The organism is Myxococcus llanfairpwllgwyngyllgogerychwyrndrobwllllantysiliogogogochensis, from assembly GCF_006636215.1.
In the GTDB taxonomy this organism is placed as follows: Bacteria; Myxococcota; Myxococcia; order Myxococcales; family Myxococcaceae; genus Myxococcus; species Myxococcus llanfairpwllgwyngyllgogerychwyrndrobwllllantysiliogogogochensis.
Genome location: NZ_VIFM01000063.1, coordinates 1 through 47,831 on the forward strand (window position 1 = coordinate 1; position 47,831 = coordinate 47,831).

General features: G+C 69.7%; 34 protein-coding genes and 1 pseudogene. 13 read left to right on the top strand and 22 right to left on the bottom strand.

Annotation, left to right across the window (positions count from 1 at the left end; all coding sequences use genetic code 11):
- Positions 1-521, top strand: a pseudogene (locus FJV41_RS17650) (hypothetical protein); the annotation flags it as partial.
- A gap of 9 nt (positions 522-530) precedes the next feature.
- On the opposite strand, the gene FJV41_RS17655 reads toward FJV41_RS17650, so the two are convergent.
- The 3 genes from FJV41_RS17655 to FJV41_RS17665 all read right to left on the bottom strand — a co-directional run bounded on the left by FJV41_RS17655 (position 531) and on the right by FJV41_RS17665 (position 4,364).
- Entirely contained in the window at positions 531-1,430 is a 900-nt protein-coding gene (locus FJV41_RS17655; protein ID WP_141643670.1) for a WG repeat-containing protein, read from the bottom strand.
- Positions 1,431-1,469: 39 nt separating this feature from the next.
- Positions 1,470-3,584, bottom strand: coding sequence for an endo-1,3-alpha-glucanase family glycosylhydrolase (locus FJV41_RS17660; protein ID WP_141643671.1), 2,115 nt, complete (start codon positions 3,582-3,584; stop codon positions 1,470-1,472).
- A gap of 168 nt (positions 3,585-3,752) precedes the next feature.
- Complete coding sequence (locus tag FJV41_RS17665; protein WP_141643672.1) at positions 3,753-4,364, bottom strand: hypothetical protein; 612 nt, start codon at positions 4,362-4,364, stop codon at positions 3,753-3,755.
- 129 nt (positions 4,365-4,493) lie between these two features.
- Here FJV41_RS17665 and FJV41_RS17670 point away from each other — a divergent pair, with 129 nt between their 5' ends.
- Positions 4,494-5,549 carry a hypothetical protein gene (locus FJV41_RS17670; protein WP_220137872.1) on the top strand — a complete coding sequence of 352 codons (1,056 nt, stop codon included), beginning with the start codon at positions 4,494-4,496 and terminating at the stop codon, positions 5,547-5,549.
- Here the strand turns inward: FJV41_RS17670 and FJV41_RS17675 are convergent.
- From FJV41_RS17675 to FJV41_RS17685, 3 genes are all read right to left on the bottom strand, one after another.
- Positions 5,539-7,236 carry a dihydroxyacetone kinase family protein gene (locus tag FJV41_RS17675; protein ID WP_141643673.1) on the bottom strand — a complete coding sequence of 566 codons (1,698 nt, stop codon included), beginning with the start codon at positions 7,234-7,236 and terminating at the stop codon, positions 5,539-5,541. The genes FJV41_RS17670 and FJV41_RS17675 overlap by 11 nt on opposite strands.
- 718 nt (positions 7,237-7,954) lie before the next feature.
- Positions 7,955-10,660 (bottom strand): hypothetical protein, encoded by a 2,706-nt coding sequence (locus FJV41_RS17680; RefSeq protein WP_141643674.1) that lies wholly within the window; start codon positions 10,658-10,660, stop codon positions 7,955-7,957.
- Positions 10,661-10,874: 214 nt separating this feature from the next.
- Complete coding sequence (locus FJV41_RS17685) at positions 10,875-12,446, bottom strand: sigma-54-dependent Fis family transcriptional regulator (protein WP_141643675.1); 1,572 nt, start codon at positions 12,444-12,446, stop codon at positions 10,875-10,877.
- Between the two features lie 197 nt (positions 12,447-12,643).
- On the opposite strand from FJV41_RS17685, the gene FJV41_RS17690 reads away from it, so the two are divergent.
- Positions 12,644-13,054 (top strand): nuclear transport factor 2 family protein, encoded by a 411-nt coding sequence (locus FJV41_RS17690; RefSeq protein WP_141643676.1) that lies wholly within the window; start codon positions 12,644-12,646, stop codon positions 13,052-13,054.
- Positions 13,055-13,173: 119 nt separating this feature from the next.
- On the opposite strand, the gene FJV41_RS17695 is transcribed toward FJV41_RS17690, so the two are convergent.
- Complete coding sequence (locus FJV41_RS17695; RefSeq protein ID WP_141643677.1) at positions 13,174-14,814, bottom strand: sigma 54-interacting transcriptional regulator; 1,641 nt, start codon at positions 14,812-14,814, stop codon at positions 13,174-13,176.
- Positions 14,815-14,933: 119 nt separating this feature from the next.
- Positions 14,934-17,387 carry a DNA polymerase domain-containing protein gene (locus tag FJV41_RS17700; protein WP_141643700.1) on the bottom strand — a complete coding sequence of 818 codons (2,454 nt, stop codon included), beginning with the start codon at positions 17,385-17,387 and terminating at the stop codon, positions 14,934-14,936.
- A 56-nt stretch (positions 17,388-17,443) separates the two neighbouring features.
- On the opposite strand from FJV41_RS17700, the gene FJV41_RS17705 reads away from it, so the two are divergent.
- Together FJV41_RS17705 and FJV41_RS17710 are read left to right on the top strand one after the other, a co-directional pair.
- Entirely contained in the window at positions 17,444-18,088 is a 645-nt protein-coding gene (locus FJV41_RS17705; RefSeq protein ID WP_141643678.1) for a helix-turn-helix transcriptional regulator, read from the top strand.
- A gap of 146 nt (positions 18,089-18,234) precedes the next feature.
- Positions 18,235-19,911 (top strand): long-chain-fatty-acid--CoA ligase, encoded by a 1,677-nt coding sequence (locus FJV41_RS17710; protein WP_141643679.1) that lies wholly within the window; start codon positions 18,235-18,237, stop codon positions 19,909-19,911.
- Between the two features lie 98 nt (positions 19,912-20,009).
- Here FJV41_RS17710 and FJV41_RS17715 read toward each other — a convergent pair whose 3' ends face one another.
- The 6 genes from FJV41_RS17715 to FJV41_RS17740 form a co-directional block, all read right to left on the bottom strand.
- A complete protein-coding gene (locus FJV41_RS17715) occupies positions 20,010-23,612 on the bottom strand; it encodes an ABC transporter permease/M1 family aminopeptidase (RefSeq protein WP_141643680.1) in 3,603 nt (1,200 codons plus the stop codon).
- Between the two features lie 9 nt (positions 23,613-23,621).
- Entirely contained in the window at positions 23,622-24,497 is an 876-nt protein-coding gene (locus FJV41_RS17720) for an ABC transporter ATP-binding protein (protein ID WP_141643681.1), read from the bottom strand.
- 89 nt (positions 24,498-24,586) lie between these two features.
- Positions 24,587-24,793 carry a cold-shock protein gene (locus tag FJV41_RS17725; protein ID WP_141643682.1) on the bottom strand — a complete coding sequence of 69 codons (207 nt, stop codon included), beginning with the start codon at positions 24,791-24,793 and terminating at the stop codon, positions 24,587-24,589.
- Between the two features lie 198 nt (positions 24,794-24,991).
- On the bottom strand, positions 24,992-25,174 hold the full coding sequence (locus tag FJV41_RS17730) for a hypothetical protein (RefSeq protein ID WP_141643683.1): 183 nt from the start codon (positions 25,172-25,174) through the stop codon (positions 24,992-24,994).
- 75 nt (positions 25,175-25,249) lie between these two features.
- On the bottom strand, positions 25,250-25,456 hold the full coding sequence (locus FJV41_RS17735; protein ID WP_141643684.1) for a cold-shock protein: 207 nt from the start codon (positions 25,454-25,456) through the stop codon (positions 25,250-25,252).
- Between the two features lie 363 nt (positions 25,457-25,819).
- Positions 25,820-26,143, bottom strand: coding sequence for a helix-turn-helix domain-containing protein (locus FJV41_RS17740; protein ID WP_141643685.1), 324 nt, complete (start codon positions 26,141-26,143; stop codon positions 25,820-25,822).
- Positions 26,144-26,308: 165 nt separating this feature from the next.
- On the opposite strand from FJV41_RS17740, the gene pdxR reads away from it, so the two are divergent.
- From pdxR to FJV41_RS17760, 4 genes are all read left to right on the top strand, one after another.
- Complete coding sequence (gene pdxR / locus FJV41_RS17745; protein ID WP_141643686.1) at positions 26,309-27,850, top strand: MocR-like pyridoxine biosynthesis transcription factor PdxR; 1,542 nt, start codon at positions 26,309-26,311, stop codon at positions 27,848-27,850.
- Between the two features lie 161 nt (positions 27,851-28,011).
- Positions 28,012-28,488, top strand: coding sequence for a carboxymuconolactone decarboxylase family protein (locus FJV41_RS17750; RefSeq protein WP_141643687.1), 477 nt, complete (start codon positions 28,012-28,014; stop codon positions 28,486-28,488).
- Positions 28,489-28,559: 71 nt separating this feature from the next.
- On the top strand, positions 28,560-28,988 hold the full coding sequence (locus FJV41_RS17755) for a 2TM domain-containing protein (RefSeq protein WP_141643688.1): 429 nt from the start codon (positions 28,560-28,562) through the stop codon (positions 28,986-28,988).
- Positions 28,989-29,087: 99 nt separating this feature from the next.
- A complete protein-coding gene (locus FJV41_RS17760; RefSeq protein ID WP_141643689.1) occupies positions 29,088-30,305 on the top strand; it encodes a 50S ribosomal protein L11 methyltransferase in 1,218 nt (405 codons plus the stop codon).
- Positions 30,306-30,342: 37 nt separating this feature from the next.
- Here the strand turns inward: FJV41_RS17760 and FJV41_RS17765 are convergent, their stop codons facing one another.
- On the bottom strand, positions 30,343-30,987 hold the full coding sequence (locus FJV41_RS17765) for a hypothetical protein (protein WP_141643690.1): 645 nt from the start codon (positions 30,985-30,987) through the stop codon (positions 30,343-30,345).
- Between the two features lie 91 nt (positions 30,988-31,078).
- A complete protein-coding gene (locus FJV41_RS17770) occupies positions 31,079-31,963 on the bottom strand; it encodes a pirin family protein (RefSeq protein WP_174487673.1) in 885 nt (294 codons plus the stop codon).
- 151 nt (positions 31,964-32,114) lie between these two features.
- Here FJV41_RS17770 and FJV41_RS17775 point away from each other — a divergent pair, with 151 nt between their 5' ends.
- The gene (locus FJV41_RS17775) at positions 32,115-33,437 is read left to right on the top strand and encodes a cupin-like domain-containing protein (protein ID WP_181790730.1); all 1,323 of its coding nucleotides are present in this window, start codon (positions 32,115-32,117) and stop codon (positions 33,435-33,437) included.
- A 5-nt stretch (positions 33,438-33,442) separates the two neighbouring features.
- Here the strand turns inward: FJV41_RS17775 and FJV41_RS17780 are convergent, their stop codons facing one another.
- The gene (locus FJV41_RS17780; RefSeq protein WP_141643693.1) at positions 33,443-34,804 is read right to left on the bottom strand and encodes a metallopeptidase TldD-related protein; all 1,362 of its coding nucleotides are present in this window, start codon (positions 34,802-34,804) and stop codon (positions 33,443-33,445) included.
- A gap of 183 nt (positions 34,805-34,987) precedes the next feature.
- On the opposite strand from FJV41_RS17780, the gene FJV41_RS17785 reads away from it, so the two are divergent.
- Entirely contained in the window at positions 34,988-36,268 is a 1,281-nt protein-coding gene (locus tag FJV41_RS17785; protein ID WP_246137262.1) for a TldD/PmbA family protein, read from the top strand.
- Between the two features lie 32 nt (positions 36,269-36,300).
- Here the strand turns inward: FJV41_RS17785 and FJV41_RS17790 are convergent, their stop codons facing one another.
- The 5 genes from FJV41_RS17790 to FJV41_RS17810 all read right to left on the bottom strand — a co-directional run bounded on the left by FJV41_RS17790 (position 36,301) and on the right by FJV41_RS17810 (position 41,642).
- Positions 36,301-37,434 (bottom strand): hypothetical protein, encoded by a 1,134-nt coding sequence (locus FJV41_RS17790; RefSeq protein ID WP_141643695.1) that lies wholly within the window; start codon positions 37,432-37,434, stop codon positions 36,301-36,303.
- A 15-nt stretch (positions 37,435-37,449) separates the two neighbouring features.
- Positions 37,450-39,363 (bottom strand): hypothetical protein, encoded by a 1,914-nt coding sequence (locus FJV41_RS17795; RefSeq protein ID WP_141643696.1) that lies wholly within the window; start codon positions 39,361-39,363, stop codon positions 37,450-37,452.
- 88 nt (positions 39,364-39,451) lie between these two features.
- Positions 39,452-40,399, bottom strand: coding sequence for a c-type cytochrome (locus tag FJV41_RS17800; RefSeq protein ID WP_246137263.1), 948 nt, complete (start codon positions 40,397-40,399; stop codon positions 39,452-39,454).
- 56 nt (positions 40,400-40,455) lie between these two features.
- Entirely contained in the window at positions 40,456-41,472 is a 1,017-nt protein-coding gene (locus tag FJV41_RS17805; protein ID WP_141643697.1) for a Rieske 2Fe-2S domain-containing protein, read from the bottom strand.
- Entirely contained in the window at positions 41,469-41,642 is a 174-nt protein-coding gene (locus tag FJV41_RS17810; RefSeq protein WP_141643698.1) for a Xan family putative trans-acting RiPP leader peptide, read from the bottom strand. Before FJV41_RS17810 ends, FJV41_RS17805 begins: the two co-directional genes overlap by 4 nt.
- A gap of 111 nt (positions 41,643-41,753) precedes the next feature.
- Between FJV41_RS17810 and FJV41_RS52320 the strand changes: the two genes are divergently transcribed.
- Complete coding sequence (locus tag FJV41_RS52320) at positions 41,754-43,814, top strand: hypothetical protein (RefSeq protein ID WP_174487678.1); 2,061 nt, start codon at positions 41,754-41,756, stop codon at positions 43,812-43,814.
- 179 nt (positions 43,815-43,993) lie between these two features.
- On the top strand, positions 43,994-47,831 hold a 3,838-nt coding region (locus FJV41_RS17820; protein WP_181790732.1), incomplete at its 3' end, for a non-ribosomal peptide synthetase.

The window sequence follows — 47,831 nt, forward strand, 5'->3', positions numbered from 1 at the left end:
TTGTGTCTAAGAGACAGGGGCTCGGCCCACCGCAAGGCGGTTGGTATCCGGTGTCCACGCCCGTGAAGTTGTCATTCCCGGAGTTCGGTACGCACAAGGTCGTCCACGTCTCCGCGAGCGGCCACGTCACCCACGTGATTCTGGACAACGGAACGCTGTGGGGTTGGGGCGACAGCGCGCTGGGCGAGGTGGGCAATGGAGCGATGCTGGATTTCGCCACCTACCACTCCCCGTACAACTGGGACTGGGGCAAGTACGAGAAGATGGTCTTCCGCCCCGTGCAGGTGGCCCCGGGCGTTACCTTCACGGCCCTGCACAACACCGCGCAGTCGTTCTACAACTACGCCACCGCGACGGACGGCACCATCTACTCCTGGGGCCGGAACAAGACGGGCGTGCTGGGCAACGGCGTGCGGCCCACCGGTGACGTGGCCGGCCGCCCCGACAGTTGGAACGTGGCCACCGCCACGCCCGTGCCCGCGCACCTGCTGACCACGGGCACCGACACGCCGTCGAAGTAGCGCGCATCGTCAGCCGTTCAACACCACGGCCAGCCCGTGGGAGAAGGGCTGGGCGGAAGCGAAGCGGGGTGTCACCGCCCAGCTTCCGTCCGGGCGCAGGTAGCCGAACAGGCCGTTCTCCTTCACGGCGGCCAGCCCTTCCGAGAAAGTGCCATTCACCGCCTGGAAGCGGGGCTCGATGACCAGGGCCCCCTTCCGGTCGATGAAGCCATAGGCGCCCTTCTGCTTCACGGGAGCAAGCCCCTCGCGAAACGCGCACTCCGTCAGGCTCGTGTCCCAGTTCGAGAAGCCAGGCTCCAGCACCCAGGCGCCGGACTCCTCCACGAAGCCGAACTTCTTGCCCTTCACGACCAGCGCCAGCCCGTCCGAGAAGCGACCCATCGTCTCGAAGTCGAAGCTGGCGAGGCACTGGCCCTTGGGGTCGATGAGCCGGCTCTGCTCTGCCTTGGGGCGCTCCTTCAAGACGACGTGTGCCTTGCCGTCGAAGAAGGGCCGGGCGAGTCCACCGCCGAACCCGTCCAGCACCACCTCGCCCCTCCGGTTGATGTACGAATCGGAGCCCTTCGCCCCCGCGCGCATCACCGGCGCGAGCCCCGAGCCGAAGCGCCCCACGTTGACGTAGGTCGCCCCGGCCACGACGTACTTCGTGAAGTTCGCCTTGAACTCCACCGGCAACACGAGCTTGCCCTTCACGTCGATGAAGCCCGCGTCCGTCAGGGCCAGCCCATCGCTGAAGCCGGTGAACGCACGCTTCACGTCGAGCGTCCGTTGGCCCTTCACGTCGATGAAGGCCCAGCCGCCCTCGACGGGCATGCGAGCGTGGCCTTCGTTGAAGCTGAAGGGCGTGCCATGGGGGCTGGGGATGACCAGCTCCCCCTTCGTGTCGATGAAGCCGTAACGCGTTGTCACGGCGCGGACCCTATCCTCCGGGCCCGCGCCCGTCGACGCTCAGGGCCGCGTGCAGGAGCGTCCGCCGCCCGCGTGATACATGAGGTCCTGATAAACGGTTTGCGCGAGGATGGGCGTCTTGCTCTCCAGGCGCTGGACGGTGACACCGTTGCGCTGGAGCTCGAAGACAGGCGTGGTGCCGGGGACCAGCGCCGCCTGGAAGGCCGTCACTCCCGCGCTCGTCACATCCAGCGTGCGCACGTCGGTGCCCTGGGTGATGACCAGCCGGCCCGGCTCCTTGAGGAAGGCGAGCAGCTCCACCTGGTTGGACGCGGCGACCCCGCCCCGCAGCTTCATCACGCGCGCCGTCTGCTTCGCGGCGTTGAAGGGCGCATCCGTGCGGTGCCGGCGGTGCGTGTAGTAGAGCGTGTCGCGGACGATGGTGGGCCGCTGACCCGTCTTGAACCACGTGGTGTAGTACGCAATCCAATCCATGACGACGTAGCCGCGCTCCTGCGACGCCGTCATCCACGACTCGCCGTAGTCGGTCAGCGTCAGCAGGGTGACCCAGTCCGCGTCGCCCTCAATCGCCTTCTCGAACTGCGAGCGGAACGCGAGGCTGTTCTGCGCCTCCCAGTACACGCGGCTGCTGTTCTCGCTGTCGGTGAGCTTGTGGCGCACGTCCTCGAACGCGACGGGGGACATCCACTTCTTGCCTCGGCGGTGCGACTCCACGCTCCAGCGGCGCATGTTCTCCGCGGACTGCGCGGTGCGCTCGCCCCACGTGGAGAAGCCCGTCACCAGGGGGTTCCACTCCGCGTACTTCGTCACGTCGCCCGTGTACGACAGGAGCGGCCAGAAGGTGACCTGGATGTTCTGCGCCGCCAGCCGCGTCTTCAGCTCCGTCCACCAGGCCACCGACTTGCGCTCGGGGTTGAAGGTGGCGAGGACGATGGCGCCATCGAGCTTGTGCACGGACGGGTGATTGGCCACGGAGGCAATCATCGACACCAGTCCATCCGTGGTGCCCGCGGCCTCGGTGGGGAAGTCCGGACTGAGGACGATGCGGAACTCCGGGTCCACCGCCGCCGCCGCGGCGAGCATGACGGTGAGCTGGTTGTTCCGCGTGTCGGACGAGACGCGGTACGGGTGCTCGTAGAGGAAGCCATCCATGCCGGAGGCAATCGCGCGGCGGACCTCCGTCTCGAAATCACGCTGCCGCCACGCGCTGTCGGCCCAGGGGGCGCGGGGCAACGGCCGGTCCCTCATCAGTCCACCGATGTTGGCGTACTCGCCGTTGCGCGACTCGGGCGTCATCCAGCCCGTCCAGTAGTCCGACGCGGGCTGCGCGTTGTCGATGGAGATGGGGAAGATGGGGTAATAGAAACCGAAGACCTTCTTCGGCGCCGCGCGCAGCGCCGCCGTCGTCGGCATGTCGAACGGGTAGCACGCGGAGATGGGCGTCGGCGCGGTCGTCAGCGTGGCGCTCAGCTCCAGGTTGAAGCGCGCATCGGACGTGTTCGCCGCGGACTGGTGCAACTCCACCGCGAGGACGTTCGTCCCCGTGCGCAGCGCCGCCACGTCGATGGCCTGACTCATCCACGTCTGCTCTTCCGCGGGCAACGAGACGGTGGCGGGCGCCAGCGTGCGGTAGCCCACCGTTCCGGCGGGCAGGTTGCTGCGGAAGACCTCCGTGCCGTTCAGGTAGACGATGGCCCCGTCATCCCGCTGCAGCCGCACCAGCAGCTCGCTGACCCGCGCCGCGTCCGCGACGGTGAAGGCGTGCCGGAAGTACGTGGTGATGTGCTTGTTCGTCGCGTTGGAGCCGTAGGAGACCGCCGTGGACAGGTCCGTCTCCGCGTAGCCCAGCGGCGAAGCACCCGCGGGCCAGGCCGCGTCGGAGAAGCCCGTCGCCGACCACGTCGTGCCCAGGTCCACGCCCGTGTCCAGGTAGCGCCACGACGCGCCCGTCGCGACGAGCACCGTCGCGAGTGAAGGCGCGGCGGCGGCGGCCAGGTCCGCGTCCGGCGTCGTGGGGAGCGCGCCCACTTCGGGAGCGCCGTCTCCAGAGGGAAGCGACTCGTCAGGAGCGCCTCCCGCGCAGGACATTGACAGCAGGGGCGCTAGCAGGAACGCGGCGAGCCGCGCCCTCGGAAAATCCATCGGGATGCGCATCGATCAACCTCGAGAGGCCCTTCGCCCGGGGGGACGAAGAGAGGGGGGTTATCCCCGAGACACAGGAGGTCTCCGGATGGCGCAGACAATCCGGATGTCTTTCGCGTTTTACCTGTAAGTCCTTGAGCCGAGCGGACCGTTGGAGCGAGGCCCTGGCCGGGGCTCACGTCACGGCAGCAGCTCTTCCTTCTTCAGGAGTTTCTTCGCGAGCGTGGTGTAGGACCACTCGCCCTCCTCATCCACCAGCCCCTTGTGGAGCAGCTTGCCCAGCTTGGGACCGATTTCGCTGGAATGGCCCACGAGGTGCTGCGGCGCGCGCACCTTGTCGATGGCGTCCTCACGGTCATCCGAGACGACGAGCCGGGCGGACAGCGTGTCCGCGTAGGCGGAGTAGTCGCTGTAGTAGGTCCACGCCACACCCTGGAGGGCGAAGTCGCCCAGCACGACAATCTCTCCGTGGAAGAGGAGGTTGTTCGCCTTGAGCGAGCCTCCGACGAAAAGCAGCGAGTAGTCGAAGCCCTCGTGGATGATGTTGCCCTCTACCACCAGGTCTCCCGCGACGAGCAGGCGGCCCTGGTCCTCGATGATGAGGTTGCCCTTCACGGTGACGCTCTTCGCGTCGAGAAGCTGGTCCTGTCCCTCGGAGATCCTCAGGTCCGTGGTCACCTGCTTCACTTCGGCCGAGGGCGACAGCTTCGCCTTGAGCGAGGCCCGCTTGGCGGCCGAGCCAGCGTGAGCGTGGAGCGAGGGTTCCTGGAGCAACTTTTCGAAGAGCGTCATGCATCCAGGCTAGGAGTCCGCCCGGCTCCTGACGAGTGGAATGTCCTGGCCAAACCTCCATGAGAAGCCTTGGCCGCTCGGCTCCGGGTATACTGGGAGCTTCGGCCGGGAAAACGGTGTGAGGTCTGCGTGGCATTGACCAGGACTGTCCGGTGGGTTTCGACGCTCTGGAGCGCGGGTGCTCGGGGCGTGGCCGCCCAGGGAGCGCTGCTCGCCTGCGCGCTGCTCTTCGCCCAGACGGCGGGTGCGCAGACGACGGAGGACCGGGCCTACGTTGGCGTCACCTTCGCGCGCGGCACCGAGATTGGCTCACAAGGCGGCAGACTGGATGAGCGCAAGCAGTTGGAGCTGCGCCTCCCTCTCCCGCCCGTGTTCCTGGGTCGCACGGTGCTCGTGCCCTCCTTCGGCTACGAGACGCGCTTCATGGGGCTGGAGCAGCACGGCCCGCTCGCGGACGTCGCCGAGGAGAAGCTGGGAAGACAGTTCCATCGCTTCCAGCTCGGACTCACGCTGATTCGTCCGCTCACACCCCGGTGGATGCTGGTGACGGGCGCGGTGGCGAACACGCGCACGGACTTCAAGAGTTCCTTCGACTTCGGGCTGGACACCTCGTGGGCGGGCTTCGCCATGGCGAACTACCTGATTGGAGGAGACCCGGACGTGCGGCTGACGTTCGGACTGGTGGCGCTGTATCCGTTCGACGCCACGCCCGTCGTCCCCATGATTGCCTTCGCGTACCGCAAGGGGCCGTACATCCTGGAGGTGGGCCTGCCTCGACTCGCCATGTTGTACAAGGTGGGCGACGGGCTGGAGCTGGGCATCACCGGCATGTTCGATCAGCAGGTCTTCCGTTCTCGCATCCCGTATGACGAGCAGGGCCCCAGGCCGCACTACATCCGGGAGACGGCACTGCGCTTCGGCCCCACGGTGAATGCGCGCCTGGGCAACGGAAACCTCTGGGTCAGCTCGTCCATCGGGCTCGACTTCCTGAACGACTACGCGCTGCTCGACAAGGACCGGGACCGGGTGGAGTTGGGGTTGCTCCAGTCCACGGGCCCGGCGCCCTATCTCCGGGTATCGCTCGGCTGGCGTCCTCCGCGTCGCCCCAGGGAAGCCATCCGGCCCGTTGGCGGTCCGCCGGAGCGGGCCGCGCCGCAGGGCAACTCTCCAACGCTCATCCGATGAAGGGCGTGAGCGCCTTCAACCAGACAACGACGGCGGCGGCGCCCGCATCGGGCACACCGAGCGCCCTGCTCCCCAGGTAGCTGGCGCGTCCGAGCCGAGGCTGCATGCGCGCGGTGGCCTCCGCGCCCTGCTCACCCTCGCGCACCGTCGCGGCCCAGGCCTCGGCGGTCGACCTTCCGGCCTTCAGCTCTCGCGCGAAGGCATCGGCGGCGGGCTTGAGCGCATCGAGCATGGTGCGGTCTCCGGGCCGAGCTCCGCCGAGCTGAGCCACCGCGTCGACGGCGAGGCCGAACGCATCCGCCCAGGCGGGAGCATCGGTGGAGCCCTCGGAGAGCCGCCGCGCGGCGCGCAGCAGCGCCGTGGCGTAGAACGGCCCCGAGCTTCCGCCGATGGCGCGCCGCAGGGCATCACCGATGGACGTGAGGGCTCGCGAGGGATTCGTCCAGGAGGACTCGGGCAGGGCGCGAATCGCCGCCGCGCCGCGCGACAGACTGAGGCCCAGGTCCCCGTCTCCCGCCGCGCTGTCGAGTTCCGTGAGGCGTGTCTCGCTCGCCTCGAAGGCCGTGGCCACGGCGAGCGCGGCCTCCTTCACGCGCTCCATTCCCGGTTGACGTGCCTCCTGGCTGGGAGGTGTGAGCGGCGTGGCGGGGACGGAACGCACGGGCCGCTCGGGTGCGAGGCGGCCCTCCCCTCCCCATGCGGGTGCGGTGGTCTTCGCGTCGAGCCGGGCGAGGCGCGAGTCGTCCAGCTTCAGCACGGACAGCGAGCAGCCCGGCATCTCCAGCGCGGAGAGGAACGTCCCGGTCCAGGCCCGCTCGACTCGCAGGCCGCGCTCGCGAAGGAGCGTGAGGGCTCGACGCGTGACCATGGCCAGCTCCATCGGTGGAGTGCCACCCAGTCCATTGACGAGCAGGGCCACCGGGGTGCGTGCTTCGAGGTTCCGGTCCTCGATGATGGTGGAGAGCAACGTGTCCACCAGCACATCGACCTGTTGGAGTGGGGCGCGTCGCACGCCCTGCTCACCGTGGATGCCCAGGCCCAGCTCGATTTCATCGTCGCCCAGCGTGAAGCCAGGACGGCCCGCCGCGGGAACGGTGCACGGGCCGAGCGCGACGCCCATGGTGCCCAGCTCCGCCGAGGCCGCCTGCGCTTCACGGAGCACGTCCTTCAGGGACAGGCCCGCAGCCGCGGCGGCGCCCGCGATTTTGTGGACGAGCACGGTGCCGGCGATGCCGCGACGTCGCGCGGGTTCGACGGTGTCGCGCAGGGCGACGTCATCGGCGACCACGACGACCTCCACGGGGATGCCCTCCGCGCGGGCCAGCTCGGCGGCGAGGCCGAAGTTGAGCCGATCACCGGTGTAGTTCTTCACCACGAGGAGCGAGCCCGCGGGGCCGGACACCGCGCGGATGGCGGTGAGCACGGCGTCCGTGCTCGGTGAGGTGAACACGTCCCCGGCGACCGCCGCGTCGAGCATGCCCGCGCCCACGTAGCCCGCATGCGCCGGCTCATGCCCGCTGCCACCCCCCGAGATGACGGAGACCTTGCGCTGCCGGGGGTCGGCCGGCGTGTCGGCGCGGATGACCACCGTCTCCTCGTCGAGCAACACCTGCCCCGGAGCGAGCGCGACGAATCCCTCCAACATCTGCCTCACGACGGCCCTGGGCTCATTGACGAGCTTCTTCACCGGTTCCTGCTCCTTGGCTGCGGCGGACGGCCTGAACGGCGGGAGTAAAGCACGGGCATACCGGCACGGCGTCGGGACGAGCGGCATGACGGGGGCGCCCGCGTCGGAAACGTCCGCCAGCCATCGCCCCGCCGCATGACGCTCGCGTCCGACAGCGACGGAGGCGAGCCCCGGCAGGCAAACCCACACCCAGGGCCCACCGCTCCACACTGAAGCCTCGGCGGAAACGGCGGACCCGGTGCGAGTCACTGCATGACGCTCGAGTCCGACAGCGACGAAGGATCCCCTCTGCACGCAAACCCACATCCAGGGCCCGCCGCTCCCACTTGAAACCTCTGCGGCAACGACAGGCCCGGTGCGCGGCGCCGCATGACGGTCGCGTCCGACGGCGATGGACGCGAGCCCGGCATGAAGACCACGCCCAGCAACTTGAAGCCTCGGCGGCAACGACAGACCTGGTGCTCGTCACTGCATGGCACTTGCGTCCGACAGCGACGGAAGGGAGCCCCAGCACGCAAACCCACACCCAGGGCCCACCGCTCCACACGGAAGCCTCGGCGGAAACGACAGGAACGGTGCGCGGCGCCGCATGACGGTCGCGTCCGCCGGTGACGGAAGCGAGCTCCAGCACGCAAACCCACGCCCGAGCCCGCCGTTCTCCGCTGAAGCCTCGGCGGAAACGGCGGACCTGGTGCGCGTCACCCGCCGTCGTGCTTCCTCACGCGCGTCGGTGACGCAACCACAGCGCGAGCCCCATGAGCCCCATCAGCGTGATGGCGCCCGTTCCCCCACGCGTGCCGCAACCGCCACAGCCCTGCTCCGCCTCGGCGTCCGCGCCCAGCGCCTTGAACGGTTCCGCGTCCCCCATGCCCGTAGCGTCAAGACACCCTGGCCCCGAGCCCGCGTCCGTCGGTCCCGTTCCACCATCCGTCCCGCCGCCCGTCGCGCCTCCCACCTGCCACGCCAGGAGCTGGCCCGGGTACAGATTGAGGTTCGCACCGGACACGATGCCTCGGCTCACCCGGTCCACGATGGGCTGCGTCTCGCCGGGCAGCGTGATGGTCACGCCCTGCTTCGACTGCATCGACGTGTTCACCACCGCGTAGAAGTTGCCCTGCGCCGAGACCATCTTCCGCACGACGACCTCCGCGTCCGACGCCGCGCCGGCCACCACGGTGCTCGGCAACGCGGGCAGCGCGAGATACGCCGCATGGAAGGCCCGCGTGTACTCGGGGAAGCCACGGCTGATGGACGAGGCTTCGAGATATCCGAGCAGCGTCGGGTCCCCGTTGGCCACCGCGCGCGCCTCGGCCAGCATGGAGTACGGCCCCTGCCGGTCCACCGACATGGAGAGGTAACCCCACAACCCCCCCATCGGCCAGTTGCCATAGCGCTCGTCCGCCGTGTCCTTGGCGTAGTCACCCTTGCCGTCGTCCTCGTTCAGCGGGAAGTGGTGCACCATCGCCAGACCGGATGCGGTGCGGAAGCGGTTGAGCAGCGCGCTGTCCGCCACGCTGTAGAGGCGATTGAATGGATACGTCAGGTAGACGCCCTCCGACGTCTTGTAGCGGTCCGGGTCCGCCGGCGGGAAGCTGTTGAAGGGCTCGCCCCAGCTGCGGTTCAGGTGCTCGGTGGGCGGCAGCTCGTCCGAGGTGAGGGCCTTGCGGTACGTGCCGTCCTGGAGGAACGCGGCGGGCTCGGTGGGGGGATAGCGGTACTGACAGCAGCGGTCCGTGGCGTCACCCGGCGCGCAGCACCCCTGGTTGTCGATGACGGACCATGCGGCCGGATCGTCCGTGACGGTAACCGCCATGTCCGGCAGGTCTTCCGGCGTGGGCAGCCCCTCTTCCGGATACGGAGTGAAGAGGACCTGCGCATTCGCCACGCCGTTCTGCCGGAGATAGTCGCGGATGGCCTCCAGGAAGGCGCGCCGCTTGCCGAACCACCACGCGTAGTACTGCGCCCGCAGCGTGACGTTCGTCTGGAGCATGGGGCGCGACACGCTCTGACCCGTGTCATTCGAGAACCGGCCGAGCGCCTCCGGCGCGAAGCTCACCGGAAGGTCCGTGGGGCGCGTGCGGAACCACGCACCCAGGAAGTTCACCTGGCTCTTGAAGTGGAGCACCGTGGCGTCCATCAACTTCTTCACGTCCGCCAGCGCATCCGGGTCCGACACATCCACGCAGTTGTCGTCCGCCCAGTAGATGGGCGAGTAGATGTCCCCGTCCCGGTCGAACAGCGGCTTGCACCGGCGCTGCTCACCCAGCGGCTTGAGCCCACACACCGGCGGCTGCTGCCAGGGCTCGATGCAGGTGTGCCACTTGGAGATGGACTTGCAATCGGAGTCCTGCACGCACGACGTGCTCGTGTAGACGCGCTCACCGGAGATGGCACCGGTGTATTCGTAATAGGGCAGCACGGAGAACCCGTTGGCCGCCGCGCGAGACACCGCCGTGGCCCACAGCGTCGGGTCCCTGGGCTGAACGTACCACGGTGGCGCGGAGAACGAGTCCGCGTCCCAACCCTCCGTGTAGCCGAACTCCATCAGGTCGTGCCCGTACGTGTCGATGCCGAGGAACTTCGCCTGCTTCATGCGGTAGTCGAACCACGTGCCGGGCGAGGTCGCGGGCTGACAGTCCGTCTCCGCGCCCTGCGCGCAGATGGCCGTGTCGTCGTTCATCTCCTCCCGCCAGAAGACATGCCTGCGAGGCAGCGGCGCGGGCGGATAGTTGATGGCCAGGTCCAGGCTCGCGGGATTCGGGACCTCGAAGAGCCGGATGCGCGAGACGGCCGTGCCCTTGTCCGTCGGTGAGCCATGGCGCGCGAAGTGCCCCACGGAGACCCAGAAACCATTCGCCGGTCCCTCGGGGCGCCGGGTGTCCTCCACGTTGCGCTGACCGACGATGGGCGCGAAGCGGTCATGCAGGTAGAAGAACTGCCGGAACTGCTGCCACTTGCGCGACAGCGGATACTTGAGCGACTCCGGATTGGGATAGGCGTACTGCTCCCGGAAGTCGCCAATGGACGTGCCGGTGCTGATGCCCCGGAACTTGTCGGCGCCCTTGTTGGCCACCCCCATCAGCCGCGACTCGTCATCCGGGTACTCCACCACCAACAGGTAGGCACGTCCGGCCTGGAGCCCCTTGCCCGCCCCCAGCTTGTAGGAGAAGGACTTCGCCCGCGGCCCCATCGTCATCGCGCGCACCGGACGCGTCACCCCGTCCAGCGTGAGAGAGCGAATCGTCGAGGTGCTGTTGGCGCCGTGGATGACGGGATGTGGATCCGCGGGGTCTCCGCAGTTCACTTCGTCAATCAGGGGAAGCATCCCGAAGGGTGCCCCCGCGTCCACCAAGGGTTGTCCCAGGGCGGTGGAGGACAACCCCAAGACGAGCAGGCACAGCGGCAAACACGGCGCACGAAGCACGCGAGACTCCAGGAGGGGGGCCGGAGCGGCCAGTCATCCCGGAATATCGTCAATTCAGATACAATAGTTTCCGGATGGGCGGATAATCCGGCGATTCACACCACCCTGAGTCAATTGCTACTGAGTTGAAATATTGACGCGGGGAGTCCGGGGACCACGATAATTCGTGAACCACGAAGTCTCGTGGCACAGCGTCACGAACGCGCGGTGCCGCTCAGCGGACCTTGATGCCCAGCACCTTGAGTCGGGAGGCCAGCGTCGTTGGAGCCAGGCCCAGCAGCTCGGCGGCTCCACCCGGGCCGTACACCTTGCCGCCCGCCGCCGACAGGGCCGCCTTCAGGTTGTCCTTCTCCCGGCGGCGCCACTCCCGCTCGGTGAGGAAGGAGGCGGTGCCCCCCGTCATCGGTTGGCGGCCCTCCGGAAGGGCCTGGTCCAACCGCAGCCTCCCACCGCGCGAGAGGATGACGGCGCGCTCCAGGACGTTCTCCAGCTCTCGGACGTTGCCGGGCCAGTCGTAGCGCTGGAGCGCCTGCACCTGGGCCTGGCTCATCCGGGGCACGGGAACCTTGAGCCGTGCGGAGACACGTTCGAGGAAGTGCTCGGCGAGCAGCGGGACATCCTCCAGTCGCTGACGCAGCGGCGGCACCTCGATGGGGAAGACGCTCAACCGGTAGTAGAGGTCCTCGCGGAACCGCCCCGCCGCCGCCTCTCCCTTCAAGTCCCGGTTGGTGGCGGCGACGATTCGCACGTCCACCTTGCGCGTAACGTCCTCGCCGACACGCTCGAACGAGCCCTCCTGGAGCACCCGCAGCAACTTGCCCTGCAGCTCCAGGGGAATCTCCCCCACCTCGTCGAGGAAGAGCGTTCCCCCGTCAGCAGCCTGGAAGCGGCCCGCCCTGTCCCGGTGCGCTCCCGTGAAGGCCCCTCGCACGTGGCCGAAGAACTCGCTTTCGAACAGCTCCCGGGGAATGGAGGCGCAGTTGACGCGGATGAGGGGCCGCTCCCGGCGAGGGCTCTGCTCGTGGATGGCACGGGCGATGAGTTCCTTGCCCACCCCCGACTCCCCGAGAATCAGCACGCTGGCCGTCGTGGCCGCCACGGGCTGAATCTGCTGAAGCACCCGCCGGAGGGCCCCCCCGCGGCCCACGATTTCTCCGAAGGAGAGCGCGTCCTTCACTTCTTCCCGCAGATAGTCGCGCTCCAGCTCGAGCTGCCCTCTCAGCCGAGCCACCTCCTCGAAGGCCCGCGCGTTGGAGAGGGCCACCGCCGCATGGTCCGCGAACGCACGCAGCCACGAGAACTCCGAGCGCCCCAGCTTGCGGCGGCTGAACACGGCCAGCACCCCGAGCACTTCGCCCCGGAAGACGAGGGGCTGGGCCGCGAAGCTCTGGATGCCCTCGCGGCGCGCCCACTCCCGCCGCACCAGCCAGTCCGCATCTCCGGAGGCGCACTGGAGGAGGACGGCCTCTCCGGTCGCCCCGACCTGGCCCACCTTGCGCACGCCCAGGGGAAAGCGCCGGAAGGCTCCCTCCAGGCCTGACCACTCCTCGTCGCTCTTCCGGGAGCCCCCCGCGCTCGCCGCCAGATGCAGACACCGGGAGGTGTCCGGACACTCGGCGCGCATGGGACACGTCCCACAGAGGTCACCCGGCGCGATGAGCCAGATGCGGCCCAGCGCCACATCCGGCTGCGCGGCGAGCCCCTGGACGATGCGGGCGAGCAGCAGGTCCACCGAGCGGACCTGGGCCATGGCCAGGGAGATGGACTGGAGCGCCTCGGCGTACATCGCTCCTGCTTACCCAGGCGCGCCTCGGGTCGCCACGACTTCTCGTCCACCCCGAGATTTCGTGGTGACGAGCGAAGTACGCATCCTGGTTCAGTCCGGCGTCAGCAGCGAGCGCGGCGAGGGCACGGGGAGTGCAATGGGTGGAGGCTTCACTTCCATGGGAGGCCCTGCTTCCCATCTCAAGACAGGAGCAGGACATGCCCTCACCTCTTCGCCCGCCCTTCACGCTGGAGACGGCTCGCGCCAAGGTCCAGGCCGCCGAGAACGCGTGGAACAGCAGAGACCCCGAGCGGGTGGCGCTCGCCTACACGGAGGATTCCGAGTGGCGCAACCGCACCGAGTTCTTCCGGGGGCGCGAGGCCATCACGGACTTCCTGCGGCGCAAGTGGGCCCGGGAGCTGGACTACCGGCTGATGAAGGAGTTGTGGTGCTTCACCGAGTACCGCATCTCCGTGCGCTTCGAATACGAGTGGCACGACGCCACGGGGCAGTGGTTCCGCACCCATGGCAACGAGCACTGGGAGTTCGACGCCGAGGGACTGATGCGCCGCCGCGACATGAGCGCCAACGACATCCCCATCCTCGAGGTGGAGCGGCGCTACCGCTGAGTCCCGCCAGCGGGTCCACCGCCTCTCAAGGCACTGGCACGGAGGGAAGCCGCCAGTGCTGGAGGACGGCCAGCATCCTCAAGCCGAAGCAGGCCACAGCGCCCAGGCGCGCCCGAACGTCAGACGCCGTCCAGGCCGAGCTCGCGGATGCGGCGCAGGAGCGCGCGGCGGGAGACCTCCAGGCGCTGCGCCATCTCATCGACGTCACCCGCGCACTCATGAAAGCACCGGGTGAGTTCCTCGGGGCTCACTTCGCCCGCGGACCTCAGGAGCGTGCTCTTCTCGATGAGCAGGTAGACGGAGGACCGGGAGATGCCCAGCCGCACCGCGGTCGCCTGGAGGTCCCACCCACTGGCGCGCAGGGTCGCCAGCAGCTCCTGCTCCCCCACGTCCGACGGCCGCCGACGGATGGACACTCCCGGCATCAGGGTCCTCCCCAAGGCATCCACGTCGGCCCAGCGCAAGGCGGGCTCTGGAAGCGCGCGTCCCCCGACGGGCGTGGTCGCGGAGTCGAGCAGCTGTTCCAGGTGCGCTTCCACGCGCAGTTGGGAGAGCCCCCGGCTCCCGATGACGAGCTGCCGGGTGACGTTGTGCAACTGCCGCACGTTGCCGGGCCACGCATAACGCAGCAGCCGCGCCACCAGGGACGCGGGCAGCCAGGGCTCGCCACGGATATCTCCCGCCATCAGTCGATGTGCCTCACCGATGACCGCCAGTTCCCGACGCGCGAAGTGGAGGAACAGGGGGCCCATGTCCTCGCGGCGCTCGCGCAAGGCGGGCACCCGCAGCTCGAAGCCCGCCAGCCGGTGCAGGAGCGGCGCCTTGAAGAGCCGCTCCGCGATGCGCGTCTCCAGGTCCGCGTCCGTCGCCGCGACGAGCCGCACGTCCACGGGCACCGGGACATGGCTGCCCACCGGATACACCTCGCCCGTCTCCAGTACACGAAGGAGCGCCGTCTGCACTTCGGAGGGAGCCTCCCCCACTTCGTCCAGGAGCAGGGTGCCGCCATGCGCGGCGCGGAAGAAGCCTTCACGGTCCCTGCTGGCCCCCGTGTACGCGCCTCGCTGCGCGCCGAACAGCTCCGAGGCCACCAGGTCCTTGGAGAGCGCGCCCAGGTTGACGCTGACAAAGGGCCCCGAGCGACGCGGGCCGTGCTCGTGGATGGCGCGCGCCACCAGCTCCTTGCCCGTGCCCGTCTCACCTCGGATGAGCACCGGCACCTGGAGGTCCGCCACTCGCAGGATGTCGTCCCGGAGCTGCTGGAGCTGCTCGGAGGGCCCCACGAGTCCCAGGTCCCCACCGGCTCTCGGGCCCGGAACGGACGTCAGGTGCAGCAACAACACCACGCGCTCGGCGAGCACCAGGGGCACACCCGCGCCCAGCTCCGCCTGCGTCAGCTCCACGCCGCCACTCCTGACGGTCAGGTCGCCGACTCGCACGTGGGTGCCCTGCATCGGAGTCATCAGCCGGAGCCCGCCGTGGGGCCGAGGCTCCAGCATCAACGGCGTGCGACTGAGGAACGGGTCGTCCAAGGGCCGCGCGCCGCTCGCGCCCGGTCGCGCGAAGTCCGGTCCGTTGCGCGACACGGACATGGGCACGCCCAGCGTCTCCATCACCTCGAGCAGCGCCCGCTCCCCCGCTCGCTGCAGGTCGGGGTGAGAGACGATGGTCAGCGTGGGCACGCGCCGACGAACCAGGGCGCTCGCTCCGGATGAGTGCCCCGCGGTCGATTCCCCCTGGTCGGCGGACTTGCGCTGCATGAAGCGACCTGGACCTCTCGTCAGCGGCTTCAATCCTACACGGCGGTCCCACGCGCCCTTCCCTCACCTGCCCAGAAGCCAACACACCCCGCCGGACGTTGGCGAGCGGGCGATTCAACCTACGGACCTCCCGGGGACTCGTCCGCCCGCGAGTCCTCCGGCGCCTCGTCTTCCGGCGGCTCCGCCACCACGGTGAGGATGGGCTTCGCGTCCGCGAGCGAGGGCGTGAAGAGGGACGGCTGGCCCGGGTCATCGAAGACGGTGGAGAAGTCGAGCGGCGTCAGCCCCCGCACCAGCCGCGCGGCGAACGTCTCCTTCAACAGCCGCACGTAGTATTCGACGTCGTAGTCGCGCGGTTCGTTCCCCGCCTCGGAGGAAGTGCTCCCGATGTCGTCGGGCTCCGGCTCCGGCAACAGCCCCGCACGTCCCCCCACGGCTCGGTAGACGCGGATGTGCTCGCCGGAGCCCCAGCTCTTCCTTCCGGCAGCGAGCATGGCCTCGTAGGGCAGCTCGCGCCGGCGCTCGCGCAACGCGCCGTACTGAGCGGAGTCCTTCGTCAACCGGACGTGCGCGGCGACCTCCGTCGTGGGCACCTGTCGCCTGCGCAGCGCCATCACCGTGGAGACATACACGTCCCGCACCGCCGCGAGGTCTCCGGCCAGCAGGCAGCGCACCGCGCGACGCAGGAAGGCCTCACCGAAGGGCTCGGCGCGACTGGAGCGGAAGGCCACGCCCTTGAGCAGCAGCGTCCCGTCGTAGGCCTGGAGCGCGTAGTTCTTCGGTTCATGCGAGAGCATGGCCGCATAGCGGCCGTCGAACTCGAGCTGGACGCGCTGGGGCAACAGCGCGGCGACCTCCGCCACCACCCGGCGCTCATCCTCCTCGCGCCAGTCCTCCGGCACCGCGAAGTACACGCCGTCCGTGTCCGCCTCCAGCAGCGTGACACCCCTGCGGGCCAGCTCGCGACACAGGAGCGCCAGCACCGCGCGCCCACGCCGGGTCACCTCGTTGGCCGCGTGCACGTCCGAGAAGCGCGTCAACCCGGAGGCGCCCAGGTAGCCATAGGCCGAGTTGACGACCAGCTTCATCGCCGCGGAGAGCGCTTCGTTCTCGTGTCGCTCGGATGAGCCCGGCGCCGCCGCGCGCGCCCGCTTCTTCGCCGCCAGTCGCTGGTCCGTCAGCCGGTCCACCATCGACAGCAACGCCCCCAGGCGGTCCCGCTTCGGGCCGATGCGGTACTCGCGCATCAGCGACGGATAGAGGCTGGCCACGTCGGCCTTCACCACGCGCCGGGCCACTCCGGTGGCGAACAGGTGGAGCGCCGCGCCGCTGTGCGACGTGCCATCTCCCTCCTCGTGCGCGGGGAGCGCCGCACCCGCCCGCAGGTACGCCCGCACCAGCAGCGGGTCCAACACCCCCGTGGCCGCGCCCGCGTCCGCCAGTCGCTCGTAGCGGCGGGGCGCCATGCGAGCGAGCGCGAAGGCCGCCCCGCCCAGCAGTCGCGCCAGTCCCTCCGCTTCCCCCACGTCGTCGCGCGCATAGCGCCGCACGCGCTCCGGGTCCGTCTGGAAGACCTCGTGTACGCGCGCGCCAGGGATGTACTCGCGCGCCGGCCCCGCGATGCCGAAGTGCCGCGCGACGGCCTTGAGCCCGTGGCCCGGCAGGTCTCGCACGGCGAAGTCGTGCCGCAGCACCGCGTCCATCGTGTCGATGAACTCGCGTCCGGGCACCGTGAAGCGCGCGCGCCGCATCGGGTCCGCGCTGCGCTCCGCGCCGCGTCCCAGCGCCGAGCCTCGCGCGGACGGCCGGTGCCGCAACCCGGGACCTCCCGCGCGGCCCAGGGGCAGGGAGACGTTGAGCAGCTTCGCGCGCCGCGCGACGAACGGCAGGTCGAAGCCGTGCAGGTTGTGGTTCTCGATGACGTCCGGGTCCAGCACGCGCACCCGCTCGACGAAGCGGCGCAGCAGGTCTGCCTCCGCCGCGTCACCTTCACCGTGCGCCTCCAGCACCTCCGGCTCGCCTTGAGGCCCGCGCAGCGCGATGAGGAAGATGCGGTCCCTGCCCGGGTCCAACCCCGTGGTCTCCAGGTCGAACTGGAGCCGGTGCAGCTCATCGAAGCCCAGCCCCCGGAAGTACGTGCGACCGGAGGCCGTGAGGTACTGCTCCTCCGGCGGCAGCGACAGCACCATGCCCGGGCTCAAGTCGCGCAGATTCGAATACGGGCGCCCCAGCCGCCGCGACACGCCCTGCAGCACGTCCGACGCCAGCGCGCGCCCATCCTCCGCTCGGATGAGGAAGCGCAGCGCCCCCGGCCCCGACAATTCCTGGAACGTCACCCGGCCCGGAACGTAGCCCTCGCGCTCCGGCTTGAGCCGCGCGCCCAGGTGGTCCAGGTCCTCCAGCGTGGAGAGCACCAGCCAGGGCCGGAAGCGCACGTCCTCGCGCACCAGCTCCCCCGTCCCCGGAATCCGCCGCCATATGGACGCGCGGCCGTCGGGCTCCGCCCACACCGAGACGATGCCCGGTGTCGCGTCCCAACCCCACAGCCACTCGTCCTCCACCATGCCGCTCATCATGCCCCACAGCTTGCCGCCCACGGTTGTCAGCGGTATGTCAGGTATCACCCCGCATGCAACGCACCGAGCGACTCTTCGCCCTCGCTGAGTACCTCAGAGGCCGCCGCACCGGCGTGACGGCGGAGACGCTGGCGGAGCGCTTCGGTGTCACCGTGCGCACCATCTACCGCGACCTCGACACCTTGCGCGCCGCGTCAATGCCGGTGGCCGCGGAGCGTGGGCGGGGTGGCGGCTACGCGTTGGACCGCAGCTACAGCCTACCGCCGGTGAACTTCACGGCGCGGGAGGCGGCACTGCTGGTGGCGCTGGGGCGCTTCGCCATCGACATGCGGCTGTTGCCCTTCACGGGGACGCTGGAGTCGGCGCTGGACAAGGTGCGGGCGGCCCTCTCCACGTCGGCGCAGCGCGAGCTGCTCGACAGGCTCAAGGAGCTGTCCTTCCTCGGAGTGCCGTCGCTGCCGAGCAAGGCGTCCGTCCGAGCGGCGATTGAGCGCGCCTGGTTCGAGCAACAGCCCCTGCGCATCACCTACGTGGACGGCAACTTCCTGGAAACCACGCGAGAGGTGCGAATCGTCTCGGTGGTGATGGACCGGCACGAGACTCGCCTGGACGCACTCGACGTGAGGAGCGGCGAGCGGCGGCACTACCGGGTGGACCGCATCGTCCAGGCCGAAGTCACGCGCGCCTTCGGGACCTGACCGACGCCCGTCTCGCGCGGCCATGCCGCAGCGCATCAAAGGCAGACACCCAACAACCGCCGACCCGGGGGCCGGTCGTGCGCGCAATCGGGATAGCATCCGCGTCCCCGAACCCATCAACGACACGCGCCTTGGAGGCGAGCCCGATGGAGAAGCCCTGGTTGAAGCACTACCCGCCTGGAGTTCCGGCGGAAATCGATGACCGGCAGTACCCGACGCTGACGCACCTGCTGGAAGAATCGTTCACCAAGTACGCGGACCGGCCTGCCTTCAAGTGCATGGGCAAGTTCATCACGTACCGGGAGCTGGACGCGTTGTCGCGGCGCGTGGGCGCGTGGCTCCAATCCCGGGGCCTGGAGAAGGGCGCCACCGTCGCCATCATGATGCCCAACGTGTTGCAGTATCCGGTGTGCATCGCCGCGATTCTGCGCGCCGGCTACATCGTGGTGAACATCAACCCGCTCTACACGCCGCGCGAGCTGGAGTACCAGCTCAAGGACAGCGGCGCCCAGGCCATCTTCATCCTGGAGAACTTCGCCGTCACGTTGCAGCAGGTGCTGGACAAGACGCCGGTGCGGCACGTCGTCGTCGCGACGATGGGCGACCTGTTGGGCGGCTTCAAGGGCACGCTGGTCAACTTCGTGGTCCGCAAGGTCAAGAAGATGGTGCCCGCGTTCCAGCTTCCGCGCGCCACCAGCTTCAAGCAGGTGCTGGCCGAGGGAGGCACGCGCACGCTCACCCCCGCCACCACCACGCGCGATGACATCGCGTTCCTGCAGTACACGGGTGGCACGACGGGTGTGTCGAAGGGCGCGATGCTGCTGCACCGCAACGTCATCGCCAACCTGTTGCAGGTGGAGGCGTGGCTCCAGCCCGCGATGAAGGGCCGGAACATCGAGCAGGCGAACATCATCTGCGCGCTGCCGATGTACCACATCTTCGCGCTCACCGTGTGCGGCCTGATGGGCATGCGCATGGGCGCGATGAACGTGCTCATCCCCAACCCGCGCGACATCCCGGCGTTCATCAAGACGCTGTCGGAGCAGCCGTTCCACATCCTCCCGGCGGTGAACACGCTCTACAACGCGCTGGTCAACCACCCGGACTTCAGCAAGCTCGACTTCTCCCACCTGATGGTCTCCAACGGCGGAGGCATGGCGGTGCAGAAGGCGGTGGCGGACAAGTGGTTCGCCGCCACGCGCGTGCCGCTCATCGAGGGCTACGGTCTGTCGGAGACGTCTCCGGTGGCCACCAGCAACACGCCCATCGCCACGGAGTACTCGGGCACCATCGGCCTGCCGGTTCCCGGCACGGAGATCGCCATCCGCGACGAGGACGGCAACGACGTTCCGATGGGAGAGTCGGGCGAAATCTGTATCCGCGGGCCGCAGGTCATGGCCGGCTACTGGAACCGTCCGGACGAGACGGAGAAGGTGATGTTCGCCGACGGCTTCTTCCGCTCCGGCGACATCGGCATCATGGACGAGCGCGGCCACACCCGCATCGTGGACCGCAAGAAGGACATGATTCTGGTGTCCGGCTTCAACGTGTACCCGAACGAAGTCGAGGGCGTGGTGGCGATGCACCCCGGCGTGCTGGAAGTGGCCGCCGTGGGCATCCCCGACGAGCACTCGGGCGAGGTCGTGAAGCTCTTCGTCGTGAAGAAGGACCCGTCGCTCACGGAGGCCCAGTTGATGGACTTCTGCCGTGAGCAGCTCACCGGCTACAAGCGTCCCAAGCACATCGAGTTCCGCACGGAGCTGCCGAAGACGAACGTCGGCAAGATTCTGCGGCGCGAGCTGCGCGAGAAGAAGGTCGCCTGAGTTCCAGGTGACGTCACGTCGGCCGGAGCGGCATCCTCGCCGCTCCGGTCGTCGCCGGGACAGGTCCGGCCTCCCTCGGTCGAGCGGACCGTGTTCGTTCAGCGCGACGCCGACGCCTCCGCTCGCGCCTCCAGCTTCCGGAAGTTGTCGCCGCGCTCGCGCTCGATGCGCAGGAAGAAGGGGTCCACCCCGACGTGCGTCGGGCGCTTGTCCACCACGAAGGACACCTGCGTCGAAGCGCCCTGGAAGCGCAGGCGCTCCACGTGCAGCGGGACGTCCTCTCCGGAGCCGTCTCGCGGCGACTCGCTGTAGACGGCGACGTCCAGGGCTTCGTCCAGCGGCAGGGGGACAGCCTCGCTGCCCCGGCGCGCGTGCTTGGACGTGGACACCCGGGCCGTCACCCGGAAGCGTCCATCCGCCTGCGCCTCCACCGTGGCGGACTCCACCTTCAAGTCGTACAGCACGACCTCTTTCAGCCACTGGTCGATGAGGACCTGCTGTTCGGCGGACGCCTCCGCGTGCAGCGCGTCCCGCAGGTCCAGCGTCGTCAGCGAGTTCTCCCGGGCCTGCGCGTGCAGCAGGTGGCGCAGCGCCGCGTCCAGCTTCGCCTCGCCCAGCAAGTCCCGCAGCGCGTTCATCACCAGCGCGCCCTTGCCATAGTAGAGGTACGACTGGCCCGTCCCCTTGTAGAGCGGCGGCTCCTGCTCCGCCTCCTCGGCGCGACCCGAGAGATAGCGGTCCCGGTCGAAGGCCAGCACGGGGAGCAGCGAGCGCTCTCCGTGCAGCCCCGCCAGCACCCGCTGCTCGGAGTACTTGGTCAGCGACTCCACCAGCATCGTCGCGCCTTCCACGGAGGCCGGGTCCAGCATGTGGCCCCACCACTGGTGGGCCACCTCGTGCGCCGTGCGCCGCGTCACCAGGTCCACCGCGTCCTCCCGCCCCATGTCGGTGAGGAAGCCCCGGTCCTCCACGAAGTAGATGACCTGACTCATCGCGAACGCGCCGAAGTCCCAGTACGAGGGAATCTCCACCACGCGCAACTGCGTGTCCGGGTAGCGATGGAAACGCGCGCCAAAGTCGTCGAGCGAGCGCGTCATCGCCGTCAGGATGGCCTTCACGTTGTAGGGATGCGCGGGGTGGTAATACACCTCCACGTCGACGCCCTGGTGCCGCGTCTTCTCCACGGCATAGCGGGCCGAGACGATGGCGAACATCGGCGTCATCGGCCGGTCCACCACGTAGTGGAAGTAGCGCCGCCCACCCTCGCTCCACTCCTTGCGCAACGTCCCTGGCGCAATCGCCGTCTGGTCTTCCGCCGTGGACACCGTCACGTCGAGGGTGTGCCAGACCTGGGGCGACGGCGCGGGCGCGGCGCCACTCTCATCCAGTGGAGGCATCCTCGGAATCTCCGGCAGGCCGAGCTCCCTCCGCCGGGCCGGGTTGCCCATCTCGTACGTCCGTCGGTAGCCCAGCGTGGGGAACGCCTCCGTCTGCCGGATGAAGGAGCCGTTCTCCACCAGCGACAGCTCGAAGTCTCCCGCCCTCACGCCCCGCTCCTCCCGCGTGACGTCGAAGGACAGCTCCGACACATCTCCCGGAAGCAGCGGGGAGGCCAGCTTGAAGCAGTACATGCCGAAGCGCTCGTCATGGGCCACCTGCTCCGCGCCTCGCAGCGCCAGCGAGACGGGCCGGGCGGTCCGAGGCACGGCGACCCACACCGTGTCGATGGGCGACAACGTCCTGTTCTCCAGCCGGTACGTCCCGGTGACGCGATAGCGGCCCTCGGCCGGGAACAGGTCCACCGCGGACTTCACGGCGACGATGCTGGGAAGCGGAAGCGCCTCGTGGATTTTGTACGTCCGCTCGTAGTCGGCCTGCCACGCGAGGAACGTGTCGCGGGACTCGTAGGCATTCAGCCCGTAGGTGTCGTGGAGGATGAGTCCTCCCGTGCCCACGAGCACCACGCCACAGCCCACCGCGCCGGCCAGGCCCCCGCGTCCCCACCGAGCGGCAAGCGCCTGGAACCGGACCCCCAGCCGGGGCGCCAACCCGCGCCGCCACAGCCCCCAGGTGACCAGGGCCAGCAGTCCCGCGAAGGCGCTCCAGTACACCATGAAGGCGGTGAACGACGCGGCCATCGGGCCATGGCCATTCAGGTCGGTGTGAGTCACCTCGGGCGCCGCGCCAAAGCGCGTCAGCGGATGCTCCAGTCCCCAGCCCGCGCCCTGGCCCACGACGATGGCCAGCACCAGGCTCAGCACCATGCCCACGTAGCGATGCGGGCTCACCGTCTGGATGAACAGCACCGCCACCGCGAACAACACCAGCGGCAGCCCGGCGAAGTAGAACAGCGACAGGTAGAGGCCCGGCTCCAGGAGTTGGTGGCCGCGCGCGAGCTGGAAGAGCACCCCCAGCACCATGGGTGTCCCCGTCAGCACCCCCACCAGCGCCACGAGCGCCGCGAGCTTGGACACGACGAAGACGACGCTGGAGACGGGCGTCGCGTCGAGGAGCGCATCGAAGCGCGCCATGCGCTCCCGCCACGCCAACTCCGCGCCGAAGTAGATGAGCACCAGCGTGCCGAGCTGGGACAGCGGCGTCCAGATGCTCTCCAGCACCCGGCCCGTGGTGGGGATGCGACGCGTGCCGTACTCCCCTCGCCCCGCCCCCGTCACGATTTCCATGCCGACCATGAACAGCCACAGCGCCAGCAGCGCCAGGAACGGCCAGCTGCGCAGCAGGTGCCGCAACTCCAGCCGCGTCGCGGAGACCAGCACGTCCCACGTCATGCCGCGCCCCTGGGATGACTCCACTTCGACAGGCCGGTACGTGGAGGGCACCGTGGACGCGGACTCGCTGGAGCGCTCGTCGCGCCGGGGCTTCACCGCCGCGCTCCGGAAGGAGAAGCGCCAGTGGACCCCGCCCAGCACGCACGCCGCGACGCCGAGCCACAGGAGCCGGTTCCAGAGGAGGTTTCCCTCCAGCGAGAGCAGCCGCGTGTTGCGCTCGGCTTCCGTCCAGTAGCGCGTCTGCTCGAAGAAGGCGGACAGGCCAAACGGGTCCAACAGCGCGGCGCGAGCCATGGCCTCCGGCGTCTGCGGCGACACCCCCGCCATCAGCGGCGAGTCCGCCCACATGGCGCCGACGATATAGAGCGCATACACGAGGACGCCGCCGACGTAGCTGGCCAGCGTGCTGCGCGACAGCGCGGAGACGGCGAACAGCAGCGACGCGGCGAACACGACATTGGGCACCACGAGCACCACGAGCGCCCACAGGTAGCTCACGACACTCAGGGGCCCCAACTGCTCGGGCGCCACCGCCACCACGAACGGAGAGACCATCAACGAAAGCGTCGCCACGCCGAACACGGCGAGCGTCGCCAGCAGCGCTCCCAGGAAGCGGCCCAGCAGGTAGTCCCGCTGGGTGACGGACGTGGTGTAGAGCAGCTCCGTCATCCGGTGCTCGGCGTCGCGCTGCACGGTGTTCGCGCAGAAGATGCCCAGCACGAAGAGCGACGTGAGCGACAACAACCCCAGTGACTTCGCGACGCTGTAGGGCGAGTTGACGTGGATGCCGTCACCGCCGTAGCCCGTGGCGACGAACAGGACGCCCAGCCCGAGGAAGAACGCGGACGCGGCGAAGAAGACGGCCTGGCGCGTCTGGTAGCGCCATTCGAAGTGGAGGATGCCCCGGAGCATGGTGGGTCCCTACGCCGCGCGCCGGTGGGACAGCGTCGAGAAGTAGACGTCCTCCAGGTCCGGAGCCACCGGCTCGAACCCCTCTTCCGGGCGCGCATCCGCGAGGACATGCACGCGCGTGCGGCCCGCCTGGAGCTGCGTGGAGAGGACCGGGAACGACTCGCGGTACCGCGCCACCGCCCCCTTCTCCACCGTCTTGCGCCACACCCGCCCCTCCAGGGACGCCACCAGCGCTTCGGGCGCGCCCTCGCACAGCACCTGCCCCTCGCTGAGGATGGCCATGCGCGGACACAGCTGGCGCACGTCCTCGACGATGTGCGTGGAGAGCAGCACGACGACGTGCTCCCCCACTTCCCCCAGCAGGTTGTGGAAGCGCTGGCGCTCCTCCGGGTCCAACCCCGCGGTGGGCTCGTCCACGATGAGCAACCGGGGGCTGCCCAACAGCGCCTGGGCGATGCCGAAGCGCTGGCGCATGCCGCCGGAGAAGCCGCTCACGGCCTTCTTGCGGTGCGCATGGAGGTTCGTCAGGTGCAGCAGCGCCTGCACCTGCTCCCGGCGCTCCCTGGCGCGCGTGAGGCCCTTGAGGAGGCCCAGGTGGTTGAGCAGCTCCTCGGCGGACACGCCCGGGTACACGCCGAAGTCCTGGGGCAGATAGCCCAGGTGGCGCCGGTGGGCCTGCGGCTGGGCGAGCACGTCCAGCCCGTCGAACACCACCTGCCCCGAGTCAGGCTCCTGCAGCGTGGCGAGGATGCGCATCAGCGTGGACTTGCCGGCGCCGTTCGGCCCGAGCAGGCCGAAGAGTCCTCGTTCGATGGTCAGGTCGATGCCCTGGAGGGCTCGAACCCCATTGGGATACGACTTCGAGACAGCGGAGATTCGCAGCATGGGGAGCGCGGTGGGGCGGTAGGGATGACCGCCTTGCTACGCTCCGGCTCCCCGCGCGATTGCAGCGCCGTGGGGCGAACAGACCCGCATCAGTCGATGGGACGGACGTTCGAGGCCTGGAGTCCCTTGGGCCCCTTCTGCACGTCGAACTCCACCTTCTGCCCGTCCCTCAAGGTGCGGTGGCCATCCGTCTGAATGGAGGTGTGGTGGCAGAACACGTCCGCGCCACCGTCGTCCTGCGCGAGAAAGCCGAAGCCCTTCGCGTCGTTGAACCACTTCACGGTACCCGTCGCCATACGCGGCATCCTCCCTGTCGCGACTTTTGCGTCGCCACATGCCCGGAAAGTGGCATGGGGGACGACGCGTAGCCCGGACCCGAGGCGCCTGTCGACGGGCGACGTTCGCGACTATCCACCGGTGAGCTTTCGGCCGCCCCCCTGGATACGACAAGGCCCACCACGGTGCTTCGTGGTGGGCCCGACTGCGGTGGGGACCTAGTACTCCACAACCGGCTGCGGACCGGGAATGATGTCCGCGATGTCCGGGTCCACTTCACCAGGCTGGCGGGGCGTCTTGTCCCCCTTGTCCTTCTTGCGCTGCTCGCGCTTGGCATCCTTTTCCTGCTGATGCTGCTTGCGCGCCTGCTCTTTCTGACGCTTCGTCGACCTTCCTTGCATGTCGCCTCCCTCCTGAAAGCAAAAGCCCGACCTCACTCAAAAGGAGACCGGGCATGAGTGCTGGAGCGGACGCGCTCAGCCGATCGGGCGGACGTTCGAGGCCTGAAGTCCCTTGGGCCCCTTCTGCACTTCGAACTCCACCTTCTGACCCTCGGCCAGGGTCCGGAAGCCGTCCGCCTGGATGGCGGTGTGGTGGCAGAACACGTCAGGGCCGCCATTATCCTGCGCGATGAAGCCAAAGCCCTTCGCGTCGTTGAACCACTTCACGGAACCAGTCGCCATATGCGTCTTCTTTCGTCTTGCGGCATTCGAGGCCGCCTTTCACCCCAAAATCTGGGGTGCCGGACTGCCTCTAGCCTGATAGGAGGCCCCTGTCATCACATCCAGGCCTCGAAAAACCAACCTACCCCAACCCCGCGCGGAACAACGCACGAGCTACCCGAACAATTCTCGTTTCAGTTTAACGGTGGGCGCTCCCACCCGCCGCATTCCGGAAGGTAAGAAGACCCGGCGAAAAGGGCGCATTCAGCCTCTGCCGGAGCCCTCCTCGGGCAGGCGGCCAATACCTCCGCGACACCCCAGCTCCCCCGCCCGGCCCCGTCATGCCTGGGAGCGGGCGCGACGTCCACCCGGATTGTGAAGGACTCAACGGCGCCTGTGGACAGCGGCGCGTTGACGGCGTCCGGACGCCACTGAAAGCCGCTGCTGGCGCACCGCGCGAAGCTCCACGACGTTGCCGCGGCGCGCCTCTTCCAGCGCGTCCACCAGCCCACGCTTGCCGCCGAAGTGGTAGCGCGGCGCGCCGCGTCCCACGTGCGCGTGCCGGGCCACCGCCGCGAGCGTCAGCGCCTCCAGTCCGTGCTCCCTGACGAGCTGCTCCGCCACGTGCAGGAGCCGCTCGCGCATTCCCTCCTCGATTCCCGCGCGCGGCGGCGCGACGATGAGGTGAAACCAGGGCCACCCCAGCATGACGTTTCCCCTTCTCTTCCTTCAGGCTTCCGGACCCAGGGCGGGCCACGGCCGCGACTCGCGCTACGGCCGGGACGTAACCTGCTTGCGGACGTTTCCAACAGTGATGGCTCGTGATTCCAAACATCACCGGTGTGAATTCTCTGGGACTGGGATGCGCGGGACATGACGCCCTCGAAGCCCGGCGCGAAGGGGGGTCCTCGGCGGCGGGCACGCAAGCGGCCGGTGGTGATGGCGGCCACGTCGCTGGTGTTGGACGGTGCTTCGGGCGCCTCGCTCCAGACGCAGCTCGTGGAGGCGCTGCGCGCGGCCATCGTCGCGGGGCGGTTGGCGCCGGGCACGCGGCTGTTGTCCACGCGCGCGCTGGCCGAGCAGCTCGACATGTCGCGCAACACGGTGCTCAACGCGTACTCGCGGCTCTTGTCGGAGGGCTATCTGCTGGGCCAGTTGGGCTCGGGCACGTATGTGGCGCACGAGCTGCCGGAGCGGCTGCATGCCTCGCGGCGCGCCGGGGCTCCCGTGACCGCGCCGAAGCCGAAGCACACGCCGGGAATCTCCAAGCGGGGGTGGGCGGTGGCCGGCCTGCCGGACCTGCGCATCACCGCGCCTGGCATTCCCGCCAGCCGGCTGGCGTTCCGCATGGGCACGCCGTCGGTGGATGCCTTCCCAAGTGACTTGTGGGGACGGCTGCTCAACACGCGCTGGCGGCGCTCGTGGGGCGACCTGCTCAAGCGCGCGGAGCCCGCGGGCCATCCGCCCCTGCGGCGCGCCGTCGCGGACTATCTGGCGACCTCGCGGGGCGTGCGGTGTGTCCCGGAGCAGGTCATCATCGTCAATGGCGCGCAGCAGGCGATGAGCCTGGCGGCGCAGGTGCTGCTGGACCCGGGCGACGCCGCGTGGGTGGAGGACCCGGGCTACTTCGCGAGCCGGGGCGCGCTCGTCGCCGCGGGCGCCACGCTGGTGCCCGTGCCGGTGGACGCGGAGGGACTGGACGTGAACGCCGGCATGCGGCTGCGGCCGGACGCGCGGCTGGCCATCGTCACCCCGGCCCACCACTTCCCGCTGGGCGTGGCGATGAGCGAGGAGAGGCGGCAGGCGCTGCTCGCGTGGGCTGTGCGCTCGGATGCCTGGATTGTGGAGGACGACTACGACAGCGAGTTCCGCTACGTGGGCCGTCCGCTGCCCGCGCTCCAGGGGCTGTCGCCGGACGCGCGGGTCATCTACATCGGCACGTTCAGCAAGGTGGTGTCTCCGGCCCTGCGGGTGGGTTACCTGGTGGTGCCGGAGTCGCTGGTGGACGTCTTCAGCGCGGCGCGGCGCTTCGCGGACGGCCACACACCCGTCATCGAGCAGGCGGTGCTCGCGGACTTCATCGACGAGGGCCACTTCAGCCGCCACGTGCGCCGCATGCGCGTGTTGTATGGGAGCCGGCAGGAGGCGCTCGTGGAAGCAGCCCGGCGCGAATTGCGCGGGCAACTGGACGTGTCTCCCCTCCACACGGGCATGCACCTGGTGGGCTGGCTGCCGGAGGGAATGGAGGACCGCGAGGCCAGCACGCGCGGCATCGAAGCCGGGGTGATGACGCAGCCCCTGTCCGCCTTCCGGACCCAGTCCACGGGCCCCGGAGCGCTCCTGCTCGGCTACGCGTGTGTGCCCGAAAAGGAAATCACCGAGGGCGTGCGCCTGCTCGCGCGCGCCCTGCGCTGAACAGAGTCCCTCGCGGCTCGCTGGGAAGTGGCCCCCCACCCAGGTCCGAAGTGGCACCATCGAGGGGTGCGCGAGTGGCCCTCGCGCGTCGTGGGCCCCCCGGTTACTTCACGCATCAGCGAGGGGGACACGACGTCCCGCCCTGCAGGAGACGAAAGACCATGGAAGCACAGCGTTTCGAGACCGCGAAGCTGGCCCCGGGCATCTTCACCGCGATGATGGGACTGGAGAAGTATCTGCATCAGTGCGGGCTGGAGGTGGGCCTGCTGCACCTCATCAAGCTGCGCGCCTCCCAGCTCAACGGCTGCGCGTACTGCATCGACATGCACTGGAAGGACCTGCGCGCCATCGGCGAGACGGAGCAGCGGCTCTATGGGCTGGATGCGTGGGAGGAGAGCCCCTACTACTCGGCGCGGGAGCGCGCGGCCCTGGCCTGGACGGAGGCCGTCACGAACCTGCGGGACGGGCATGTGTCCTCGGCCGTGTACGAGTCAGTGAAGCCGCACTTCACGGACAAGGAGCTGGCGGACCTCACCGGCGCGGTGGCCACCATCAACGCGTGGAACCGGCTGGCCATCGCCGCGCGCTCGGTGCCGGGGGCCTACCAGCCGCCGAAGTCGGCGCACAAGGCCGGCTGAAGCCATGCGGTTCGCGACGCCGCCCGGGTGTATCGACGCGAGCCCGGGCGAAGCACTACTGTCCGGGACTCATGGCGGACACCCGACAGAAAACGCCCCCCACCCACTTCACGGAGCGAGAGGCCGCGGAAATCATCCGCGAGGCCAGCGCGCATGCGCTCGCGAGTCGCGAGCCGGCGCGGACCCTGACGCGTGAGGAGGTGCTCACCATGGCGCGGGAGATGGGCCTGAGCGAGGCGGCCGTGGAGGTCGCCCTGGTCTCCCGCGCCCAGAAGGAGCAGCACCAGCGCAAGGACCGCAAGGAGCTGCTGGGCCTGGCGACGCACGGCCTCAGCTACACCATCGCCCTCGGCGGGCTGACGTTGATTGACCTCTTCTCCGGCCCTGGCTGGTGGGTGCACTGGCCCGCGCTGGGCTGGGGCATCGGGCTGGCGTTCCATGCCATGGGCACGGTGATGGGGATGGCCCGACGCGAGCTGAAGGTGGAGGACGAGGACTAGGTCGTGTCGGTGGGGACCTTGGCAAGGACTCGCAACAGGGTAAGAATTGAATCCGCATCTTACCTGATTTGAGTTGAAGCCTTGTGAGGTCATGCCGCCATGCCTGACGAGCAGCTCCGGGTGTCCCAGTCCCTGATGATGATGGTGAACGCGCAGGGGCAGATGACCGCGCTCGCCTCCATGTCCCATCCACCCCTGACCCTCACCCCCGCGCAATGGTGGCTGGTCGGGTCCCTGCGGTCCGCCTGCCCGAAGGAAGACGTCCTCGCGATACCGAGCACGTTCTCGCGCGCCCAGCTCGACGAAGCCCTCGACACGCTCCTGGCCCACTCGGTGGTGGTTCCGGTGAAGGGCACCCAGGTGGACAGCTCGCGCTACGTGCTGGGGCCGGGAGGCTGGGCGGATATCGCCGAGCATCACCGGATGCTCTACGACACGGTGCGCGTCCACGCCTACCGCTCGTCACTGTTCCGGCACGCCAGGGACCAGGTCGTCCTCGACATCGGAACGGGGACGGGCCTGCTCGCGATTCTCGCCGCGAAGGCGGGGGCACGACATGTCTATGCCATCGAGGAGTCCGCCATCGCGGAGGTGGCCCTGGAGATGTACGCCGAGAATGGCGTCGCGGACCGCATCACGTTGTTGCAGGGCAACAGCCGCGACATCGAGCTGCCCCAGCGCGCGAACGTGATTGTCCATGAGCTGCTCAACACAGACCCGTTCGGGGAGAACCTGCTGCCCGCAATCCAACACGCGACGCAGCACTTCCTCGCCCCGGGAGGCCGGCTGATTCCCCATCGCATCGAGGCGATGTGTGTCGGCGTCCAGATGACGGAGCCGGTGAGCTCCGGACAGCGCATGCTGCGGGAGGCGGAGAACCTGAACGACTTCTATGGCCTGTCGTTCAAGCCCGTGTTGAAGCGGATGCAGGCCGCGTTCGACGTCGCCGGCCCGAACTTCGACCAGGGAGGGATGGTCATTCCCCCCACCGCTCCGCAGACGCTGCTCACCCGCCCCTGCCTGCTCCGGGACGTCCAGCTCGACGGGGATTTGACCGAGGCGATGAACGAGCAGTCCGTCGAATCGGTGCTCGAGGTGAACGCTCCCGGCATCCTGGGTGGCGTGGCCATCTACTTCCGCGCGCACATGGACGAGCACACCGTCCTGTCGACCTCGCCCTCCGCGCCGCCGACGTGCTGGGGCTTCCAGGTGAAGGAGTTCAAGGAGCGGGTGCAGGTGCAGCCCGGAGACCGGGTGAGAATCGTCTCGACGCTCAACCGCTCCCACGGACACCGGTTCAAAATCGTCCTCGCCTGATGGGACGGCGGCGGGGTGGCCCACACGCCGTGGCGGCTCAGGTCCCCGGCGGCGTGCGCGGCAGCTCCGTGCCGAACACCGCCTGGAGCATGTCCACCAGTCCAGGCCACTCCTCCGCGCCCAGCCACAGTCCCTCTTCGACGTGCTCCACGCTCATGGCGAGTGACGCGGTCTCGAAGAGCCTCGCGGAGAGCACTCCCTCCGCGGGGAGACGGCCCTCCACCTGGAGCACCTGGCCGTCCCAACGGAACCCCGGCGGCAGGAGCCGCTCCGCCATGGCGCGCAGCGCGGAGCGGCCGGCGCCCGCGCGCAACAGTCCCATCACCAGCGACGAGGCCCCGCGCGACTCCTCCAGCTCGACACGGCCGGGCGTGCGCAGCCACAACCGATAGCGCCCCGAGACGAACTCCACCCGCTCCAGCGTCGTCTCCACGCGCAGCTTCCAGCCCTTCACGGACAGCCGGATGTCATAGAGCTCCGGCCGGGCCTCCCAGTGGCGCAGCTCCACGTTCTTCGCCTTGCCGAGCAGTTGGCGCACCACCGTCTCCACGCGCACGTGAGACAGGCGCAGCCGTTTGCCGCCCACGTCCACCGCGACGTCTCCGGAGAGCGGGGACGGCAGCCGCTTCGCCCACTCCCGCGCGCCCTCCAGCAGCTTCATCGCCAACGACTGACTCGACATCCCAGCTCCTCCCGAGTGGGCGCGCAGCATGCACTGGATTCCCGACGCGGAAAGGAGGCCCTCGGGTACGAGGGCCTGTCACCCCGGATGCTCAGGGTGCGAGCGACGGGAAGCGACCCGCCTCCCAGTCCGCCAGCCGGGCGCGCCCCTCGGCCACGCTGTCCACCACGAAGTTCCACCAGATGACGAGCGGGTCCGGCAGCGGCTCACCTCCGAACACCACCGCCCGCCCGCCCTTCACCGAGTGCAGCGACAGCGTGGAGGCGCCTTCGTCCAGGTGCGCGAGCACGCCCCGCTCCACCGTCGTCCCACCCACGGCCACGTCCCCGTCCGCCACATAGAGCGCGAGCGCGTGCGTGGACGGCACGGGCAGCGACACCGAGGCCCCCGCCTCCAGCTCCACGTCCAGGTACGTCAAGGGATGGAAGGTGGGCACGGGGGAGACGGCGTCGCCCAGGCGACCGGCGAGCACGCGCACGCGGGCGCCCTCGCGCTCCACGAGGGGCAGCCGCGACGCGGGGACATGTTCGAAGGAGGGCTCCGTGTGGCGCTGCTCTCGCGGCAGGGCGACCCAGGTCTGGATGCCGTGCAGCGGCGCGGCGCCGGGGCTCGAATCCACGTCCTCCGCGTGGACGATGCCGCGTCCGGCGGTCATCCAATTCACATCGCCCGGATGGATGTCCTGCACCGAGCCCACGGAGTCGCGATGACGGAGGGCGCCGGAGAACAGGTACGTCACCGTCTGGAGGCCCACGTGGGGATGCGGGGGGACGGCCATGGTGCCCGGTACGGCGGGCGAGGGCCCGAAGTGGTCACAGAAGACGAAGGGCCCCACGCGCCGCAACTCCACCCGGGGCAGGGCTCGCAGCACCCGCGAGTCCCCCACCAGCTCCGTCGGCTTCGCGGGCCACAGGGCAGCCACGCCACGCTCCGCCAGGGCATCCACGCGCGCCGCCGACGCTGAATCCGTCCCCATGCTCGACTCTCCTCGCCGGGCGTCCGCGTGAACCCGCGTTGTCGTGGAGCCCGAATGCCGGATGCTAGTATCACCCACTCTTCCCCTCGCGCATCCCCCCGGACCCATGGCACGAGCCTCCGCCGCACTCCCGGTTGAACCGTCTCTCGCCTTGCCGCGTGCCTTCTGGAAGCGCTTCGCCCGCGAGCATTGGGACCAGGGGCCCACCGTGTTCCCGGGGATGTTCCCCCGCCACTTCCCGTCGCCCTCGGAAATCTTCGAGGCGCTGCTGAACGTGGGCATGCGCTACCGGCAGGGCGAGTCGATGCTGCCCGTGCGCTTCTACGTGGAGAGCGAGGCGACCGCGGAGGGACCGCCGGAGGTCCTCGCGGCCGTCGCGCTGTCGCGCTACCTGCCCCTGCCGGAGGACGGTGACGTCGACGGGTACGCGCGGCGGATGGAGCGACTGCTGCAGGGACGGCGCTTCGGACTGGTGCTGAGCAGCACGGAGAGCCACCACTGGAGTCACTGGCTCCAGATGCGCAGCTTCCTGTCCGGCTTCCACGGCGCGCTCGGCGTGCCGCTGGGGGGCGCGGACTCCGCGCTGTTCCTGGGCAACTACCGCCACACGCCGTTCGGCGTGCACAAGGACGACCTCCACGTCTTCTACTTCGTCATCCAGGGCCGCCGCAGGATGAGCTTCTGGCCGCTGGAGGCGCTCAGCTCGCGGCCGGAGGTGGCGCCGCATGCGGACCCGGGGCTGAAGGACCGGCCACACGGCGTGGTGCCGCGCGACGCGGAGGACGAGCGTCAGATGATGGCCCAGGCGCGCGTGCTCGAGGCCGGCGCGGGGGACTTCATGTACTGGCCCTCCTCGTACTGGCACCGCTCCGAGCCGAGCAAGGGCCTCACCATCGCCGCCTCGCTGGGCCTCGGCTTCCGCGCGCCCATGTTCCTGGACCGCGCGCCCGAGCAGCCGTGGCCGAGCAGCCTGCGTCATGGAGAGCTGCCCCAGGACGGACGCTGGACGTTGCCAGGTTCGGTGCGCGCCGCGCTCGCCAGGCAGGCCCGGGGCCCGGGGCTTCGAGCCACGCGAGTCACGCTCACCGAAGGCTGGGCGCGCTTTCTCTCCAACGGCGCCCTGGAAGGTCCTCCTCCCGAGGCGCGGGGCCTTGCGCCGCTCACGCTCGAGGACACGGTGGTGGCGAGCCCCGCGCGGCCCATCGTGATGGTGCCCCTGGACGAAGCGCGCCTCGTCGTGGCCGCCAACGGCTACTCGCGGACGCTGCGCTCCACGCCGGGCGCGCGGCGGCGGCTCCATGCGCTGGTGGAGGCGCTGAACTCCGGCCGGCCCCAGGCAGTGGAGGCGCTGGAGGAGTCCTTCTTCCGACGCCTGCCTTCGCGCGCGTTTCCCCGCGCGGGCGTGCGCTCCCTGTTGGATGAGTTGGCGCGGTGGCGCGCGGTGTGGCGCCACGTGCCCACGCGCCGACGCTGAACGCCTCACCCTCCCGGGGGAGGCAGCACCAGGGTGGGCGTGCCGCACCCCTCGGCCGAGGGGAAGAAGGCCAGGTCCGAGCCGACGCCGCGCAAGCCGCGGAACGTCTCCAGCACGGGCAGCTCCAGCTCCAGCGGCTCCACGCGGTGCACCCGACGTCCGTCGCGGACCTCCCAGCCTCCCGCGATGAGCGACACCGTGCCCGGCGTGGGCATGGTGGAGAAGTTCTCCACGCGCGCCACCAGCTCCGTGTAGTCGGAAGGCAGCGCATCCTCGCGCGGCAGGACACACAGGTTGAGCGGCGTTGACGTCGCGGGGTGAGCGAGCTCTCGGAGTCCTCGGCCCCCAGGCTCGACCCCGAGGCGCGCGGCCGTCTCCTCCGTGTGGAGGAACCCCGTGAGGCGGCCCTCGTCGACGAGTCGCAGGACGCGGGCGGGCCGCCCTTCGTCATCGATGCTCCGGTGCTGGGTGCCTCGGGGGTCCAGCGGGTCATCCACCACGGACAGGATGGAAGGGAAGAGCTTGCGGCCCACGGCGCGGGTGAGCGCGGGCATCGCCGAGGCGATGTCTCCTCGCAACAGCCAGGCGAGCCCCGCGACGAGCGGCGCCGCGACGGCGGGCCGCAGCACCAGGGGAAGCGAGCGGTCCGCTTTCTTCACGGGTCCTTCGAGCGCGGACACGGCGTCGGCCAGGCGAGCGCGCACCGGGCCAAGGTCCCCCTCTCCCTTCGTCATCCCGGGCCGCAGGGGCACGGCATCCACCAGCGCGCCGCGCGACGTCTCACAGCGCAGGAAGGCCGCCTCATGCTCGACCTGCCGGAAGGACTCGAAGCCATCGCCGCGCAGGAGCAAGGCCCCCGAACATTCCTGCTTCACCACCAGGGCCTGGACGACGACTCCCTCGGGCAGGACCTCCTCGACGATGCGCTCGGCGCGGAGGCGCGCGCGCGAGGGATGCGTCCGCGGGCGCCACGCGGTCTGGGAGACCGGGGTGCTCTCGAGCGAGGCGGGAAGAGGCACGGGCGTACCGGTGCGTGCCTTGCCTTCCGCGGACAACAGCAACCGCTCCAGGGCCGCCACGCCATCCACGGACTCGACGGCGGTGCCCATGAGCGACTCGGTCCAGACCCGGGCGGAGGCGGTAAACCCGTGCCCCCAGCTACAGGAGGAGGTCCGCGTGGCCACGTCGTAATCCATCGACAGGTCCGCATGCGACAGCAGGTAGAGCTCCGCGCTCCGCCATCCTCGCTCGCGACACAGGCGGTCCATCACCTTCCGTGCCTCGACACTCCAGTCCCGGGGTGACAGGCCCACCGTGTCCGCCAGGTCGGCCTCCGTCGCGTCCACGTCCTCGTCACCTTTCGACATGCGGACTCATCCACCCAAGGGCCTGCTTCCGAGCCCCGTCGCGCCACGCGCTCACGTCCCCGCATCATGCGTCTCGTGGAAGTCCTCCACCAGCCCCGGTCTCGGTCCACCACGCGGCGTGATACAACCTGGGAGCGCGATACCTCGCGCGTCCCCCGACACGGACGGAAGGAGCCTCTCGCCTTGGATTGGTTCGTGGAGCGACGCGAGGTCTCCGACGTGCTCCACCTGCGCTCCGGCATCCGCGTGCCACCCGCGACCTTCGAGCGCGGTGTCTGCGCGCGCAAGGGCAGCCCGAGCCACGGCGAATACACCTGGACGGAGCTGGCACGGGACGCGCCCGCGCCAGGCCTGCTCCCCGGTGAGGTGCTGGAGCGGACACGCGGACCGCTGGTTCGTCCCCCCGCGCTGGCGGACGGCGCCGCGCTTCGCGAGGACGTCGTGCGCCGGCTGGTGACAGTCGCTCGCGAGGCGGGCGCGGCCCACCTGGATGTGACGCTGCGCGAGGTGGACCGCTGGACGCTCCACGCCCATCCCGAGCGGCTCGTCGAGGAGCACACCCGTCATGCCCTGCTGGAGGTGAAGGCCTTCCACGGCGAGCCCGGTGGCCCCCGGTTCGATGCCTGGCGCTGCGTCAGCCACCCCGACGCCGCGCACCTCCATGCGGCCCTGCCCGCCCTGGAAGCCTGGGTGGACACGCTGGTGCGCGAGCTTCGGGAGACGACTCCCGCGGTGCCATGCCCCTCCGAGGCGCTGCCCATCCTCCTCCCACCGGGCGCGGCCTCCGCGTGCTTCTTCCACGAGGTCTGCGGCCATCCGATGGAAGGGGATGTCGTCGCGCGAGGCGGCTCCTTCCTCGCGCGCCGGATGGGACAGCGCGTGGCGGAGCCCTTCGTCCACGTGTCGGACGACCCCACGGATGCACAGGGCGCGCTCGGCTTCGCCTGGGACGATGAGGGACACGCGGCGCGCGCGGTGCCGCTCTTGCGCGAGGGCGTCGTCACCTCGCCCCTGCTGGACACGCGCAGTGCTCGGGCGCTCGGCCTGGAGCCCAACGGCCACGGCCGGCGCGTGGACTTCCGCCATCCGCCGCTGCCTCGCATGGCCCACACCCGCGTCGAGCCCCACGAGGGAAACCTGAACGCGTTCCTCGCGGACATGGGCCACGGGCTGCTCGTGCAGCACCTCACTCCACGGCACATGAACCTGCTGTCGGGGGACTTCAGCTTCTACATCGTCGAGGCCCGTGAGGTCCGCGACGGGTGCGCGGGGGCTCGCGTGGGCCCAGGCATCCTCTGGGGCAACGGGCTGACGGCGCTGGCCGCCATCGACGCCGTGGGCTCCGACGCGCTCAACCTCTTCGCCACGCGCGGGTGCCGCAAGCTGGACCACGGCCCGCTGCCCGTATCCTTCGGGCAGCCGTCGGTCCGCTTCCGCGCGCTGCAGGTCCGGCCCGGGGCTTGAGAACCCCCGAGGCCTGGACCTCGCTCGCATGACTACTCGGCCGGGGGACCCACCGGCTCGGCTGGGGGCTCCGCGGGCTCGGGCGGAATGTAGCAGGCCCAGGTGGGCTCCGGCTCCGGCGGAGGCGGGTCCTCCAGGCCACCGCCCGGCGGCGGCTCCTCGCCCGGCGGCGGAAGCGGAAACTGCCCGAAGGCCCGGTACACGCTGACCTCGCCCGGACGCGGCTCCACGACGACGGACGGAAGCAGGTACGGCCGGGGCGGCGCGTCGGGGTCGGGCTCGCCCGGCTCCGGGACGAAGGTGTCGATGAGGTTGATGGTCACCGGCGCGGTGGAGTTGGGCGGCAGCACCAGCGCGAAGTAGCCCAGGAAGCTCTCCGAGCCGGGGAGCACGCTGAAGCCGATGGGCGACTGGCCCGGCAAGCCCTCGGGGGGAGCCCAGTCCAGCGCGAAGAGCTGACCGGCGGACGCCTCCGCGATGCTGCCGACCGGCGTCTGGAACAGGTCCGCCAGGAAGCTCATGTCGTGGACCCACAGGAGCGCGACACCGCCCGTCTTCGTGGAGTCCAACAGGTCCGCCGGCGTCGTGGGCGTGCCCGCCGCCGTCATCGCCTGGGCCACCGCGTCCAGCGCGCCCGTGTTGCCCACCAGCACCGCGGACTGGCCGTAGCACTGCGTGACGCTGGCGAGGATGGGCCGCACGTACGTGGTGGGGAAGTACGTCGTCGGCGGCAGCGGGATGGGGAACTCGGGGTCCAGCACCACGCCCTCCGCGGGGGGCGTGGCGGACGCGATGTACGTCGCCGCGTCGCCCGAAGGAACGCCGACCAACTGCCACGTCCCACCGAAGTCCGAGGGAGACGCCGCGAACCTGCTCCCCTCGGGCGAGGACAGCGTCACGCTCCCGCCGGTGATGGCGGACAGGGCGGTGTAGGGCCCGTTGAAGACGCCGGGTATCGCCTCCGCGGTGACCTCTTCGGGGAGCGTCATGAAGGCGATGAGGAACGCCTCCGGGTCGTAGACCACGCCCGAGATGTTCGTCGTGCGCGCGGGGAGGTCCACCACGGGCGCGGTGTCGGGCAGGACGATGACGGGCGCCTCGGAGTCGGCACACCCGCCGACGGCGGCGCAGAGCAGGAAGCTGGAAGCCAGGGAGCGGAGCTTCATCGGAGTCCTCGGGGCTCAGCGCACTGGCAGCACGTGCTCGGCGGGAGCCGTCGTCACGTGGCAGGCGTTGGCGCAGTTTCCAAAAGCGTTGGGGGGGGAGTTGATCTCCTGGAACGGCAGGTCGAAGTACTCCGTGCCGTGGGTGCCCGGGTGGCAGCCGGCGCAGGCAATCATGCTGGGGCGCAGCGTGCTCTCGCGCGTCAGGTGGCACAGGGTGCAGTCACCCTTGTTCTGGACGTACTTGGGCGAGTTGATGTGCAGCCGGTGGACGAAGTCCGACACGTGCCCGACGACGTCGTCGTGGTGGCACACCTTGCACGTTTCCACGTGGTCAACGGAGACGCCGTGGTGCACGTTGCTCAGCGAGCTGACCCCGTTGTGACACACCTGGCAGTTGCCGATGCGGCCCGGGTACGTGGTGGGCTCGGCCTGGCCCACCTGGAAGAAGAACGGGTCCAACCGGTTGAGCCGCTCGCCCTCGAAGTTGCGGTGGCCCTTGAGCAGGATGGCGTAGGTGCCGGGCTTGGCGTCCGGCGGCAACGTCACCGTGTAGCGCGTCGTCGGCTGCACCCACGGGCCGCCCGCGACGGCCATGATGTCCGGAGGCACGTAGAACTGCGGCTCGCTCGAGGCGGGATAGGAGAAGTAGTCCGTGGGCACGAAGCCGCCGTTGACGACCTTCAGGTCCTGCAGCGGCCCGACGACCTTGAAGCCGGACTCGGACGCGCTGCTGTCACGCCACGTCAACAGCATGAACTCGTTGAAGTAGGCCAGGCCGTTGGAGCCCTCCTCCATGTAGGTCATGAACGAGGGCATGGAGCCGCGCGGGTGCAGGCCATGGCCGTCGCCGTCCTGGAGCGACACGACGAAGTCCACCGTCTCGCCCGCGTTGAAGAAGTTGCCGTTGGGGGGGCGGGAGACCTGCACCTTCTGCTTGAGGCCGAAGCCGCACGGCGTGGGCACGTCCGTGGCCAACCCATCCGGCCCCAGCTCGTAGCAGGTCGGGGGGCGCTCTTTGGCGTCCTGGAAGGTGACGGGGAAGAGGAAGGGCTTCTGGGGGAGCTGGCTCCACGTGAAGCGGATGACGCCCTCGCCCCGCAGGTCCGGCATGGTGAAGGACTTGAAGGGGTTGGTGGAGTTGGCGAAGGACACCTTCACCGCCGTGGCGAACTCGAGCGCGTCGTAGTTCGCTGCCCTGTGCGGCGTGGGGTCTCCGGGGAACAGCGGGCGCTGAAGGCCCGTCACCGTGAAGCTGGCACGGGTGCGGCCCGTGACGGGGCTCTCCGCGAGGAAGTCCGAGCGCAAGTAGGTCTGGCTGACGCGCACGTTGCCGTCCGCGTCCAGCACCTCCAGCAGGAAGGTGTCGTCCGTGGCCAGCATCCACGCGGCGTTCTCGTAGAACGTCTCGCGCAGGAACGTCTGCGGCTGCAGGCGCTTCCACCCGTCACGCCCCGAGGACAGGCCCGACCAGTCCAGGTCCTTGAAGTACGACTCCAGGCGCATCCACGCCGCGGGCGTGCGCTTGTCGTTGTATTCAGGGAAGCGTGCCAGCTCGACGTCCATCGCGGAGAACTCGCGCAGGAAGTACAGCTCACCGGCGGAGACGACCATTCGCGCGTGAGGCTCGCTCGGCTCGAAGGGCGCGTCCGGCCTCGGGTAGCCGTCATTCATGTTGTAGCAGGTGTCCCCGTAAGCCGGCAGGTTCAGGTCCCCCTTCGTCACGGGTTCACCCGTGGGGAGGATGGCGCAGCCCTTGAACCACAGCAGGGACAGGGAGATGGCACCGGAGGCGGAGCTGTCGTACGGGTCGAACGCGCGAGCACCCCGGCCACGGGTTCCTTCCGTGTCGGCCGTGTCGAACAGGTTGCACCCCGAGGCGACCGCCAACACCGGGAGCATCAGGACCAGCTTTTTCAGGGACAGTGTCATGGGGTTCGAGTCCAGCCCGGCGCACCGAGAACAGGGGACGGTGTAGGGCAAGGCGTGTATCCTACTTTCTAAGAATGCGCCGCGCCAATCACTGGCCGCTGGCGCGTCGCGTCGGAGTCCCCTGGGTCTTCAGGAAGCGGTACATGGCGCGCAGATCCTCCTCCTTCATGGAGGCGAAGGCCTGCCAGGGCATGGCCAGCTTGTTGACCTGGCCCTTGCGGCTGGGCGCGGCGCCCAGGTCCTTGAAGGCGGTGAAGCGGGCGACGAAGGCGTCCTCGTCCAGCCCCTTCATGACGGGCCCGCCGGGCAGGAGGGACGGAATGGGCTCCGCGCCGAAGGGCGTGGGCGCGGCGCGGCCACCCGCGAAGGGCTTCGGTTCCTCATCCGCGCTGGCGTGGCAGAAGGCGCATTGGGCGACGGTCGCCAGGTAGCGGCCCCGGGCGATGGGGTCCGCGGCGGGCTCGGCGACGGGGCCGGGCAGGGGCGCGGCCAGGTCCTGGATCTCCGCCGTCACCTCCGGAAGCAGCTTGGAGGGGGGCGTGGCGCGGGCCACCGCGGGCACCGTGCGCAGCCAGGCCACCACGGCGCGGGCGTCACCGTCCGACAGCGTGGTGCGCCACTCCATGTACGGCATCATGGGAAACAGCGTCCGTCCGTCGCGGCCATAGCCCTCACGCAGGGTGCGCAGCAGCTGCTCGTCCGTCCAGCGCCCCACGCCGTGCTCGGGGTCGGAGGTGATGTTGGGCGCGCACAGGGTGCCCGGCATCTCCCATTCCTCACCGAAGCACGCGCCCGCGAGCACCGGCCCCGACACCGGCCCGCCGAAGCGGCCGTAATCCCGCTCGGTGTGGCAGCCGACGCAGCCGAGCACCGACTCCGCCAGATACCGTCCCCGCGCCACGAGCGCCGAGTCAGCCGACGCGGGCACCACGGGAGGCGCCACCGGCTTCGCGGCGACCACGGGCGGGGCTGGAGGTGGCGGCTTGGGAGCCTCTTCCCGTTGACGACAGGCCGCCCCGGCGACGAGCAGCACCACGGACACACTCCACCCCCAGCTTCGACTCCCTGCGTTCACTCGAGTGTCTCCCGTTCCTATTCCAAGGGGGGCCCGTCCACCGGACGGCCCGAGCGCAGGGCCGTGAGGGCCCGGCGGTATTCGATGGGGAGCCGGTCCGCCTTCACCAGGACCTCGCCCGCGAAGTCCAACGGGTGCGCGCGCGGACGCTGCCCCTCCGCGATGCGGCGGTCCTGCTCCAGGATGGCCGACTCCGACTTCACGAAAAGGTCCGCGAAGTTGCGGATCCTCGGGTGGTACGAGGCGAAGTAGAAGCACTGCATCTTCTCCTCGGACCAGGGCGAGGCCACCGCGTAGACGGTGTGCGGATAGAAGAGGGTCGGCTTGAAGGACAGCCGCGCGGCGAAAGGGAACGTCACGTCATAGGTGAGCGTGGTCCGGTCCACCCGGGGCGGCGCGCCACCGACACCGGGCGCCAGCGCGGGATACACGATGCGCGCGGAGAGTCCGTCCGACCGCTTCTCCACGTCGTAGGGCGGCACCTCGGGCTGGTCCGGATTGCCGAACGTCCCCTCATGCACGAAGGAGAGGTGGGCCACGTCCAGGACGATTTCCACCATGCGGCCGGCGGCGATATCCCAGTCCAGGCGCGGCAGCGGCACCGTGGCCACCGTCGTCGTGTCAGCCAGCTCCGGCCATTCTGGCAATGGCGCGGCGGGCTCGGGTGAAAGACAGACCCAGACCAGGCCATGCCGCTCCGCGGCATGAAACGTCGCGAGCCGGGCCCGCTCCGGAATGGGCGTCTGGGGTTGCGAGGGAATCCGGACGCAGCGCCCGCTCTCGCCGTACGTCCAGCCATGGAACGCGCAGCGAAGGCCCTCGGGGGTGATGGAGCCTGAGCAGAGGTCCGCGCCGCGGTGCGCGCAGTAGCGCTGAGAGGCCGCGACGCCAGAGCCGGTGCGCCAGAGGACCAGATCCGTCTCCAGCAGCCGGGCTGGAAGAGGCGCGTCCCGCAGCTCGTGGGAGTACGCCACCGGATGCCAGTACGGGGCGAAAGCGTCCCGGTACGGGCGGACCTCGTGGGCCGCGCTCATGCCAGGGCGAGCGGGGCGATCTTGCTTTCGATTTCCTCGAGGAGGAAGTCGATCTCCTCTATCTCGTCGAGCTTCTCGGGAGCAGCGGACACCGCCTCGGCGGTAGTCGATGTGGATACTGCTGTAGCAGCCAATTCGGAGGGGGACTGAGCAGTCTCTTCCGACGCCATGGGATGGCCTCCACTACACAGGGGAGGCGGATGCTCGGGGGAACGCTGGGGGAATGTCAACCCACCGTGGCTTTCCTCACCTGTCACAACGCCACTAGACTGCGTTCATCCATGCCCCCTGCCCCCTCCGTCGTGCGCATCGTGGCCATGTTGTGTCTGCTTCATGGCACCGCCCACGCGGAGCCCTGGAAGAAAGCCAGACCCGGCACCACGACGGAGTCGCAGTTGCGCATCCTGTTCGGCGAGCCCGACTCACGACGTCGTGAGGATGGCGCGCTGGTGCTCGACTATCAGGGTCAGTCCTCGCCGGCGGGCACGAGGCATGCGCGTTTCACGGTGGATACACGCACCCGAAGGCTCCAGCGCATCGATGTCTTTCCCACCCGGCCGCCCTCGCGCGCCGCGGTGGAGAAACAATTCGGCGCGGCGTGTCCCAAGGTCGGCCGGAGCAAGAAGCCCTGCTACCTGGTGAAGGCCACGGCGGACACCACGCTGTACTTCCACTATCCCTCGCGCGGCCTGGCGGTGTTCTTCACCGGTGCCGACGTGCGCGCGCTGACCTACGAGCGTCCTGTCCGGGGGCGCCTCGCGCTCTCCTCCAGCGTGGAGCCGCCGCTGGAGCTGGGCTCGGGGAGTGACGGCGTTCGGAGCACCAACGCATCGGGCGACACCGTGTCCGCGTCCGGCACCGACGCGGAGGACGACACGGAGACCGCCGACGGGAACACCGTGGAGGCCTTCGCGGAGCCCGCCTCCGACACCGCGAACGCGCCCGCCGCCGCGAGCCTGGCGCTGGCGGTGCCAACCATCGACGGCGAAGGCGAGGGCCAGGCACCGCGTCCACCGGCGTCCGCTGACGTGGACACCTCGCTGCGGCCCGTGGTGGTGGCGGACATGGGGACGTCTGTCACGTCGGGCCCCTCCGTGCCGGGCGAGGGGCCCCAGCCGGTGACGGAGGAGGCCGCGGTGGAAGACCCTCTGCACCCTTCCGCCTTCCTCAAGGTGCCGGAGCTGCTCACGGTGGGCGGCTTCTATCTGCAGCGCGCGGAGGTATCCGGCGCCACCCGGGCGCTGAGCGCGAAGACGGGCGTGGACCCGTTCTTCCCGGCGCTGCTGGACGTGTACCTGGACTTCAAGCCGTTCGACGGGCTGCGCAGCTTCGCGGTGGGCCGGATGGCGTACGACCCGTTGGACCCGCTGCTCTCCACGCCCGTGACGAGCCTGGACCGGCTGTGGATCTACTTCGGCCTCTTCGACCACGTCTTCATCACCGCGGGCCGTCAGCACATCAAGTGGGGCAGCTCGAAGATCTGGAACACCACCGACTTCCTGCGCTCGCGCAATCCGGACCCGCTGTTCCTCTACGACTTGAGGCCCGGCGTGGACATGGTGAAGGTCAACGTGCCGTGGGAGGAGATGGCCGCCAACCTGTGGATCATCGGCACCGCGGACCTGGTGGACACGACGAGTGGAGTGGGCGGACTGGAGGACGAGGACCGCGTGCGCTACGGCGGCGCGGTGCGCGCGGAAATCGCGCTGGGCACCAGCGAGCTGGCGGCGACGGGCTCGTTCTATGAGGGGCGGCGCCCCCGCTATGGCCTGGACTACTCGCTCGGCCTGGGGCGGCTGGACTTCAACACGGAGATCGCCCTGGTGCATGGCGCGGACGTGGCCACGTGGGAGCGCGCGGCGGACGGTGGCTTCCAGGTGCGGGCGCTGGACGGGTTGCAGGTGCAGGCCAGTGGCGGCATGCAGGTCGAGCTGCGGGTGGCGGACACCTTCAAGACGGTGGTGCGGTTGGAGGGCTTCTACAACCAGTTGGGCAGCGATGACCGCGAGCTGCTGACGTGGGTGCAGACCGTCGGCGACTTCCAGCCGCTCTACTTCGGCCGCTTCTATGGCATGGCGCAGGTCGCCGTCACCGCGCGCAACATCTACGAGCCGACGACAACGCTCACCTTGCTGGGCAACGTGGGCGACCCCTCCTACGTCGTCCGGCTGGACATCAACGCCTCCCGGCTGCGTGACGTGACGGTCGCGGCCTTCGTGGAAGTTCCCTTTGGAGAGCGCGGCGGCGAGTTCCGCTTTCAGCCCGACCCCACCGTGGCGCCTGGTGCACCGGTGGACATGGGGTTGTTCCGCGCGGGCATCAACGTTCGCCTCAGGCTCTGAGCCCTACCCACATGACAGTTCCAGACGATTCCGCCCCGGCCTCCCCCAGCCAGCAAGGACGGAAGGTTCCCCCTGTCGATTCCGTCGCCGCGCCCGGCGCCGCCACCCCTCTGCCCGAACACGCTCCAGCGCACGAGCCCGGACCGCGCCCCGTCCTCTCCGACGAGCAGCGCCAGCGGGTGCTCTCCACCTTCAACGCCTCCGAGCGGGAGTTCGAGGGCGGCGACACGGTGGTGGCCTGCTTCGAGCAGCAGGTGGACCGTGCGCCCGACGCGACGGCGCTCGACTTCGAGGGCACGCGGCTGACGTACCGGGAGCTGGATGAGCGCGCCAACCGGCTCGCGCGCCACCTGCGCTCGTTGAGCGTGGGGCCGGAGACGCGCGTGGCGCTGTGCGCGGAGCGCTCCGTGGAGCAGGTGGTGGGGATGCTGGGCATCCTCAAGGCGGGAGGCGCGTTCGTTCCGTTGGACCCGGCGCATCCTCCCGAGCGCCAGGGCTTCATGCTCTCCGACAGCGGCGCGCCCGTGGTGCTCGCGCACCAGCGGGTGATGGACGAGCTGCCGCTGCGGGGCGAGATGCTGGTGGAGTTGGAGGGCACCCGGCCGGAGTACGCGCACCTGCCCGTCGGACGACTGGACGCGGTCGCCACGCCGGAGCACCTCGCCTACGTCATCTACACCTCCGGTTCCACGGGACGCCCCAAGGGCGTCCTGGTGCCGCACGCGGGGCTGCGCAATACGGCTTTGGCCGCGGTCCAGGCGCATGGCTTCCGGCCGGAGGACCGGGTGCTCCAGTTCGCGTCGATGACCTTCGACGCCTCCGTGTGCGAGGTCTTCGCCACGCTGCTCGCGGGTGCGACGCTGGTGCTCGCGCCCCAGGAGCGACTGCTTCCCGACGCGCCCCTGCGAGCGCTGCTGCGTGAGCGCGCCGTCACCGCCGTCACCCTCACCCCATCCGTGCTCGCGCAATTGGAGACGGAGGGACTGGAGGGGCTGCGCACCGTCATCTCCGCGGGCGAAGCCCTGCCCATCGCCGTGGCCGAGCGCTGGAGCGAGGGGCGCCGGATGCTCAACGCCTACGGCCCGACGGAGGCCAGCGTCTGTGCCGCCATCACTCCGCACGCGGTGGTACCGGGCGCCATCACCCTGGGCACGCCGTGGCCCAACACGCGGCTCTACGTGCTCGACGAAGCGCTGGAGCCCCTGCCCCCCGGCGTGGCCGGCGAGCTGTACATCGGCGGCGTGGGCGTGGCCCGTGGATACCTGGGCCGTCCGGACCTCACGGCGGAGCGCTTCCTGCCCCATCCCTTCAGCCCCATCCCCGGCGCGCGGCTGTACCGCACCGGAGACCTGGCGCGGTGGACGCCGGACGGAGAGCTCGAGTACGCGGGCCGCGCCGACACCCAGGTGAAGCTGCGCGGCATGCGCGTGGAGCCGGGTGAAGTCGAAGCCCTGCTCGCGCGCCATCCCGAGGTCCGCGAAGTCGCGGTGCTCGCGCGCGAGGTGACGGCCGGAGAGCTGTCGCTGGTGGCCTTCATCGCCCCGGACGTGGGCCTGGATGCGGCCCGTGTCAGCACGGCCCTGCGTGCGTGGCTGCGACAGCAGCTCCCCGAGCACCTGGTGCCCTCCGTGCTCATGACGCTCTCCACCCTGCCCCTGACGACCTCGGGGAAGGTGGACCGGCGAGCGCTGGGGGTGATGCCGCTCGAGCGCGGCGATGCATCGGGCGCCCTCCCTGGAGGCGAGCCTCGAGGAAAGCTGGAGGCGCTGCTCGCGGGCCTGTTCCAGCAGGTGCTGGGTGTGGAGAGGGTGGGGCGGGACAGCGACTTCTTCGACCTGGGTGGGCACTCGTTGAGCGCGACGCGGCTGCTGGCGCGCGTACAGCATGCGGTGGGGGTGGAGCTGCCGCTGAGCGCGCTGTTCTCCCACGCCACGGTGGCCTCCCTGGCGCGCGCGCTGGGGCCCAAGGCCGCGTCGCTCGGAGCGCCCCTGGCGGGCCCCACGCAGCTTCCCATCGACGCCGTCCCGATGACGTCCCTGGCACAGGAGCGGCTGTGGTTCCTTCAACAGCTTCAGCCCGACTCGGCGGCGTACCTCGTTGTCGACGCGCTGGAGTTCCGGGGCGTGCTCAGCGTGCCCGCGATGGAAGCCACGCTGCGCCGGATGGTGGAGCGACATGCCGCTCTTCGCGTCACCTTCACGCCCGTCGAGGGCAGCCCGCGCCTGCACACCCACGCGGTGCACGAGCCCGTGCTCGCCGTGGAAGACCTGTCGCGGCTCCCGCGCGAGGCGGGGACACCGGAGGCCGTGCTCCAGCGCCGACTGAGTGAAGAAGCCGCGCGCCCGCTCTCGTTGGAAGACGGGCCGCTGTACCGGTTCCGCCTGTTCAGCGTTGGCCCCGAGCAGCACGTGTTGCTTCTGGTGCTTCACCACCTGGTGGTGGATGGCCTGTCCATGGGCATCCTCCTGAATGAGCTGGCGCGGACGTACTCCGCCGTCCAGGAAGGCCGTGAGCCCACCCCGGCTCCGGTGACCATGACCTACGCGGATGTCTCCGCGTGGCAGCGCACCCCCGAGGTGCGCGCGCGTGAGGACATCCACCTCGAGTACTGGAAGCGACAGCTCGCCGGTGCACCGGCGCTGCTCATGCTCCCCACCGACAAGCCTCGACCGCCGGTGCTCTCCGACCGGGGCGCGTACTCGCGTCGACACGTGCTGCCCCGCGAGGTCCGTCAGCGCCTGGAGGCCCTGTGCCGGCATCACCAGGTGACGCCATTCATGGCGCTCTATGCCGTCTTCGCCACCCTGCTCCACCGCTACTCCGGCGAGCAGGAGCTGTGCATCGGCACGCCTGTCTCCGGCCGCAGTCACGAGTCCACGGAGGAGATCGTCGGTCTCTTCATCAACACGCTCGTGCTGCGCACCCACCTGTTGCCAGCCGCGCCCTTCTCCATGCTGCTGGCCCACGTCTGGGCGATGTCACTGGAGACCTTCAGCCACCAGCACGCCCCTTTCGAGCGGGTCGTCGATGCGCTCCATGTCGAGCGCAGCCTGAGCCACGCGCCGCTGTTCCAGGTGATGTTCGACCTGCGCCGCGTCGACTCGCCCCTCTCCTTCACCGGCCTGTCTTCGCAGCACGTCTTCGTCGACAACGGCACCAGCCAGCTCGACCTCGCGCTCACCGCCACCGAGCTGCCGGACTCTTCGCTCCAGCTCTTCTTCCAGTTCCGCACCGACCTCTTCGAGCACGCCTCCGTCGAGCGGATGCTGTCCCACTTCGTCCTGCTGCTGGAGCAGGCCCTCGCCGCTCCCCAGCTTCCCCTCTCCGAACTCTCGCTTCTCGACGCCGACGAGCGACGACGCGTCCTGCTCGACTTCAACGACACCGAGCGGGCCTTCGACGCAGACGGCACTGTCGCTTCTCTTCTTGAAGCCACGTTCGCTCGCACTCCCGACGCTGTCGCGCTCGTCGCCCCGGATGCCACGCTCACCTTCGCGCAGCTTCACGCACGCGCGTCGCGTCTCGCGTCCCACCTCGCAGCGCTGGGGGCTCGTCCCGAGGCCGTCGTCGGCGTCTGCGTCGAGCGCTCCTCGGAGGCCGTCGTCTCGCTGCTCGCCGTTCACCTCACCGGCGCCGCATGCCTTCCGCTGGAGCCGTCTCATCCACCAGCGCGCCGCGCCCTGCTGCTTCAGCAGTCCCGCGCCAGCCTCGTCGTCGCTTCGCCCTCGCTGTTTGACGGCGTTCAACTCGACGCGGTGCTCGTGCAGCCACAGGACGCCCTGCGACCCGGTGCGGCGCTCGCGCAGCCCTCACGCGCGCACCCGGACAACCTGGCGTACATCCTCTACACCTCGGGCTCCACCGGCGTGCCCAAGGGCGTCCTCTCCACCCAGCAGAACGTCGTCCACTGCTTCGACGCCTTCGACTCCCTCTACTCCACTTCCCCCGGCCACACCTGGGCCGCCTCCGGCAGCCTCTCCTTCGACATCCACCAGGAGGAAATCCTCTTCAGCCTCT

Excerpts from the sequence above, each read along its gene's own strand:
- FJV41_RS17660 (WP_141643671.1), bottom strand. The coding sequence starts at position 3,584 with ATGCGCATCCCGATGGATTTTCCGAGGGCGCGGCTCGCCGCGTTCCTG.
- FJV41_RS17665 (WP_141643672.1), bottom strand. The coding sequence starts at position 4,364 with ATGACGCTCTTCGAAAAGTTGCTCCAGGAACCCTCGCTCCACGCTCAC.
- FJV41_RS17685 (WP_141643675.1), bottom strand. The coding sequence starts at position 12,446 with ATGTACGCCGAGGCGCTCCAGTCCATCTCCCTGGCCATGGCCCAGGTC.
- FJV41_RS17690 (WP_141643676.1), top strand. The coding sequence starts at position 12,644 with ATGCCCTCACCTCTTCGCCCGCCCTTCACGCTGGAGACGGCTCGCGCC.
- FJV41_RS17695 (WP_141643677.1), bottom strand. The coding sequence starts at position 14,814 with ATGCAGCGCAAGTCCGCCGACCAGGGGGAATCGACCGCGGGGCACTCA.
- FJV41_RS17700 (WP_141643700.1), bottom strand. The coding sequence starts at position 17,387 with ATGAGCGGCATGGTGGAGGACGAGTGGCTGTGGGGTTGGGACGCGACA.
- FJV41_RS17705 (WP_141643678.1), top strand. The coding sequence starts at position 17,444 with ATGCAACGCACCGAGCGACTCTTCGCCCTCGCTGAGTACCTCAGAGGC.
- FJV41_RS17710 (WP_141643679.1), top strand. The coding sequence starts at position 18,235 with ATGGAGAAGCCCTGGTTGAAGCACTACCCGCCTGGAGTTCCGGCGGAA.
- FJV41_RS17715 (WP_141643680.1), bottom strand. The coding sequence starts at position 23,612 with ATGCTCCGGGGCATCCTCCACTTCGAATGGCGCTACCAGACGCGCCAG.
- FJV41_RS17720 (WP_141643681.1), bottom strand. The coding sequence starts at position 24,497 with ATGCTGCGAATCTCCGCTGTCTCGAAGTCGTATCCCAATGGGGTTCGA.
- FJV41_RS17725 (WP_141643682.1), bottom strand. The coding sequence starts at position 24,793 with ATGGCGACGGGTACCGTGAAGTGGTTCAACGACGCGAAGGGCTTCGGC.
- FJV41_RS17730 (WP_141643683.1), bottom strand. The coding sequence starts at position 25,174 with ATGCAAGGAAGGTCGACGAAGCGTCAGAAAGAGCAGGCGCGCAAGCAG.
- FJV41_RS17735 (WP_141643684.1), bottom strand. The coding sequence starts at position 25,456 with ATGGCGACTGGTTCCGTGAAGTGGTTCAACGACGCGAAGGGCTTTGGC.
- FJV41_RS17740 (WP_141643685.1), bottom strand. The coding sequence starts at position 26,143 with ATGCTGGGGTGGCCCTGGTTTCACCTCATCGTCGCGCCGCCGCGCGCG.
- pdxR (WP_141643686.1), top strand. The coding sequence starts at position 26,309 with ATGACGCCCTCGAAGCCCGGCGCGAAGGGGGGTCCTCGGCGGCGGGCA.
- FJV41_RS17750 (WP_141643687.1), top strand. The coding sequence starts at position 28,012 with ATGGAAGCACAGCGTTTCGAGACCGCGAAGCTGGCCCCGGGCATCTTC.
- FJV41_RS17755 (WP_141643688.1), top strand. The coding sequence starts at position 28,560 with ATGGCGGACACCCGACAGAAAACGCCCCCCACCCACTTCACGGAGCGA.
- FJV41_RS17760 (WP_141643689.1), top strand. The coding sequence starts at position 29,088 with ATGCCTGACGAGCAGCTCCGGGTGTCCCAGTCCCTGATGATGATGGTG.
- FJV41_RS17765 (WP_141643690.1), bottom strand. The coding sequence starts at position 30,987 with ATGTCGAGTCAGTCGTTGGCGATGAAGCTGCTGGAGGGCGCGCGGGAG.
- FJV41_RS17770 (WP_174487673.1), bottom strand. The coding sequence starts at position 31,963 with ATGGGGACGGATTCAGCGTCGGCGGCGCGCGTGGATGCCCTGGCGGAG.
- FJV41_RS17780 (WP_141643693.1), bottom strand. The coding sequence starts at position 34,804 with ATGTCGAAAGGTGACGAGGACGTGGACGCGACGGAGGCCGACCTGGCG.
- FJV41_RS17790 (WP_141643695.1), bottom strand. The coding sequence starts at position 37,434 with ATGAAGCTCCGCTCCCTGGCTTCCAGCTTCCTGCTCTGCGCCGCCGTC.
- FJV41_RS17795 (WP_141643696.1), bottom strand. The coding sequence starts at position 39,363 with ATGACACTGTCCCTGAAAAAGCTGGTCCTGATGCTCCCGGTGTTGGCG.
- FJV41_RS17805 (WP_141643697.1), bottom strand. The coding sequence starts at position 41,472 with ATGAGCGCGGCCCACGAGGTCCGCCCGTACCGGGACGCTTTCGCCCCG.
- FJV41_RS17810 (WP_141643698.1), bottom strand. The coding sequence starts at position 41,642 with ATGGCGTCGGAAGAGACTGCTCAGTCCCCCTCCGAATTGGCTGCTACA.
- FJV41_RS52320 (WP_174487678.1), top strand. The coding sequence starts at position 41,754 with ATGCCCCCTGCCCCCTCCGTCGTGCGCATCGTGGCCATGTTGTGTCTG.